The following is a 54,281-nucleotide window of genomic DNA, read 5'->3' on the forward strand; positions in this document are numbered from 1 at the left end:
ATTCTTCGCTTTAAAGACGATATCGATGAATTCAGCCGTGCCTGTGAAGGCATGACCGGCACCTTGGCTCGCGATGATTAGGCGGAGCGCGCCCGCTCGATCTTTAGACTCAACAATGCTTATGCCGTCTTTCGCCGACTTCGCCGAGACAAATTCCATAACATCGGCATTATAATTCAGCTTGATATCCTGCGCAAAAACGTTCTGTGTCACATTTCTCAGCCCGAACCGAACAGTGAACTCGCTACCTGCGGGAACAGAGTTCGTACCGCTAAGCGTTGTTCCAGAAGCACTCGGCTGTGAACCAAGCCATTCCAAAACAGATAGAACAGGTCTGTGATCGGAAGCGACATCATCATGAATAGCTTGAGCGTTAACAACACGCCATTGGTTTTTCTGTCCATACATAATATAGTCAATCTTACCGTCCTCTTCATTGGTCCAATCCGTAATACCCGCCGTAGCGTCTGTCCACTTGCTCGTTAAAGATTTGATCGTATCTGACTCCGGAGTTGCGTTCAAATCACCGGCCAAAATGTAAGGAGAAGTCGAACCGTAAAGTTCAACAATCTTATTTACTTGATCTGCTTGAATGCTCTTCGGGTTCCACTCCAGATGTGTTCCGGAGAACGTAAACTCAGGCAAACCGTTTGTTGGCGCAATTTTCGCCGTTAACACAGCACGCTGCTCGCCACCGCTGGTATTTGGCAGCAATGTTTTCTCCGAAGAAGTAATCGGGTAACGGGAAAGGAGCGCCAATCCGTATTCGCCACCGGACAGGTCGATTGCCTTACCAAAAGTTACATGCATTCCCGTCAACTCAGCTAATTTCGCAGCTTGATCTACGTTGCCGCTTCTTGGGACATTTTTATCCACCTCTTGCAAAGCAACAAGATCCGGATTCAAACTCTTAATTACATCAGCAATGCGAGGTAAATTTACAATATTATCATTTCCTGCACCATGATGAATGTTATAAGTCAGGACACGCACTCCAGGACCCGACAATGCCTCAACGGTCACCGTACTTTCCGCTGTAAAGGCACCATCTGTCGTTGTCGCCTTGATTTTCGCGATGCCCGCCTTCAGCGCAGTAACAACGATTTTCCCGCCAATCGTCGCAACGATCGCAACGGTTTCGTTGCTGCTTGACCAAGTCACATTCTTATTGGTCGCATTATTCGGCTGCACAGTAGCGATAAGTTCAGCCGTCTCGCCCTCTTTCAAGGCAACTGCCGTCTTATCGAGTTGAACGCCGGTTACAGGAACTGCCGAATCCGGTACATTATTGCGATATTTAAAGTTGTCATATTCCGCTACTGTAGGACCGAACACTCTGGCGCCCATCTTGCCTTCGACGTTCGGAATCGATGCCAAGCTGCCTTCATAATACTGCGTACCGTTCACGAACAAGGTCACAAGAGGTCCTTCGAACTTGATTTTGACCGTTGAGGTGACCCCTTTGCTTAACTTAGCTGCCGTATTGTTCGTCAGCAGCCCGTAGCTATCCTGTGCGTTCACCCAGTACCAGCTGCCGTTATCGTAGCCGACCGATGCCCACGAATCTTTATTCGTATAGCGGAATACGACGCCTGAGCGTATATTTCCGGTGTTTGTCGGCGTTACTTTATATTCAATTTCGCCGTCTTTGATGTCCGGTGAATTCTGATCAATAAAGACATTGCTCGTATTGTTTGCTGTCAGCTGCAGCGCATACCGGCTAGCTTGCGACGAATCGCTAACGACTGACATGCTGCCTGTTCCTGCTCCGATCACGTGCTGCCATCCGCCAAGTTGATTGTTCTCGAAAGTTTGTTCATAGCGAATTGGAACCGGTACAGTTACCGGATCATCATTCGGATTCGGCTGATACACTTCAAACTCGTACAGGGAATAACCGTATGTACCCGCTCGTTTAGTCCCGAGCATGCGCACATATCGGGCATTCTCTGTTGGGAACTTAATAACTTCCGTGCCGCCGACGCCTGCGTTCGTGGTGTAGGCGTCCTTCCAGGTTTGCGCGTCGCTGGAAACTTGGATTTTATACCCTTTGGCATAAGCGGCTTCCCATTTCAAAATTACCTTGTTGATGTCGTAGTTTTTGCCGAGATCCACATAAATCCATTCGTTATCCGTATATTTGGACGCCCAACGGGAGTTCTTCGACTCATCTTCATCAAAAGCCAGATTCGCCGTTAAATAATTCACTTCTTCTGAAGAAGCCACGGCCGGCTGGCGAGCGGCTATGTTTATGGTCCACGGCGGCGAGCCTGCGGCAACCGCGATTTCTTTCCCCGTCAATGCGCGGTCTACGATTTTCAAATCATCCAATGCGCCTTGGAATGCCTGCGCTGTACTGCCAATGACTGCCGCAGGAAGCAGCGTCGTCTCCGTCAGCTTATCTTTCAGCTCGCCATCGACAAACAGCGATGTCCCGCTTAAATCACCTTTTAAAGCGACATGCACCCAGCGTCCCGTCGGAATCGCCGTATTGAAGCTGAAATCAAAGCCCTCGCGGGAGAAACCGGCCTTGCCTGTTTCCTTCTGCTTTAATTTGATCGCACCGTCTGCGGATTCGAGCAGAATCGCTTCCGGCTGCGTGCCGGCGGTCATATTCACCCAGGCTGAAACCGTCCACGGGAAACCTTTCGTCGTCAACCCGGTCGTGATCCAATCACTGGGATGGCTGAACAGAGCCGCCTTGCCTGTCTTGCCGTTCGTCCATTGAACGCCATTTAACGTACCGTTATAGCCATTGCCGGACAGATCTCCGGCCGTTTGTCCGCCCCCTTCGTCAAACGGATAACTGAGCACGGTTTCTGTCTGCGTTTTGACAGTATGCAGCAAGTTCGTATTAGGCGCATCCCCGATCGCACCGCTAGCCTGACGGAATTGGTCGTACGTCGCGTCGTTGGACTGGCCTCTCCACATTTTCTCGGCCATAGTCGGCAGTGCGTCTTTTACGCGATCATGCACATCCATAGCGCTCACTTTTTTGCCCAGCATATCGTTCCATACAGCAAACATGCCTCCGAGCAGACTCGGATTGTCAGCACTTACTTTCTGCGTACCGCTGAAATAGGTGGGCTCCCAGTTTTCATATAGCCACTTCGTATTCAAATAGTCGTAGTAGTAGCCCGCTTTAGGTACGATATACAGCAAGCCGTCCGTCGTGTTAATAATTTTCCGGCCTTCGTTTATCGCATCGATCGGATTTTGCCAGCCATTGTTCCAGCCGTTCAGCGTAATATCGCTGTCCACCGGAGTCGTGCCCGGGAAGAACGTCAAACTGCCCCACATTCTTGCGGTCTTGCCTTTGCTTTTGAAAAGGTCATTCATCGTGTTTAAATACTGGCGGTAAGCCTCCACGGTGGTTTTATCATTCCGGTCAAATTCATCACCGCCAAAATGAATTTCTTTGGCATCGAACCAATTGCCATCCAAATATTCGCTCCATACATCTTTGACAAACTCAACCGCCTCCGGACGCGTAATATCCAGATGGTCAACAGGAAGGCTGTCTTTTACCAAGTCAGGTCTAACTTTCGTGAAGGACAGCGCATGGCTCGGCGTATCCAGCTCGGGGGTAATCGTCATCCCTCTATCTTTGGCGATATCCTGCAGCTCACGAAATTCCTGCTTCGTATAATGACCGTCTTTGGCCGTAAGTTCAGGGTACTTGGTGCTTTCCAATCGGAAAGCCGTATATTTATCCCAATGCGCTCTGCTGTTATCTTTAAAAATTTCGTTATCATTCAAATGAATTTGAAAATCGTTCATTTTGTACCAGGACATGAACTTCACATAATCTTTCAGAAAATCCATCGTAAAAAACTTCCGGCCGACATCAAGCATGAAACCGCGCTCTTTGTACTTCGGATAATCCTTCGCTACCCCTTTGACAATGCTGGCTTTAGCGGTATCCTGCTGCAGAATTTGAAGCGCTGATCTTGTCCCGTAGAATACGCCGGTCGTCGTATTGGCGCGGATTTTAACCATATCGCCGACTTCAAAATTGTACCCTTCCGTTCCTATGGCATCGTCGCTTTGCTCGTTCAAGCTTAGGAAGAAATCCCCCGAGGCCGGTGAATTCGATTGCACGATGGAAACATCACGGCCGGTAATTTCCTTCAAGTCTTCTTGAAATACAGCAGCCGTTCTTTGTAAGGAGCTGGTAGGAGGAATGACGATCCGTGAGTGATCGCCCATGGTAAATGAACCCGTGTCACCCTTCCATTCTTGCAGGCTCGGAATGACCACTGGCTTCGGGTTTGGCCCCGGACCAGCAGCTTGAGCCGGTTGGAATGGCAGCGAGAATGCAAGTAAGGCTAGCAGACATACCTTCGTTACTGTCTTTCTCATTTTTTCACCTCATCGAATGTTCTTTTTTGGAGCCAAATAATAGAGGAGACCCTTGAACGAATCGTCTAAGGGTCTCTTTTCTCTGTCTATTCCATTATTTTCGAGGCAATGAAGGCCAGATCTGCGATATCGATTTGTCCGTCATTATTGATGTCTAAGTGCTTAATGCTCGCCCAATCAGGACTTGTGGAGTTTTTGCCGTAGTTGGCAGCCATGATGCCCAAATCGCCGATTGACACTTTTCCGTCATGGTTCACATCGCCAGGAATGCCGGCCGGAACCGGTGTGATTTGAACGCTAAAGGAGGAATTCAATGCTTTGAATTCGTTACCTTGCGCATTCCCAAGCGTCGTATCCGTTACTTCGATTGTAGCCGTACTGGCCACAGTCAGCGCTTTCGCGTTAAATGTAAGCTTGAACAATTGCGCATTGCCTGTCACTGCATGACCTGCGCCTTGGCTGGCGGCGATTAGGCGAAGTTTACCCGGTACATCCTTCACCGTCGTCACAATTGCGAGGTTCGGAAGCAGTGAATCCGCCGACACAAACTCCATCAAGTTCGCATCGTAGGTAAGCGTAATGTCTTCCGCGTACACCTCCTGCGTCACATTGTTCAGACCATAAGTAACGGTTACCGGCTGCCCGCTTTCCACGCTGGAGCTTCCCGTTAACGTTGTAGACGGACTTTGTGGAGCAACCACTTTCACCACTACCGCTGCCGTCGCTTGCTTCCCACCGTACGTTGCCGTAACAACGGTTTCGCCTTGGGAAACACCTGTGATCGTACCATTCGCCACCGTGGCAAACAGCGGATTTGCGATCTCGAACGCGGATGCAGCTGTTACATCTTGATTCGTTCCATCCGAGTACCGTGCCGTCACTTTTACTGCTGCAGATTGCCCTTTATTGACTTCATAGCTTGTTGCATCAAACGCGATGGTTTGCAGCGTAGCCGCCTCAACCAGCTTAAAGACATTCAGCTCGGCTGCCGAAGCAAAGTTGCCTGCGCCTGCCGTTGCTTCAAGCTTCAAGTAAGCAGCATTCACCGGCGCAAAATTCACATCTTTCAGCGCATTATTTTGCAGCCACGCTCCGCTTGCCACTTTCGTATACTGCACGCCGTCCTGACTGACATATACGTTGTAAGCCGTGATAGTCCCGTTGCCGGCATCCGGACGAGGCGTGTATTCCAACTTGCTGATTTTGTAAGTTCCACCTAAATTCAAAACAATCGATTGCGGCAGCGGATCAACATTGAACCATTTGATATGCCACCAAGTGCTTGGATCTCCGTCAAGGGCCAAGCCCGGTTCGTTACCGGCCTGGAAGCTCGCAGCCGTTGCCGTCATTTGCATCTGTGGAATTTTCACCAAACCGGTTTGCCCGGTTACCGTGACATCCACCTTCGCTTTAAAGCCTCCATCCGCCGTCGTTGCCGTAATCGTCGCTGTTCCTGCGCCTTTCGGAGATACGACGCCGCTCTCATCTACCATCGCAATCGCCGGATTGCTTGTGCTCCAAGTAACCGTCGTGTTTGCTGCGTTCAGAGGCATGACTGTGGCTTCTAAAGCAACCGGCGCATCGAGCACGTTCATCGTGATCGTCGAACGATCCAATGTTACGCCCGTCACTGGAGCCGTTCCGATAATCGGCAAGCCGATCAGCTTCACATCCGCGATGCTGGCTCTTGTGCTCGCATCTGGCAGTCCGGTAATCGTGATTCGCACATATCGCCCTTGGCTGCCGAACGTATCTTTGAGCACTTCGCCGGCTTCGGTATTGTTCATGCGGTTTAATACTTGAATCCAGTTGCTGCTGCCCGCTTCCCGGACTTCCAGCTTGTATTTGTACACTTTATCGCTCTGTCCAAAAGAAATCTCAAGTCCTTGAATCGCGTACATTTTGCCCAAATCGGCGGACCATACATGACCTGGATTGGCGTCACTTGCCGACCATAGGGTATCCATTTTGCCATCGTTGGCATTGCTTGCCGGATAGAGCGGATCTGAGCTGTCTGCCGTTGCCGGCTTGCCTTTCAAAATATCACCTAAGACAGGAGGCGCCTGAGGCGTTTCATACACGTCGATTTCAGAGGCTGAGGCGAATCCGCCTACGGCCACTACAGCCTCCAGCTTCACATAGCGGGCGTCAACCGGCGTGAATTGGATATACTTTTTCAAATTGTTGCGGGTCCAAGTGCCTGTGCTGATTTGCGTATAGTTCGTTCCGTTCGTACTCACGTACAGATTATAAGTTGTAATCGTGCCATTGCCGGCGTCTGTACGAGGTGCGTAACGGAATTGGCTAATATTGCGCAATTTACCGAGATCAATAATGATGGATTGCGGCAGTTTGTCAGAGCCGTCCCATTTTGTATGCCAGACGGAATTGATGTCGCCGTCAATCGCTTTGGACGCTTCGCTGCCCGGCTGGAAGCTGAGTGCCGAAGCCGTCATTTGATTTTTCGGAATCGCCATCGGCGTTGGCACCGAACCGTCACGGTACACGTTTAGTTCAGCCGCAGCCGCCGAGCCATTTACTCCGGCAGTTGCTTCCAATTTCACGTACTGCGCTTCTACTGTCGTGAAGGTTACTGTTTTTTCCAACTTATCCGCATTCCACGTGCCGCTGGTAACTTTGGTGAAATTCGTGCCATCCGTGCTCACGTAGATGTTATAAGCTGTAATAATGCCGTCTGTGCCCAAATATTGTCTTGGCAAATATTTCAGTTTGTTCACGGAAAACTTCGTTCCTAAGTTCAGCGTGATCGACTGCGGCAGCGGAGTGCTGCCATCCAGCTTGGTGCTCCAGACGGTCTCATTGCTGCCATCCAGTGCATTAGCAATAGGAGAAGTTGCATCCGTGCTTGTTGCCGTTGCCACAATATCCCCTTGTGGGATTTTCGTCGGATCGTTGTCCGGTTCCGGCAGTGAAATGACAGTTGCGTCAGTCAACGGAGTCGTATCCGCTGCAAATCCGGCTACCTTCACTTCGAAGCCTTGGTCAGCTCTCATATCCGGCGTTTTCACATAAACGATTCCGCCTTTATCCGCGCTATCGAAGTACCAGCCGCTTGCCGCAGCTGCCAATTCCGTTTTGCTTGCATACTCCGTATAAGCGGAGCCGCCTACCGAAATGCTTGCCGGTTTGGCATGCATATGAATTTGGAATTGGTTTGTACGCGCTGCCAGCTTGCCGTTGTAATCGCCAACGCTTGGTCCTACTTGAATTTTCAAGTCGCCTGTTCCGGTCTCTGGAGCGATCGAAGTAATTAACGTTTTGGCGAATTTGCCGCTGCGGTGCTCTCTTGATACCCCATCATCCTCATACATCGTGAAAGATGAAGTTTTGTAAGGATAGATATCATACGTAATCGGATTCGGCGGCACTTGACCGTCGTAAAGCGCTTCCGGATACATCGGAATAATGGCGCCGGCTTTGACGAGAAGCGGCACACGGCTAAGAGGAGCGCTGTATTCGTCCAGCATTTTGGAACCGTAATGCTCTGTCCCTGTCCAGTAGTCGATCCATTTCCCTTTTGGTAAATAAATACCGTTTCTCACTGTCGTATCTTTATAGACCGGCGCAACCAACAGCGACTGCCCGGACATGAATTGGTACTGTGTCAGCGTGTTCTTCGTATTCGGATCATTCGGGAATTCGTAGACCATCCCTCTGGTAAACGGCGCTCCCGATTCATAAGCTTCATTCAAATAAGTATAAAAGTAAGGCGTCAAGCGCTGTCTAAGCTTCAAAATATCTCGGTTATAGCTTGTGTAAGGCTCTCCATAGCGCCATGGCTGCTTATCGACGGAAGCCCAACCGGACATGCTCATCAGGATCGGTGTAAACGCTTTCCATTGTAAATCGCGGACATACGTCTGGGCGCTTCCGCCGAAGATTCCATCCACATCACCGGTAGCGTATGTCATACCTGACAGCCCGGCGCCGATCATCGAAGGAATGTGGAAACGGATATATTCCCAGTTCCCCGATTGGTCCCCCGACCAAACCGTGGAGTAACGCTGCGTCCCTGCCCATCCGCCGACAGACCAGACGAAACCGCGGTCGTTCGAGTTGTTTTCAACCCCATCATGAGCCTGTCTCGTTGCGTCGAGCGCGAAATCATAGCCAGGTCCGACCCAAGCGACATCCAGCTTGTTCAATCGCGTGCCGGCTACGCCAACTTCCGTTGCAATATTCGCAAGTCCGTTTTGCGTCCACAGGCCTGTGTAAAAGCCTAAGTCATGAAGCTGCTGCACAGTGCTTGGCAGCTGCACATACCCGCAGCCGTATCCATCGTTTGGCAGCAGCCAACCGCCCGGCATATCATTGGTGCGGAAACCTTGCGCCACTTTCAAAACATCCGGCGTCGTCAGCTTATTCGGCTTGTTAGCGCCAGTATTGCTTGTATTGTAACAATCCGCATCTCCCATACTCATTCCCCATCTGGGAATCAGGGACGGCTTGCCGGTCAAATCCGTATAGCCGTTTAAAATGTCTTTCATCGTCTCGCCGTAAAAATAATACGCGTCAAAACGGTTCTCATTGTGTGTCAGCTGTGCGGGACTGCCGAAATTGTATGTACCGTCTTGGAATGTGTTCCGCAGTACGCCATAGCCCGCCGTACTCAAATAAAACGGAGACGGATTGGAGACGGTGCCGCTGCCCCAATCGCCAAAGTCTTTGGCGATTTTAATCGTTTTGTCACGGTGCGAGAAAAATCCGTTTTGCATTCCTCCGCCGTAGTAATATTCATCTGCTCCTCTTGCGAGCATCTGAGTTGTCGAGGAAGAGCTATAGTTTAACGGAGATTCCTCTTGCCATACGACAGTTGCGTTGTCGCTCTTGTACATCGCGAATTTGAGCGGACTTTTGTACGCGCGCAGAATGAACTTGCCCGTCGCGATTTTGTAGTAGCTGCCCTCATCGGACCAATTCACAGCGACAGGGCCGAAATCTTCCTTCACAACGATCGGCTCTTTGGGCGTGGTTGAGCTTTTACCGGCCAGCGTTTGGAATTTCCCTCCTACGCCAAGCCAGATCCGCACCATATCGTCGCGATTAAAAATAACTTTGACTTGATCGGTACCGGATGTAATCGTGAACGTCTTGTCATCTGTTTTCTCGAACTTCGTGATGTCGCCAACCGCTGCTGCATGTGTCGTTGTCCCGCCTAAGAATATGATCGCTAGTACGAACACCAGGCTAAAAGCAAAACCAAAAGCATGTTTAAGCGTCTTCACTTCCTGCACTCTCCTCTTCAATTTCTACCTCATCATCCTTTTAATGCTCCGGCTGTTATCCCTCCTGTAATTTGTTTTTGGAAAATACTATAGAACACAATCGTCGGACCCATAGATATAATTAGGGCTGCGAAGAGTGGTCCCCACTCTGTTCTGTACTGCATTTCACCCTGCATGACCGCAATGGCTACCGGTATCGTATATTTGGTTGGATCATTGATCAGCACAAGTGCAAAGACATATTCATTCCAAATATTCAGCACGGTTATGATCGCTACAGACATCAATCCCGGCTTGGCAAGTGGAAGCATTATCCGAAAAAAGATGCCATAGTGGGAAGCACCGTCTATCGATGCGGCTTCTTCCAGTTCGCTTGGCAGCGATTTGAAAAAGCTGACCAAGACGAATACGGCAAACGGCACAGCTGTGACCATGTAAACTAAAATGAGGCCAAATAAATTGTTCGTCAGATGAAGATCATTCAGCAAAAAAAACAGGGGAATGATGCCAAGAAATGTTGGGATCATCATGTAGGAAAGATACGAATAGTACAGCAAGCCGTTTCCTCTGAACGTAAACCGGGCAATCACGTAAGCCGTTGTCGCCGATAAGAGCACTCCGAATATCGTGCTTACAAGTGTTACTACCAGCGAATTCATAAAATTATGGCCAAAATTATACTTCCCCCACACGTACGAAAAATTGGACCAAAGCAGAGGCAGCTTCGGTATATCCCACGGTTTCCCCAAGAAAAACTGCTGGTTGTCTTTCAAGGCGCTGAGGATCGTCCAGATGAGCGGATAAAGAACACATACCGCCCAGGCGATTAGAATGAATTTGAAAAACATCCGAAATACAGGATTGACGGTACCTTGACTCATATGAAAAACCCCTCTACGTTAATTCAATTGTTTCTCTCTTCATCAGCCTCTGAAGAGTTGCTGTGGTGATTAAAGAGAGCACCAAAATGAGGACGCCAATCGCAGACGCGTAACTGAATTTGCCAAATTTGAAAGCATTCAAATACAAATAGGAGCCCATAACCTGGGTGGCATTATCTACTCCGCCTTCGAAGGTCATTATAGTTACGATGACGAACGACCCATTGAGTGTCGTCATTACAATCCATACTACGGAAGTCTTGATTTGTTCCCACGAAAGGGGAAGCGTAATCAACCAGAATTGATTCCACTGCGACGCTCCGTCAATCTCGGCGGATTCAAATAACGACGATGGAATGCTGAGAATACCGGCGACCAGTAAAAGAATCGTAAAACCTACACCTGCCCAGATCGAAGGCGGCAGCAGGGCGAATATCGACCATTTATCGCCTAACCAGGCGAAATCAAACTTTTTATTTGTAAATAGGGAGATAAAAGAATTTAAAAATCCAAGGTTCGGATTATACACATAGCGCCAGAGAACCCCGACGACAACGACGGAAAGCACATTAGGCAGAAAGAAAACGATACGGTAAAACCCTGAACCGCGAATGCCCAAACGCGTTAGTGCTACCGCGAAGAACATGGACAAAACCATAAAACCAATGACTTTACCGAAGACCAGAATATAGTCGTTGCGAATCGTCTTTGGGATCACACTGTCATCCAACATATCCTTGAAATTTCCAAGGCCGATGAAGTTATACGTTTCGGAACCGCCCGACCAATCAAATAGACTAAGGTAAATGCCCTTGAACATCGGATAAACGGTAAACACGAGATATAGAAGCAAAGTTGGAAGGATAAAGGAAAGAATGAACATATTCCGCTTCATCTTCGCCGTACTGATTCTCTCGCTTGCCTTTCGCTCTATCCCGGCAGGTGTGGTTGTGTTGCTTCCTTTCATACTTGCCTCCAATCTAAGCTTCTGAATGATAATAAGGGAATCGGAAGTGTTCCCTTATTATCACTCCAAACTTGTTACTCTTTATTTTTTTTCTTTGGAACGAATTTTATCGGTAGCCTCTTCCATACGATCTGACCACTGCTGCGGTGTAATTTCACCTTTCGTAAGAGCGAGCGTTGCGTTGTTTCTTGCTGTTACAAGCTCCTCAGGAATAACAACCTCAGGCGCAACGACCGTGTTTGGTGAATTATAGAATTTGGATGCTTCTTTCGTTAGCGCCGGTGCATTCGTACCTTCAAGATCTGCCTTGATGTTAGCAGGGGCTTTGGAAAGCTCAGCCCATAATTTACTCTCTTTTTCTGTGAAAATGAATTGCATGAATGCTTTAGCCGCCTCAGGATTTTTCGCTTTCTTCGCGATGGCAACGGTGGAAGTGTAAGGATTCGCTACGAACTTGCCGCCTTTGTCTTGGCCGATGGAAGGCAAGAATCCGAATTCGAATCCGGCTGGAATATCCTTCGCCATCTCGCTTTCAACCCAAATGCCTGTCGGAATGAAAGCTGCTTTATGCTGCAGCCATTGCGTTTGGGAATCCGTGTGATTCAGAGCCGGTGATCCTTTGTCGATGAGCCCTTTGTCTCTCATTTGCACAATTCTATCCAGAGATTTCATCACAGGCTCGCTCTTCCAAACACCCTTTTCGAGAGAATTAATTTTCTTGAAAATGGATGTGTCATAGTTGTTCATCGCAATAATCGTAGGGTCTAGCAATCCGCCGTTGATGTAGTACGGATAAACTCCTGTATGGATATAATCGCTCATTTTGCCATCTGCTTTAATTTTCTCGCCTAAATCCATGAAGCTTTGGAAGTCTACAGGCGCTTCCCAGCCTTTACTTTTGAATAACGCTTTGTCGTAGAACGTGCCCCATGAACCGAAAACGAGCGGAACAGCGAAGGCTTTACCCGGTTTGTACTCCTCAGGTTGAGCGATCAAGAGATCAAGAATCTTCTTTCCGTCTACGTTCTTGGCATCCTTCAGCCAGTCCGTAATATCCATCAGTTGGTCATCCGTTACCATCTGTCTAGTGTTAGAGCCCGCTCCGTCGATGTAAACAAAATCAGGCGGATTCCCTTGCAGCCAGCGCGGTTTCATTTGATCGTTGATTTTGGCGCCTGCGGATTCCTTGATCTTCAAATCGGGATTCTGCTTTTGGAACTCAGCGATAGCTTGTTTCCACCACGCATCGCCGTATCCGCCGACAAAATATTGAATTTCAAAGTCACCGGCAAGCTTTGTTCCTTCAGGTTTAGCACTGGCAGCAGGTTTAACGCTCTCCACCGGTTTGGTACTGTCGGCCGGCTTTACTGACGCACTTGTCGTAGTCGCATTGTTACTTCCGCAGCCTGTCATAGCAAGTAAAACTGTCGATAGCACCATACCCCATGCCATTGTTTTTTTTGGCTTCATCATCGTAAAGACCTCCCTAGAATTTTGCGGTGCCAACATGATTGGATAGCATCCGCTTCTACTCATTTCCAATTCCTTCGTACACCTTAATCATAGTAATTTTCACGGTATTCAACCATTGATTAAATGACTGTAAATAGTTAAAAAAGTATTGTCTTTGGGTACGTTGTTGTAAAATGTAGTTCCCACAACTTTGCGATCCAGTAAATCTGGAGGAAGCTGCTCCTCAAAATCACGGGGCCATGGTTGCAGCAAACTCAAGAAAACGGTCATCAGTGCCAAAAGCAAAGAAGCTAAGCTCATACAAGCCACTTAGCTCCGTTCACATTCGACTATTCAGTTTTTTCTACCGTTTAGAATCAGTCCCGCATATCCATCTTGACTTCATTTGAGACAACCACTTTGCATTTACTTGCCTCAGCGGCTTTTGTCGAGAGCGATCTGCTGCAGCCGGTCAAGCGCTTGTTTGGGCGTCATCTGGCCGAGCAAAACCGTTTGCCCCATATTTCTGGTTGCATTCAGAACGGCAGACCATGCGGGATTATTGATGGGGTAAAACTTTGCGCTTTTAATGGAGTCTAAATTTTGTTTCATGGATGGATCATTAGCGGCCAATTTGCTGCCTACCGTACGAATGGTAGGAAGAAATCCTTCCCGGAGAACGAATTCTTCGTAACGCCCGTCCTCATAAATAAAATCCAGAAATTTAGACAACGCTTCCTTGTTCGTGTGATCGGTTTTGAAAGACATCCATACGTCCTGCACACCCAGTACTAGAGGCGTCTGTCCCTCTTTCACCGGGATCGGTCCTTTCGCCCATTTCAGCCCTGGATACTCATGCGGAACGACGGCTTCAAAATAGTTGCCGGAAATCAGCATCCCAAGCTTGCCGTTTCCCAGAATCCGCTGTTTTTCATCGCGTGTTGTCACCGCGGGTTCCGGGTCCGTTAAACCGTCTTCGTAAAGATTTTTTAGAAACGTGATGCCTTCCACATTCTCAGGCGAATTGATCGCCCACTCGCCATCCTTCATCCAACCTCCGCCGGCACCATAGAAAAAGTAAGAAAGATACGCCCAAATTTCATTATCCGTCAAGTCGACGCCGAAGCCATCCACTTGCTTCGTATTCTTGATTTTGCGCGCATCCTCCTCCAGATCTCTCCAAGTTTTCGGCGGCTCTGTAAGGCCAACCTCATTGAAAATATCTTTGTTATAATACAGTTCCCTGATTGTCGTTACATAGGGCACTGTGTATTGCTTGCCAAGCATTCTGCCGCTGTCCATCAAATAGGGATAAAACTTATCCTTCAGTTCAGTCGAAAGAATATCGTCCATGCTGTTCAGCAGTCCATCCTTTGCGAAATGGGCGTAAATGTTCGTGAGCAGCAAATCCGGAGGCTGGTTGCGGCTGATCATCGTATTATAAGCGCTATCCAAAATATCCCAATTAATGACCTGCAGCTCCACCTTGATGTTCGGATATTTCGTTTCGAATTCTTTCACCACATTTTCAAAATAAGGCTTAGTCGACGTGCTGTACTCAGCAGCCACAAACGTAATCATCGCCTTCGCGTCGGGGTCGGACGTAACCGGATGGAGAACGTCCTCGCTGATGCATCCGGTGAATACAATAGCCGTCAGTTGCAGAAGTAAAAGCGACCAAGCCGTTTTTGTTTTACCTGTTTGACTCATGATTGGATCCCCCTTCCATCATTTCCCTACTTTTCCACCAAAGGAAAGAGAAGCTCCTGATTTTCTTGGGTGTACATGTTTTCTTTGGTTATGACATGGGCGTCTATACTCACTTTGGGGTCCACTTTTATACCGGACAAAGCCTGCACCGCCGTTTCAACGGACAAATACCCCATATTGAACGGCTTTTGCACGATTGTGGCCTTGATAACCCCTTCTTCCAACAGCTTGATTTCATAAATAGAGCTGTCAAAACCGACGATTTTAATGTGATCCTCCCATTTTTTTTCTTTGATTGCCCTGGCTGCCCCTAAAGTGGCCTTTTCATTCAAACCTGCAATACCTTTGATATTCGGATACATGGCCAGCAGATGTTTGACCTGTTCATAGGCCGCATCCTCTGTACCGTCAAACTCGTAATTGCCTGCATATTCCACACCGGGAAAATCAGCGATGGCTTCCTTAAACCCGCTCACTCGCTCTTTCTCGGCTATCGATTGCTGATTGCCGCCGAGGGTCATCACGCCAAATAGTTGACTGTTTTGTCCTCCTGCCAAGAAGACCCCGGCTTTTCTCCCCGCTTCGAAATTGTCGGTTGCAATTAGGCTTGCTTCTGTATGGGTATAGACCGGCGAATCGATCAAGATGAGTTTCGTTCCGGACTCTTTTATTTTTGTGGCGGCAGGTGCAAGCCTCTCATAGTCTGTTGCAGCGAGAATGATAGCGTCAGGCTTCTTCAGCAGCGCTTCATCCACATTCCGGATTTGTCCTGCGGTATCCGTTTCCGATACCGGCCCCGTTATATCGATATTGACAGCAAGCTCCTTCGCTGCCGCCTTTACGCCTGCACTAACCATCTGCCAATAATCCGAGCGAACGTTGTTCGTTTTTAGGACGACAGCGATCTCGAGCTTTCTTGGATTCGTAATACGCAGCATCTCCATGCTGGCTACCACGACAAAACCAATCACGATCACAGACAGCACTGCCAAGAAAACCGGCCTTTTAACGGTCATCGGCGACTCCTTTCTGGGCACATTTGGGGAGCACAATCCGAACCTCCGTACCTTCCCACTTTTCACTTTTAAACGTAAGGCCAAACTCATTTCCGAATAGTTTGATCCGTTCGTTCACATTACTGACTCCGATCCCTTTGACGACGCCATCTCTCACTTTCAGAATGTGATCCAGCTTGTCCGGCTCCATGCCGACTCCGTTATCGGCGACGACAAACACAATGGTATCTCCGTCTTCTTTTCCTGTTATTTTAACTAAACCGGGCTCCAAACTGTTCTTGATCCCATGATAAATCGCATTCTCAACGATCGGCTGTAAAATAATTTTCGGAATATGGACCTCCAGAATCCCAGGATCAACCTCAATCTGAAAATCAAGCTTATCCTTATATCTCATTGATTGAATCAACAAATAATTGGTGATGTGCTCAATCTCAACCCGAACGGAAACGGTTTCATTATTTTTATTAATAATCGCGCGAAACAGCTTGGCAAGCGAAGAAGTCATCTGGACAACCTCGTCATGCTTTTTACGCTCCGCCATCCAGATGATGGAATCCAGCGTATTATACAAGAAATGAGGATTAATTTGCGCCTCAAGCAGCTTCATCTCGCTCTTTCGTTTGCTTTCCTCATTCTGAATGATTTGATTCATTAAATCTTTGATTCGGCCGACCATGATATTGAAAGTTTGACCCAATTGTCCGATTTCATTCTCGCTGCGGAATTCCGAACGAATGCTGAAGTCTCCTTTTTCCACTTGCTTCATATTACTCTGCAGCAGCTTGATTGGCCGTGAGAGGTGGCGGGAAATAAAGAAAGAGAGATAGAGCGCGATAACTAAAGCCAGAATTGTCCATAAAAAATACGAAATATTAATCTGATACTGGTTGGCAATGAGTTCATTGGCATAGGCGACCCCGACAATTTTCCAACCGAAGTGCGTCTCTTGGATCGTATAGATCCGTTTTTTGTTGCCATCCCCCGTAACGAAGCTGCCGCTGCCGGACTGTTTGACCTCATCAATCATTTCCGCTTTTAAATTACTGTTAATCAACTTCTGCTGCGGGTGATACACGATGCTGCCATCCTTATCGAGGATGAAAACATACCCTCTTTTGCCCAGATTAATATGATTGCAAATTTCGCCTAAGACATTTAAGTTGAGATCAACCAGGAAAATACCTTCTCCCGTAATGCCGTCCGCACTTTTTAGTTCCCTGCTCAAGGAAACCACCCAACGGTACTCGTTCTGGATAATGTTTTGGACATGCGGAGCGGAAATGACGGATTTCCCGCCTTCGGCTTTTGCATTTTTGTACCATGGCTGTTCCTCAAAGTTGGCATTCGTATTCAGGCTTGTAATCCGGCGGTCGGAGACGAATCGGTTATTGTAGCCAAAAACCATAATCGAAGCAATATCTTTACGGGTAATCAAAATGGACTGAAATAAATCGGATATTCGTTTCTCATACGGTCTGCGTTCTTCGTCACTAATAAAGCCCGTCCCTGTAATGTAATATTTCACGTCCTTATTCGTCGATGCGAGCATCGAGATATCTTCCATATTGGTTATATAGGATTGAATATTGATATTCACCTGTTGGACGATTTCAGAAATATAGTGCTTCGAATTCATTTCCACCGCGTCAGCCGACAGATGGTAAGAAATGTAACTTGTGATCACGATGAGAAATAAAATCAAGCAAGAAAAAACGACCGAAATACTTGATTGAATGCTTCTAAATTTGAAAAGAAATGATCCGGCATCCCCTTCTTTTCTCATCCTTATTTCTCCCTCGATAACTTTTCTCGGTATTCCGTAGGGGTTGTCCCTGTATGTTTTTTAAATAACACACTAAAATATTGAGGGTCGCTATAGCCAACTTTGGCCGCTACTTCATATGATTTTAGAGGAGTTTGCTGCAGGAAATCTTTGGCCTTATCAATCCGGACGCGTGTGACATATTCCATGATGGTTTGTTCCTTATTTTGCTTAAACACGGTGCTGAAATAGCTTTTACTCAAATGGACATGCCGGCAAATCTCATCGACCGTAAGGTTCTCGTTCGAGTGGTGCTTTTCAATATAGTCAATTACACTCAGAACCTGCATTTTCGTCTGGTCGCTTCGTTGTTCTGAAATATACAAGATCGCTTCTTTGCAAATCGTTAGGAGCCACGTTTCAATTTCATCCAACGTTTCGAACCGGTTGATATCTTGCAGGACGATTTCATGCCCTTTAAAATGCATAACGTCGTTGCCTGCGAATTCATGAATCGTATTCATAATGGCGATAATGATCGACTGAATTTGTAGATAACAAGCCCACATTGGCATTAGCGAGGCTTTTAAATGGCTTATCAGTTGATCGATGAGAATTTGCGCTTCGCTCCGTGTTCCCGTTTTGATCAGTGTTGAAAACTTGCGATTCCATTCAATATCCAGCTGGTGAACGGGTGTATTGGCGCCTTCCATATCATCGATGGAGATGACCCTATTGTTACCAAGCAAAAATCTGTAGTCCAGTGCGGAAATAGCCCCTTTGTACGATAGAGGGAGCTCGTTTAACGTTTTGCACAGCACGCCAACGCCAACCGTAACGGTGAATTTCAAATATTTCTCCATGCAAAAGCGGATGACCTCAGCTAAGTTAAGCGCCGCTTCATAGGTCCCTTCTTCCCATTCCCCGTAAAAAATGACAGCCATGCGTTCTTCCCTCGTTCGAAAGACGATAGCCTCTTTTCCCTCCATCACTTCTTGAACGATATTAAAGGCGGCGGATCGGAAAAGCTCTGGATCGTTCTGCCATTTTTCCTTTTTTATTTCATCGAAATTGTCAATGTCAATCGCGACAACCAGGTATGGCGGAGCGATCAGCGGAAGGCCGAAATAGTGAAATCTTTCTTGAAGCCTGCTATCTCTCAGAGTGCCGCTTACAACTTGTTCAAGAAACCGTTCTCTTAATAATGGCAAACTTTGATGAAGCTGCATCTTCAGAAGAGAGAGATTTTCGCGGTTTTCAGCTTCCTGATCCATTTCGATTTTCACTTTATCAAGCAGATTGCGAAGTTCGTTTGCCGTAATCGGTTTTACGATGAAATCGTGTACCTTAAGGCGCAGTGCTTTCTGCGCATAATCAAAATCGTCATGACCGGTTAAGATGATCACCTTAATGTACGGATAGTTCAAATGAATTTGTCTGGTCAGTTCAATTCCGTCCATGAACGGCATGCAAATATCTGATAAAACAAGATCTGGCCTGAGTTCTGCAATAGCTTCCAGAGCTTCGCTGCCATTCCTGTAGTCTCCGATACACTCAAATCCGTGACTCTCCCACTCGATGCTCTCTTTGATGCCTTCCCTCACTTCGATTTCATCATCAACGATTACGATTCTATACATGGTGTACACCCCTGTCTCTACATAAAAAAACGGATTTCCGATATTTTCAGGAATCCGGTCACAGCTTTGGATGTATTGCAACGTATCATCAAAGACCGTTCCGCAGGTGGAATGTGCTTCCATCTCTCATTTCCTAATATTATACAAGTCTTTACTACCGTCGGGAAGGAGTCTAATTTGTATGGTTTTGTCGATTTCCCTCGTTTAATCGATTAATTTCCAAGTGGAAGCAAGAGAATACACGAAATGCATCCGTTTTTGTATATAGATGTCCTTTAACTTATTTGTGTATGATTTTTACTTCGTAATTATACGGCTTTGGAGGGTAACCTTTTGGGGAATATTGTCTTCTTTCTTCAAAATTTTCATTGCAAATTGAATCGCATCTTTCCCGCCTGCCGGATACGTGAAGGTACCTGCCAAGACTCCGGTATTCACCAAATGAACACCTCCCTCAGAGCCTGGAAGCCCGTCAATCCCTATAAATTGAATATCTTTAATTCTCAGTTTAGAAGCCGCAACATAAGCGCCGAGTGCCATAGCATCATTATGAGCAAAAATGACATCAATTTGCGGATAAGTCACGAACCGCTGCTTGAGTTGATCTTCTGCTTTATCCCGCAGCCAATCTGCGACAATTGTATCTACGACATGAATATTCGGATGTTGTGAAATAATTTGCAGAAAGCCTTTGCTGCGGCCAATGACAGGCGGAGATTCAGAAAGCCCTTCTACCTGCACGACGTTGCCTTCCTTGCCAGCTAGCAAATCGACAACGAACTGGCCGGCATGCCTGCCAATCAACTCATTATCTGGTCCAATATAGAGCGTATGGTTAAAATCGGGATCATCCCGGTCGAGTACAATGACGGGAATGATTTTGTACACTTTGTTTACAATGGGCGCAAGCAAGGCAACCTCATTGGGAGAAATGATTAACAAATCGATGCCAAGCCTCACCAATCGCTCCACATCGCTTACTTGCTTCTCACTGCTTTGGGCCGCATCCGCAAAAATAACTTTCACATCTTTATAATTCTGAATTTCCGTTTTAATTTCTTTATTCATTTCGATCCGCCACGGCTCAACTAAATTGGCTTGTGACATCCCGATCAAGAATTGGGTTGACTTCGGAGTTTGCGCAGTTGACATTCGGCAACCTGTCACACTGCACGTGCAAACTAGTATAAAAACAAAGGTTACGATCCAGCTTCTCCATCTAAATAAGAACATCGACGTTATTCGACCCGCCTTTCCGATATTCCGTTGGTGAGATCCCGACGATTTTCTTAAATGCCGTGCTGAAATAGTGTTGCGACGAATACCCCACCTTCTCAGCAACTTCATACATTTTGCAGGAAGGGTCATTCATCAATTGAATCGCTCGCTTGATCCTTGTTTTCGTCAAGTAATCAATAAAAGTCGCACCCAGCTCCTGACGTAGCAGACGGCTTATATAGGCTGGACTAATCTGGAACTGCTTCGCAAGATCCTGCAAAGAGAAGGTCTCCAGCTGATAGTGGGTATCGATATATTTCTTGCTTAGTAGCACAATGGGAGACCAATGCTCCTCGACCATCATTTCCTGAAGAAGCTGCCTATAAAGGTCCGGAATACCGCACCATTGATCTCTTTGCTGAGCAATGCTATGAACATTGCACTTCAAGTACTTTTCCATACTCACCGTCACCAGCTCCGCCAGAGTTTCAAGATTCGTTTGATCATTTAGATGAAGAAGGACGACGACATGATCCTTCGCATCGCGAAATATGAGAGACTGTCCTCTGCCTGACACAATCTCTTCCGTTACATTCTGAACAGCGAACAAGAGCAACTGACGATCCCATTCTTTAAACCCTTGACCAATCATTAGGCGATCCGTTACTTTAATAAGCATCATGCCGAATTGGGAAGGAACTTTTATCTTAAAAAAATCAAGCTGTTCTTCGACTTCAATGTCGGAAAGCTGCCCATTCACCCACTCATTCAGAAATCGATCTCGAATCGAAGTGAAATTTTTGGTTAAATGGGTATTCGCCCAATTCATGTATTTATTTTGAAAACTGAACTGCTCCAACTGCTTTTTAGCTCGTAAAATGACCCCCTGCAGCTCATCTTGTCGGACTGGCTTTAATAAATAATCAAAGACGTTCAATTTCACTGCTTGATGGGCAAAAGTAAATTCATCATGACCGGTAATTAATACGACCACGCTGTGAGGCAATATACGGTTCACTTTCTCGACAAGCTCTAAGCCATTCATAATCGGGATGCAGATATCGACCAATAAAAGATCGGGGCGAAGGGATTCAGCTAATTCCAGCGCCAGCTCGCCATCCTCGGCTTCCCCGACAATCTCCATACCAAACGACTCCCAGTCGAGCAATTGACGTATTTTCCGTCGGATTTTAGGCTCATCATCAACAATTAATAGGTTTATCACTTCAGAATCACCAACTTTTCCAAAAGTGGATGCCATACTTCAACCGTCGTCCCTGCGCCATATTCGCTATGGAAGATCAGACCATATTCACTGCCATAATTAAGCTTGATGCGTTCGTTAACGTTATAGATGCCAAAGCCTTGAAGTGCACTCGTATCTTTGCCTGATTTCTCAAGCATTTGACGAATTTCCTTGAGCTTCTCTGGCTGGATGCCAATGCCATTGTCTGAGACACTGCAATATAGCATTCCCTGTACAATTTTGGCTTTCACGCTCACCTTGCCGATGCCTCTTCTTGCTTTAATTCCGTGATAAATTGCGTTTTCTACTAAGGGCTGCAGTGTTAATTTCAGAATGAGTAAATGATCAAGTCCATCTTCACAATCAATTTCATACTCCAGCTTTTCCTCATATCTGATCTTCTGGATAATCAAGTAGCTTCTTACATGCGCAATTTCATCGCTCACCGTTAGCGTTTCTTTCCCTTTGCTGAGTCCAATCCGGAAAAAATGGGTCAACGCGTCAATCATTTCTACCAAATCCGTCGCTCCCCGTTCATGCGCCATCCATTGTATGGCATCTAAAGTATTGTAAAGAAAATGCGGCTTAATCTGCGCTTGCAAAATCTTGATTTCCGATTCTCGTTTTCCTTGCTGCTCTTTATACACTAGATCAATTAAGTTTCGAATCTCTTCCAGCATACTATTGAAACCGTTTCCTACCTGCCCAATTTCGTCATGATATTGATTGTCAAACCTCACATTCAAGTCGCCGTTTTGAACTTTCCGCATCAAATTTTTCAATTTATTTAGCGGATTGGCGATGGATGACGTGTAAAAAAAAGCCAATATAACAGCAAGAATAATGGTGAAAATCGCGATGATGAGTGTATAGAAACGAATTTTTGATGCTTCTTTAAATGTTTCTTTAAAAGAGAACACTCCAATAATTTTCCATTTCGTATATTCCGATTGCGTAAAAATGATTTGGTACTGATTATGATTAATCGTCTGCGTAAATTGCCGGTTTGAACGGTCCCCCAGCCACTGCGCATTAATCCGGTAGACAACAGGATTATCAGGAGAGTAAACTACTTCACCTGCGGCATCCATCATATAAACAAACCCGGTTTTGCCTAACGTGATTTTCTGAATCATTTTCTCGATGGTATCCAGCATAAAGTCGATGGAGATGACGCCTACGAATTCATGCGTCGTTGGATTTTGAATAGCTTTGACTACGGATAAGACTTCCTCCGCGTTTACTTGATTTCCGGACGTCAAGTTTCTTCCAATCGGCCTAGATATAAGCAGCAGCTCACCTTTGGATGCTATGGCCCTTTGATACCAATCTTCCCGGGTTAACGGATCACGCGAAATACGGTATTGTTCATTGCTAATATAAAGGTCCCTTTCATTCACGACAACAATTCCGGCAATTTCCGGATGAACCTCTGTATACGTCCTTAATAGTCTACGCACTTCGGTTTCAATACTCACTCGATTGGGTTCGAGCGTATTGCCTATTTGAAAAAAAGCCAACATACTTGGATCTTGCGAAATATAATGCTCAATGTGGTCCATATCACTAATATAGAACTCTACATTCTTCTGAATTTGCTCGATTATTTCTTGCGCATGCAGATTCGTTTCTCGTTCAATGGAGCTGGTATAAATAATGTCACTGATCAAACCAATCGTAAGAATAGGCAGCAAAATGAGAGAAAGGAAATAAACTAATAATTTGAAGCGTATACCTTTATGCTGAAAAGCTCTACGCCACAATCCCAATCCGACCACCTTCTTCGTCTAAGTAGTTTCCTGTTTGCATGAAAACACAGTATCCTAACAGCACGGAGCTGTTAGGATCTTGTTAAAAACGATACAATTATTTATTGACCGCCATACTTTTTAAGCATTTCAGCCGCGTTGTCTTTATTAATTTCTTGCGTTCCCAGAATAACTTGCTTTTCAAGTTTAGATCCTTCTGTCAGCAGTTTGTGCGCATTATCGATCGCTTCCTGCCCACCTGTCGGATAGACGTAAGTAGCGTTTAAGCGGCCAGCGAGAATACTTTTGATACTGCCATCCGGTGTCGGCAATCCATCTGCGCCAACGAACAGCATTTCTTTCTCGCGTCCTGCATTTTTCGCCGCGGTGTAAGCGCCTTCAGCCATCGGATCGTTATGTCCAAAAACAACATCGATCTTCTTGTTCGCCTGCAAAATGCCCTCCATAACGCTAATCGCTTTATCTCTTAACCAATCCGCATTTTGAGCGGCGATAATTTTAATATTCGGGTTGCTCTTGATACCTTCCATGAATCCGTCATGTCTTTCCTTTTGCCCGGACGTGCCTTCAAGTCCTTTGATTTCAACAACATTACCGCCCTTGTCACCTAGCGTTTTGGCTACCCATTCGCCAATTCCTTTGCCGATAATTACGTTGTCAGCACCGATATGCTGGGTGAAGGAATCGCCCTCTACACGGCGGTCTAGCGTGATCACCGGAATGCCGGCATCGTAGGCTTTTTTCACAACGGCTGTTAGAGGCTTGGCTTCATTCGGTGAGATGATCAAGAGATCAACCTTTTGTTGGATAAAATTTTCAACATCGGCAATTTGTTTGGAGTTGTCTTGCGCCGCATCTGCATAAACAACCTTGAAATCAGGATATTTCTTAGCGGCTTCGGCAATTTGAGCATTCATCGTTACACGCCATGGCTCTCCCAGGTTCGCTTGAGACATCCCAATTAAGTAACTGGATTTCTTAGGCTTCGATGCTTCTGCCGTTGCCGGTGCAGCGGAATCCTTAGCTGCCGGAGTCGAGGTGCTCGTTGTGGTTGTACTGCCACATGCGGTGAATAGTGAAGTCATCATAAGCATAAAGACTGAAGTTAGGAACACTTTTCTCATAATTTTCATTTCTAAAACCTTCCCTCTTTGTTAATTTTATGATTTTTGTTTCTGTAAAACCACGGCAATGATGATAATGAGACCTTTAACAACGAGTTGGAGATTCGTATTCACATTCTTTAATCCAAGCATGTTATCCAGAACGCCAAGAATTAAAGCGCCAATGATGGTTCCTACGATTGTTCCTTTCCCACCCGCTAGACTCGTACCGCCAATAGCTACGGCAGCAATTGCGTTCAGCTCGTAGCCGATCCCGTCATTAGGACTGCCCTGACTGACTTGTGCCGCATGAATGGTTCCTGCAATAGCAGATAATACACCTGCAGTCACGTAAATCATGATCTTGACGCGGTTAATTTTAATGCCGGAAAGATGCGCCGCCGTTTCGTTGCCGCCGATGGCGTAAACATGCCTTCCGAATTTTGTATAATTCAGCATGATGATGAAAATGATGCCCAAGAACAGGAAACAAATCGCAGGAACCGGAATGCCCCCTATACGTTCTCCAAGGATGCTGAACGCTTGGGGAGCGGCCCCCGCACCTTTGCCGTAGGCAACAGGAATTCCGATGCCTCCTGACCAAAACCGGGCAAGGCCTCGTGCGATACTCATTGAAGCCAATGTAACAATAAACGCTTGAATACCAAGTTTCGTTGAAACAATTCCGTTAAAAGCTCCAAATGCTGCGCCTAATGCCAATACAATCACGATGGTTTCAAGCATGCCCATTGAGCGGTTCATCATAAGATCAGCGGCGGCTGTTGCGGTTAAACCAAGAATGGCGCCGACAGAAAGATCAATTCCGCCAATCAAAATGACAAGAGTCATGCCAATCGCCATAATGCCATTCTCCGAAATGGAGCGTACGACATTTGCCAAATTCGTCGGGGCAAGGAATAAATTTTCACCATCTCTTGTACAAATGATTGATGCTGCGCCAATGACTAACAGAAGTCCGAATAAGCTTTGAAATCGGATCAGAAGGCTAAGTAATTGATTCTTTGGCAAGACATCTGACTGCTTAAAGGCATTCGATTTAAATAATGTTTTGGGTGTTGTCATGTAAGGTCGGTTCCTCCCTATCCGTTGCTGCTTTCAACAGCTTCTCTTCCGTTGCCTCCGCCCGCATGAACTCGCCCGTGACTCTCCCTTCGCAGATCGTAAGGATGCGATCCGATAACCCGAGTATTTCGGGCATATCCGAGGAGATGAGCAGGATGCCCATGCCACTGAGCGCTAACTGGTGAATGACTTCGTATATTTCAGCTTTCGCATTTACATCGATTCCTCGGGTAGGCTCATCCAGCAGCAGAATGGTTGGTTTTGAGAGCAGCCATTTTCCGATAATGACTTTTTGTTGGTTCCCTCCACTTAACTGTTTAGCCAGAGTCGCATAGCTGGGCGCTTTGATCCTTAACGTGCGGATTTGCTCGTCCCAGACGACCTTTTCCTGCTTCCTCTTCATAAAAAACATTCGGCTAAACGTATCGAGCAGGGGAAGCGACATATTCTCACCTATCGAACGACTTAGCACGAGTCCTTGTCCTTTGCGGTCTTCCGTCAAGAAAGCCAGTCCCGTATCAATGGCATCCCTTGGATTTCTGATCATTGCTTTTTGATCATGGATATATACATTGCCAGTACTCCGCTTTACATGCAGACCGTAGAGGCATTCAAACAACTCTGTTCTGCCCGATCCGAGCAACCCGGAGATGCCTAGTATCTCACCTTCATGCAAGGAGAGTGACACATTCTTCAGTTTTCTTTTGCCATTCGAAACGGATGGATCAAAGGATAAGTTTTCTACGCGAAGTACTTCTCTCCCCTTGCGAAAATCTCTGTGCGGGAAAAGATCAGCGAACGATCTACCCACCATCATGCGTACTAACTCATCATGATTTGTTTCGGCAGTGACAACCGATCCTACGAGTGCTCCGTCCCGCAGCACAACCACACGCTCGGAAAGAGCAAAAATCTCTTCCATTCTGTGGGTGATGTAAATGATGGATACTCCTTTTGCGGATAACTGTTTCACCACTTGGAATAGTTTTACGGTTTCATGCTTGCTTAAAGCCGTTGTCGGTTCATCCATGATCAGTATTTTAGCATCAAGCGAAAGCGCCTTGGCAATTTCCACAAGCTGCTGCTCACCAATCCGCAGTCGTTTAACCTGCTGATGAGGCGGAACAGTTAGATCCAAGATGTTCATGAATGCTTTCGCGCTTGTATTCATCATTTTGTAGTCAATGAAGCCAAACTGGTTTCGCTGCTCTCTGCCCAAGAAGATGTTCTCGGCTACGGTTAATTCCGGAATCAGCTGCAGTTCCTGATGAATTTTCACTACGCCGTGCTTGCTTGCATCCGTTGGCGAACTGATATGAACTTCCTCACCATGTATCCGGATCTCGCCTTCATATGTGTGGGTTGCTCCGCTCAGAATGTTCATTAACGTAGATTTTCCTGCGCCATTTTCACCTAATAAGGCCATAACCTCACCTTGCTGTAGCTCCAATTCAACGCCTCGAAGCGCCTGCACCAAACCAAACGATTTAGAAATTTGATGCATCTTTAATATGGTTGATCTAACGATGTTACTCCCCCCTCACTTGCTATACTCAAAAAATACCATGTCGGGGGAAGTGAAGTATTTAGAATAAAATGTAATAGTTTACAACTTTACACACAACGTTCATTTCCTTTAAAGGACACGAACTTAAATAAACATCATTTAAGCTCGTGCCCAGTTCACTAAATAAATAACTTAGTTTAAAATTCCCAGGGCAACTATTGCGAGGTCCATAAGATCAATTCTGTCATCGCCATTAACGTCTGCATATTTAATTTGCTCCCAATCCTCACTGCTTTCTTTCGTTTTACCGTAGTTAGCAGCTACCATGGCTAAATCTCCGATACTTATTTTATTGTCACCATTCAGATCACCCTGCATAGGAAGAATAGCGGAAGCGTTGAATGCTTGTAGAGCTGCACGCAATTCAGCCTCTGCTTGATCCACTTGAGATTGTGTTGCCGCTGAGTCATTTGCTATATCTTTAGCTTTATCGATTGAGGACTGCAGCGCAGCTTTGGCCCCTGCTGGATATTGACCGGCATGCGTACCTTCCACCGCCGCATCATGTTTCGCTTGCGCTTCTGCAATCATGGCGTTCAATGCCGTTTTATCGATGACGAAACCCAACTGAATCTGTACTTGGCGAGTATCACCATTCAATTGCGATTCCACACCTTGGCCGTCAGCAATCACTACGTTAGACAACGTCAAAGTCGCTGTTGCCGGCTGTGAAATCGACTTCGCTTTCCAATGAAATCGAATTAAATCGCCGTTCAGATTTGCTGCGGTTGCTCCTACACTTGCTGCAACGAGCCGGATTTGCCCCGGTTTTTCAGCTTTATTTACAATCATAAATCCATCTTTCAACGAGTCGGCAGAAATAAACTCCAACATGTCAGGATCGTAGGTAATCGTCAGATCCTGTGCAAATACTTGCTGAGTCAAGCCCTTCAAGCCATATGTCTGATCAAATGATTGGCCGGCAAACACGGAATTCGCGACTGTTAACGTTGCCGAAGGACCCGTAGGCACTCCCGATTGTCCACTAATCGTAATGATTACTTCTCCATGAACGCTAGCGTCTGCCTTTAAGGTTGCCACGACTTTAACCGTACCGTCTTTTTGCGCAGTCAATAAACCGCTGCTACTAATGACAGCCAAGTCTGTCGAAGCACGATCCGTGCCGTATACCGCCCAAGTCACAGATTTGTCAGCCGCATCTGCTGGTTCAACAGCTGCGTGCATTTGCAATGTGCCGCCTTTTTCCGTAATCGCAACTGTTCCATTTTCCCCTGACACAGTAATCCCCATTCCCCCGTTACCAGACTGTATCGTGATCCGGTCGCCTGAGGACAAGGTCACAGTTTGAGGCAAAGTTGCAGTGGCCGTCGTTCCACTTAGGGTTACAGTGGCGTCTGTAACTTTTTGACCGTTTACGCTAACGGACCAACCTGATGTTGAGGTATCCGCAGGTACAGAAACCGAGAATGTCTTCAACTCCAGTGTCCCGGATGCAAGGTTGATGCTGTCAATCTGTCCGCCATTATCCAGCTTCTGACTAAATGTGCCGTATCCGTTTGCCGCTGTGAAAAATGATTTGTGATCGTTAGGCTGCCACGTCGGAGCGAAGCCGATCGCTTGATGCGGAGCATCATAGGTGAAACCTTGCAGAGCGAGCAGCAAGGACCAGGAAGACAACGTCCGCCCGTACCATTGACCGCATTCGTCATCGCCAAACGGGTTGCCGCTGCCATCGCCGATGCCGCAGCCGCCGAAAGTCATGTACGGTTGATTTCTGAGACGGCCGTCGTAACGATTGGAAGCAGCGTTCACAACGGTAAGGCCTTCGTCAAGCAGTCCGCGCTGAATCATAGCCGCAGCCGCTGAGTACTCAAACCCAGACATTACCTCATCGAAATAATGAATGCTGTTCGACGGCCTGTCATTGCCAGGCCATGTTGACATCACCAGTCCGGCGTCACCCGGTTCAACGTATGTGCGGTACTGGTGGTTAAAATCAATGAAATTGTCATAGTAATTGTTCTTGAAAAGGTTTTTCAAGGCTAGCGTCATATGCTCCGAATCATAAATATCGCCTAAACCCAATTGCGTGGACCACCACTGTCCAAGCAGCATGTCGATTTCCGAGCCATTTCCGATAAAATTGGTGGCTCCTCCTCCGCTTTGCGCTTTTTCAACATAATACTGACCGTTCCACAGCATACTTTCTTGGTTCGTCTTCCCTTTATTATAGATAGCATCGTATTTGTCTCCTGAAGCGGTATCACCTGCAGCTTTCGCCAAATGCGCCGAAGCATTGACAGCAGCCAAGTACATCGAACCCAACCAAGAATTCATTGCAGGTGAGCCTGCATCGAGCGTAGTCAATGCGCCGCCTTGCAGAATACCGTTTGCGTTTGGATCATGATGGGTGATGACATAATCCATAGCTCCCTTAATTTTTGGCCAATATGTGCTTAACCAGCTTGTATCCGGTGATTGCAGATAATCACGGTACGCCGAAAGAATGACGCCAGTTTGGCCATCGAAAGCGAAAATATCGTTATTATAACGATAAGGCAGAAGGCCATCCGGTTTTTCCGCATCTAACCACTGTTGGTCGAACATTTGCCCTATTTGAGGCCAAAGTCTGGAGTGAGCCTGTGCATAGTGCCATACGTGGTTTGGCATATTGTCGCAGCAGCCGTAGCCTTCCCATCCGCCAAAGAAGCCGTTTTTTGCCCAAAATACAGTCGGCGTATGGAGCAAAGCCGTTGCGGAAGTAAGGCGGTCAAGTACATATTGCGGTAAATTCGAACTATACATCGTATCATGGTAGAGCTCGGTCTGTGATTGCAAGCTCGCTAGGTTGGCAGTAACGTACTGATCGACTTCAGCTGCGTTATTCCACCAATTCGTGTACTGCATGCCTTCACCACCGAAACCGCGCGCTGGATTCTGCGGGAAGTACCAGCTCAGAAGTACCTTAACCTGTTTGGTTTCGCCTGGCGCTAGCATTAAGGAGGACGTTAAAGCACCATCAACCGTTGTTCCAGCTTGTGGACTGGAAGCATTGCTAGAACCTGTAACACTGCCGCTTGCAAACGCAGTTTGCAGCGCGTCAAGCGTATTCCAGGAAGCCGTACCTCCGGTTTGCGGCCCCAGGACAGACAATGTCATACTGCCCTTACTGCCATTCATTTGCAGCTGCGACGCCTCACTGCCGGTTTGCAGCGTATTGCTGTTGCTTCCGTAACCACTGAAGTCACGTTTGTTCGCCCCAGTGATGGAACCAATTCCATCAAAACCGACGGCATTTTGCTGTGATGCAAGAAGAGAAACATTCACTTCATTTGATGTCGGATTCTTAAATGTCATCGTATAGATAGCTGTTGGAATAGCGGAATCTTTCATATTGCCCGGAATCATCGGATTAAAGATGTCTTGGGTGATTTCAATCGGCATCTGATCATCTTGAAAGTTATAACGTCCCATCGGATATTCGCCTTGAAAAGTCAGCGATTTCATCGCATTAAACGCTCCGACTGCTGTCGTCTGGAGTGCACGTACGATAGGCTGACCTCCTTCAGGCTGGGCACGGACAGCAAAGAAACTGTTCGGTACGATGCCTGTTGTGCGATTGCGGAACGTATCGTCACTATTGAAAATCCATGCTTCACTGCGCTCCCCTGTACCGAAATGTCGGATACCGCCGGCGCCGATCGGTCCAACCGGAAATTCAATAGCCGTCAGCTGCGCTCCCGAGTAGGTAACCGTATCACCGCGCGCGTAAAGGTCCTGTGCGGGGCGGTAAAAGGAAAGTGTGGAGGCTGGACTGGATTCAGATCCGTCTGTTCCAACGGCCGTAACACGATAGTAATAGGTCGCATCAGCGGGTACTGTCTTATCATGGAAAGAAGCTTCCGACAGTATGCCATCGTTCAGTTTGATGAAATTTTTTTCAGAATCCGTTGATCTGTACACGTTATATCCACTCAATTGAGACTCCGTAACCGGTTGCCAAGTCAACGCATAGTTTGAGCTGCTGTTCCGTGTAACATTCAACTCTTTTGGCGCAGCTGGCACATTTACAAATACGTCGTCTAATGTAATATGTCCCCACGCGCCGGTTGCATTGTCAACCATTTTAAAGAAAATCTTCTGCCCAAGATACGCCGACAGATTAAGCGTGCGCAATTGCATAGTCTCGGCGTTATTGCCGGCCAACTTACCTACTTCACGGCAACTGTCGGACTGGGACGTATCTACCGTGCAAGCTGCCACGTAAGTGTTCGCCCCGTTTCCGCCGCCAACCAGCATCGATACTTCCGGACGCGTAAGGGTCACCTGCGGAGATACGATCACTGCGTTATAAGAATCTCCATAAGTACCATTTCCCTCAAGGGTTGAAAGAAAAAACTTGCCTTCTTTGGTGTAAGGGGTGCTTGGGGCGTTATGAAAGAATACGTTGCTTGCAAGAATGGGTATATTCGACGGGTTGGATGCTGCATTCCATCCTTCCAGAGTTCCGCTTTCGAAGCCCCAGTGACTGCCGTTCTGCCCGACCTGAGCCCCTGCAGTAATGATCGAAGGGTCCACATGGAACACATTGGATTTCACCGTTTGTTCCGTTCCAGCAGTATCCGTAAACCGGACGTAAAGATACCAGTCTCCGGCCACTCCGCTCTGCGTGAGCATACCGCCGTTTGCAAAAGAGGTCCAAGCTGCCTCATCGGGCGTCGTGCTGTTCTTCGACCATTGGTATTTCAAAGTCGATGCCTGAGCACCGGTCGCCGTTGCAACAGTGGAAACACTTCTCGCCTTAGCATCATTGCCATTCAAGCTGAAATTCACAATCACTGCGTGTTGTGTATTCTCATAAGCGGCCACATTATCAAATTGAACCGTGCCTCCATATGTACCCAACCCGAATTGACCGGATGTGAACGAAGTATCGTTCACATCGATAATCGGTGTTGCTGCATTGTTAAAGGTTATTTTGATGTTGCTTCCGGAAGTTACAACTTTTAAATGATAAGTCTGCCCCGTCGTCAAGGGTTGAATGACACTTTGTATAGGCGCATACACAGAGTTTGTGAACTTCAGCAATTTAACTACATTCGTCGTGGCCGAGGAATCGAGCGTTACCGCATATGTATTCGTTCCCGTGCTGTTGCTTTTAAAATACAAATGTCCTGCCGCTTTATCCGTAACCAGCTTAATATCCGCTTCATAAGTAAAGTCCGTTCCTGTTACCCCCTGTCTCAGGGTCAGCCCATCTCCGGTAGAAACACCCTGTGCTGCTGTTCCCGCATTTGTCCATGTTCCCTTAACCGTACTCCAATTCGTCAAAGTACCTGCATTAAAATCATCGGTAAAAATGACACTAGGCGAGCCGGCTGCGGCTACAGCAGCTTGCACCACCCCTTGAGGAAGGACGACTGTACCCATTGTAGAAAATAAAACGGAACAAGATACACATAAGCTAACTAACTTCTTACTGAGCCTCAATGGAATTCCCCCTACATAATTAATGACGACAGAGAAAAAAAGTAAGCGATTGCATTACGATTTGAGCAGTGAAAACAAAAAAACATATCGAGTTGTCCTAACCCCCTCCTTCATAAGGATTATGTTTATATTGTAATAGGGTGCATAGTCCTTGTATTTACAAAAACACGTATTGTCTTTCAATATTCCACACTCATTATCGGAAATTTCAAGATGTGACATGATACGACATGTATCACAATAGGCGTGATTAACACCTTGCAGATCCTCCCTCCCAGAAATGAAATACCGGTGAGCCAGATGTCTGGCATATCCTTTGAGCATCGTCTATCCCCAACTTCGTGCACGTGAACGGAATCAACAAAAAAAAATCAGCTAATTTTCACGAGACATCCAACCAGGTTTTCGTGCACGTGAACGTACTCATCTTAACAAAATATACTCTATTCTGTAAACGCTTCGTTGAAAAAAACTCTTTTCAATATCAACTCCACGTGACATACTTTTCATTCCATGTGAGAAAGAGCTCATTCAACTCATTCCTTGGAAGAGTATCCTACACCACAACACAAATAAGGCTGCTCATTTAGCAGCCCTATTATGCCGTCTAGCGGAATCCATCCTTCCATTCATTGCGATACCGAAGCGCTTGGATCATGCTGTTTCCTGCGGAGCCAAACAACAACTCCGAACACGACGACAGTTGCCATCGACAACCAGGAGCTGTATAGAAACACTTGTCTCATGCCGTACGCCGCACTCATTATTCCGCCGAAGAAACTCCCGATAATGCGGGCGGCTCCAAGGCTGAGCAAACCGTTCAGTGTTTGTCCGCTAGCTTTCCATTCCGCAGGCACTTCACGGTTGATGAAGGTAGCCAGCGTAACGGATAATACGATGAAAATAACGCCATGCAGCAGTTGCACCGGTAATATCCAATGAGGCTGGTCAATGACGGAAAACAAGAACCACCGGACGGAAGACCCCAGCGCGGCAACGATCAAAAGCACCGATACCGACACACGCTTGAAAATCCAGCCGGAAAACAGCAGAAACGGCAGCTCGCTCATCGAAGAAATGACCATGGACCACCCCAGCATCAAGCTGTCGGCGCCCATTTCCTTGAAATAAATCGGGAAAAAGGCATAATAATATCCTAGCGTAACTTGGACAATAAAATTAATCCCCAAATAAAACATTAGCTTTCCATTACGGAAGAGCTCCCTGAATTTTTTCCCTGTGACGTTAGACGACCGGCTAACGGCTTGCGGAAAGCACCAAAGGAGCAGCAAGGCGGCAACCATCGTGCCTGCGTAGACGGGAAACATCGAATTAATGTGCGATTTGGCGACGATGCCAAATATAAGAGACATGGTGGCGAAACCTACCGTGCCGCCAAGACGGATCCAACCAAAGTTCCATTTGGGACGCCTGTCCAGCTCTTCCAATGTTATCGCATCGCTGAGCGCAAAAATAGACGTCTGGAAAAACATGAACACACAGATTAACACAAGCAAATACATGAACTGATGCGAGAGCGGAAAAAACATAATCGAAACAGCGCTGCCAATTAAGAGCAGGCACAACACACTATTTTTGGTCTTGGCACGATCGCCCAATGCTCCCCATATCGGTTGACCCAACATGGCAACGAGCGGCCCAAGGCTTAGAAGCATCCCGATTTGCTCTTGGGAAAACTTGATGTTATGCAGGTATACCGGTAAAAATGTGCCATAGACCGCATTTCCCATATAAATGACGGCATAAAACAACAAAAATGCGTAAAGTCTCGTTGTCAACCCCTTCTTTCCTTCTTGAAATAAAATAAACCAGCCCCAAGATGAAGGGCCGGCTCCGACTTCAGGTTATTAAAAATGTACGACAAGTACCGTTAGCGTTCAAGCTTTATTTTTCGCGTGCTGCTACATGACTAACCGGGCGGAACAGCACGGACAGGCGTCCCTTTCCAAATACACTTCTTTTACCAGTTTCAAATAGTCCATGGACCTGCTTAGATCCATTTCCTCCCTGTTCATCCGGTATTGCTTCCCATTCAACATATTCCACACCTGCAAGGATTCCGGCATTTTACCAAATGCTTTCACACAAAAGATGACCGTCATATGGAAAAATAGTTGCATCGCTGCCTCGTTTTCTTCCATCACATATTTATGGATCACGAAAGAATCCTTCGCCGGCGCCATGACTTGCATAATTTGAGATAAACCCGAATGAAGCTCTTCAACCCACACAGGACTGCTCTCGAAAAGCATAAGCGGACATTCGACGGCATTCTCGCCGGTAAGCGCCTTATACAGATGCGTAAGCACGCTTCGTTTGACATCCATATAAAATGCCAGCGACTCAAACTTGCGAAACTTATTCGTCCATCGTCTCTCGAACTGTTTCGTTAAGGAAAATAACGTTCGTGATTTTAGCGGCAGCGAATACCAATCGTTGATCGCATGGTAAGCCGCATACTGTGTAAGCTGTCTCCAATCCGGTTCGTCAGGACTAAAATGCCTGCATTCTGGAGAAGTGTTCCGAATCCAAAGCTCGAGTTGATAATCGGTCAAGATGTGCATGGTTCCCGTGCCCACTCCGATCTCATTGTCGTTCAACATATGTATGGAACACCCCCGCGATGTATAGGAAACATTAATTGATAATGATTTTCAATATCATTTATTAATTCAAATGATAATGTTTCTCAACTCAACTGTCAAGTCCCTTCCTCATCGCTTCCTCAGCCACCGTCTTGATATACATATTCCTTTGCAGCAAAAAGTTATGCATATAGGCTTCCAGAAACCATTGATCCGCTAATCTTCCCAACACGCCAAGAGGCGACGTATACGTAAAGATATCGATCATTCTTGTACCGTTATGGACAGCAGTAAACTCATGGGTGTGTCTGAAATGCTTGAAAGCTCCGCCAACCTGTTCGTCTACAAAACGATGAGGACGTTCCATTTCCGTTATTTTCGCAGTAAGCTTCTGTTTAATGCCAAAATGAACCGCTTCCCATGTCACGGTCTCCCCCAATTCAATGAGGCCGCTTGTCCTGCCTGCAACCGGTCTTTCCTTCGTTTGTGCGGTTGACTTCGCATGGATGTCGATGCTTCTTGCCAAATCAAAAACAGTCTCAACGGGGGCGTTAATCAGCAGTTCAATCCGTATGGTCGGCATGAAGTCAACACACTTCCTTCTAAATTGTATTCCTCATTCAACATTGAAACTTAAGAAAAAAAACAGCCCCAGCGGTCTGAAACACCCCACTGGGACTGCTCTTTTGCTGCATCTTATTATTCGGTATCGTTAGATTTCTCCTCAGTTCCTTCAAGCAGATGGGCCGGCTCTTCTTTGGCAGGCACGCTAATTACGGGCGGCTTCACATCAGGCAGCACAGGCCGGCTCTGACCATACAAGTTTACGAAGATCTCTTCAATCTCATCTCCGGTCAGATCACCGCGCTTCAGAAGCTCTTCCGCAATGGCATGAACGAAACCGTCGTATTCTCTGACAAGCTTCTTCACTTCGAGCATTTGAGCATTCAACAGAGCGTTAATCTTTGGTCTGAGTGCCTTCAGCCCTTCTGCCCGGGGACCGACTGCCAGCCAACTGAACAGTTCATCCCCCATCCCGACCATGCCCAAGTAAGCGCCCGCCAGTTCCGTTGCATGCTGGAGGTCAGAAGTGACACCGTTTAATTTCTTGTACAGGAACTCCTCCTCCACGGCGCGAGCTGCCAGACAAACTTGAATTTCCGCCAAAATTTCGCTGTCACTCCGGTTGTACCGCTCGTGCGTCGGTTTGGTCGCAGCGAGACCGAGCGCTCCGCCCCGGCGAATGATCGTCACCTTCCAGACGCGTTCGTGCGGCTTCAGGAGGAACTGGGCAACCGCATGGCCCGCCTCATGGTAGGCCACATTCCGCTTCTCATCGTCTCTCATCGAACGAAGAGGCTGCTTTAGACCCCATTCATAGGTCTCCATCGCCGCTCGAAAGTCCTCATAGCTTGCCAGCTGAGCTCCGCGCTGGTGTGCAATCACAACCGCCTCGTTAACGATATGCTTGATTTGCGCTGGGCTGTATCCGATCGTATCGAGACCGGCAGCCTCCGGTGTCAGCGAATCGTCCCGCTTCACTTTTTTCAAATAATACTGGAAGATGTCGACCCGTCCGTCATAGTCAGGAACATCCACCCAAAGCTGCCGGTCGAACCGACCTGGCCGGAGAAGCGCAGAATCCAGTACGTCAGGCAAGTTCGTTGCCGCTACGGTCAGTACTGCCGGCCGCTCCGCCTTTTTACGCCGCAGCCCCAGCGAACGGAGCAACTTAGCAATTTTGGAATTGTCAACGTTCGGCGGGTCCATCTGCAAGAGCAGCTCGTTGAGCAGGCCGGAGCCTCCGCCCATGCCCATCATCCCCATCATGCCGCCGCCTGCCCCTCCTTGACGGCTCATGCCGATGGCATCGATCTCGTCAATGAAAATAATGCAGGCGCCGTACACCTTGGCGAGCTTCCGCGCTTTCTTGAAGATGCCCATCACCTTCAAGTTTCCTACGCCGAAGAACATGTTCTGAAAGCTGGGGGCCGAAGCGTATGCGAAAGGCACTTGGGCTTCGTTGGCAATAACTTGAGCCAAGTAAGATTTCCCGGTGCCAGGCGGGCCGCACAGCAGCAAGCCACGAATCGCCTCGCCGCCCATCTCCTTGAATTCTTTGACCCCTTTGAGCAGGGTCACAATCCGCTTTGCATTCTCAACAATTTCGGGGTTCCCCCGATAATCGTCCCAGGTCGCGCCTGTTTCTCCAGGCAATATCCAGTAGGTGCGCCCCCTGGCCAGAAACCAGAAGAGAGCTACGAACTGGATGATCATGAAGGATACTGCGAATAACAACTGAAATAACAAACTGGCGATAGTCAACGCAGCATTCCAATAGGGCGGCCCTCCTACAAACAACAACATACCGACTAAAACGAGGGCCACAAGCCAGAGGATGAATTTACGCCACTTAATCCATTGATATCTCCTCATGGCTTCACTTCCTTTCCTGGGACCAACTTCAAGAAGGCCCGCTATAATTTATTGGAAAATTTTTTTGATATCCAATAAATATTTGAGAATGACAGCGATCCCGCAGATGAAATAAAAGATCACAAGAATCCAACCTGTAGGATCGATTGAAACTAGGTTTACAAGCACATTTAATGGAAGAACATAATAGAGGACATCTTTTAAATAGCCCAATACAAATGTAACATCAAAAGATCCTTCCCAAAACGATTTGAAAAAGGAAATTAGAAAATGAATAATCATTAATCCAAATATGGCCCATAATGTGTAAATCATCCAGCCCGCAACTGTTAGTATCACTTTTCACCACCACCTTCCTACATACTATGCTAGGAATACTGACAGGTGAGGATGATGTGAGCTTCAGTTCGACACTAGATTAACACCAATATATTCTATTTATTTCATATTAAGACCGAGTGCCGCTGAAAATCAAGTGTTATGCTACGGCCGCCAATCACGATAATTATTAGGTGAAAACTGTTAATTTATGGTTAAAAATCTCCGTAAATAACAGGTAGCCCTCACATTACTTCACCGTTTCCAAGTGAAAGGGAACTATGGTCCGCTATCCGGCAAGTAGCAGCCTATTCTCCTGCTTAAGCGGAACTACAGGGCCTTATTTGCTCTTTTCGTCTGGTTTTCCCATCATAATGGCGAAATAGCGGAACGTAGTTCCCATTTAAAGGTCATAGTGCCGTTTTGCGTGGAAATAGTGGACTGTAGTTCCCACAACATCACTCCCCCGCCTGGTTAACCGTCTCCATTTGAATAAACTCAGTCTTTCACCATGTGGGGCAGCGGGATTTCAGTGGGCGGAGGTTACTGGGGATCATCGGCATGTTGGTGGTGGCGAGGATTTCGGGTGGCGGAGGTAGATGGAGGGTGTTCGGGAGGTAGATAGATGGTGGCAGGGATTTTGAATGGCTGTGATTGCTGGGGATGTTCGGGAGGTAGGTAGATGATGGAGGGATTTCGAGTGGCTGAGGTTACTGGGAATGATCGGACTGTAGATGGTGGTGGGAATATCGGTTGGCGGAGGTAGCTGGGGATGTTCGGCATGTGGGTGGCGGCGGGAATTTCGGGTGGCTAAGTTAGCTGGGGATGTTCGGCATGTTAGTGGTAGCGGGAATTTCGGGAGGCTAAAGTAGCTGGGGATGTTCGGCATGTAGATGGTGGCGGGAATTTCGGTTGGCGAAGGTAGCTGGGATGTTCGGCATGTTAGTGGTAGCGGGAATTTCGGGTGGCTAAGTTAGCTGGGGATGTTCGGCATGTTAGTGGTAGCGGGAATTTCGGGTGGCTAAAGTAGCTGGGGATGTTCGGCATGTGGGTGGTGGCGGGAATTTCGGGTGGCTATGGTAGCTGGGATGTTCGGCATGTGGGTGGTGGCGGGAATTTCGGGTGGCTAAGGTAGCTGGGATGTTCGGCATGTTAATGGTAGCAGGAGTTCGGATGACGGAGATAGCTGGGGATGTTCGGCATGTGGGTGGCGGCGGAAATTTCGGGTGGCTAAGGTAGCTGGGATGTTCGCCATGTTAGTGGTAGTGGGAGTTCGGATGACGGAGATAGCTGGGGATGGTGAAGTTTACGTTACGGTTGTTGATGTTGATGTTGATGTGTAGCTGGTTGAGTAGCTTCAGCAGTCAGTAGATTAGTCGGTTGGACATCTGGCGGCGGGATTACTGGGTTGCTGGGGTATTGGGGTATTGGGGTATTGGGGTATTGGGGTATTGGGGTATTGGGCTGTTGGGGAACTATGTTCCTCTATTTTCCAACGAGCCGTCATATCTGCCACTTAGCAGGAACTACGATCCTCTATTTTCACCATTACCGGTCCAAGTGAAAGCTTTTCGGAGCAATAAGGCCCTCCTGTTCCCTCTATGACTTAAAAACAGCCGATTTAGCTCAAATAGCGGCCCATAGTTCCCCATCCCTCCATCTAGGAGGGGGCTATCTATTCCAATCTTCCTTTAGCATTCCATATACATAATGGTCGATAAAACGGTCGTAGATCCATTCATTTTGCCGAATCAGCCCTTCGTTCAAAAAACCTAACTTTTCAGGGATAGCTCTACTCTTCAAGTTGCCTGATCCGCATCGGATCTCAACCCTGTTGAGTCCTAATTCGTTCAGTGCGTAGTCGACTAATCTGCGGCAGGATCTTGACATGATCCCATTGCCTTGGAACGATTCGCCTAACCAGTAGCCTATACTGGTTTTCTTATTTGCCCAATCAATTGAGTGGTAACCGATACAGCCGACGAGTTCCCCCTTAAACCATATACCCGAATTGAATCCATTGTTGGAAGCCTGTTGTTTTTGGCAAAACGCAATAAAAGACTTCGTATCCTCCGCATCCACGGTTCCATCCACCCAAGGAAGCCATTCCCGGAGATATGACCTTGAAGCATCTGTTAATGCATACAAGCGCTCAGCATCGTCAGGTTCAAACACTTTTAAAAACAAGCTCATCATCGATTTTTAGCAGCATTCCCCAGCTTCCTCTCCTCCTATGATTGAACAGCCATTTCATTATATCAAAAAAAGACCGCGGTGCAGCAGCTGAAATAAGCTGCGACACACCACGGTCCGCACGGTCCTTCTGCTAGAATATCCGCTGCTTCCAGCCCAGCAGCTTGGCGATTGACTCCACATAATAGTAATCGCCGTAGATGAGCGAAACGTTGATGTTTTGCCCGGCCGGCTTGTTTCCGGTGCCTTCGAGCAAAATAGCTTGATGCTCCGGCTGATCCCATGTGCCGTAATTCTGTGTGAGAGACAACAGCATCCGCTCCGCAGCGCGGCGGTACACGTTGCCTTCAATGGCTGGCAGGAACTCCGCCAGCTCAATCAACCCGGATGCGGCACAAGTGGCAGCCGATGTATCTCTCGGCTCGTCCTCCAGCGATTCAGCCGCCCGGAAATCCCAGTGCGCCACGTCATCTTCCGGCAGGCACGCCAGGAAATAGTTCGCAACACGCTGGGCCGCGCGTAAGTAGCGCACTTCTCCCGTGTAGCGGTAGACGTTCGCCAAACCGTGCAGCGCCCAAGCGGCTCCGCGGCTCCAAGCGGACAGCGGTCCCGCACCCTGACCGCCAAGTGATTCAATGAGCTCTCCCGTTTTCGGATTGAAGCTCAGAATATGGTTCACCGATCCGTCTTCCCGGATGAACTTGTCAACGACCGTATCCGCGTGCGCCCTGCCGATCTGTTCAAAACGCGGGTCTCCGGTCATTTCCGCTGCCCAGAACAGAATCGATAAATTCATCGTAGAATCGACGATGGACCAGCCGATTTTGTCCTGATTCCATGCACGAAGGAAGCTGCCTGCTAGATTGAAACGGCCTGCCAAGAAATTAGCTGCCTGCAAACCGCGGCGCAATCCGTCGCTGTCGCCTGTCAATTTATGCTTGATGACCGCTGTCGGCAAATATTGAAAACCAACATCGTGATGAAAATTGTTATCCCGCACGCTCGCCTGCTCAAGCTTTTCATCCCAGCGCCAAGCGGCTTCCTTGTAGTGCTCTTTGCCTGTCATATCATAAAGAATCCATAGAATCCCCGGCCAAAAGCCGGATGTCCACCAATCGAACCGCATGTCGTCGTAAACGCCGTCCTCTTTCGCGACATGCGGGGATTTATCTCCAAGCTGTACGATCATACGATCGACTTTCACCTGCAGCGCTTCCCACACTTGGGGCATAATTTCTTCAAACTTCTGAGCACCGTTCCACGCCGTCAATTGATTAACACTCATCGTTTTGAACCTCCTTTTTGTTTTTCCAAAGTGACTACTTCCGTCACGGTAAGCATCCCGTCACAAGCCGCACTGACGACGGATGTGTAGCTCCGCTGTGCATCCATACAGTCAGCCGTCTTCGAAATTAATGAGGATGCCGGACCACCGGCACTCACAAAATCCGTAACCGTAATGCCGGCCGGCAAGCCGCCAAACGGGTCCAAATAAATGCCCGCACGCCCTGAAGCAAGCTGAGTTAGTCTTGAGCCGCGGATCGTCCCCAAATTATCGAGCAGCTTTCCGTCGCCTGCTAACCCAAACCGGACGAAAGCGGCCGCGTCCGGGCAAAAAACACCTGCAGCATCATACGCAAGCACTTCCGCATAAACCCGGCCGTCCTCCAAAGATTTCGTCGTCAGCTTAAGCTGCGCCGGCTCTCCCCATGACTCGGTTTGATAATGGAAGCGCAGCTCATCGCTCACGGCAACGCCGTTGCGAACGGCTTCCGTGCGCACATGATTCTCTCCAGCGCGCAGCTCTGTCTCCCAGCGCAAACCGGCGCATGGGAAATCTTGCGAATCCCGGCGCTTCACGCCTAGGCTTTCCCCATTCAGGAACAGCTCGACTTCCTCGGCATTCGAATACACCTTGATCATCTTCCGCTCGCCGTCAGTCCCCCAACGCACCGGCATGGTATGACCATAAATGCGCACCATCGGTTGTTCCGACCAATACGATTGGAAAACATAATAAGCTTCTTTCGGTGTCAGATCACGCTCGACGATCCCTTTCATGTTCAAATAAGGAATCGGCGAATCCGGGCGCACCGGCGTTGAGAAATCCTTGAACGACCACTGGGCCGCGCCTGTCAGCCAGCTCATCTTTTCCTGTGATTTTAAATACCAGTCGATCATTTCACAGAAATAAGTCTCTGACCAATCTCCATCGCGGGACACACGCGGCTCGCCTCCGGTCAATAAATAATCGCCATCCCGCTCGTCCGTTGCGCCTTCGGATTTGTTCATAAACGTAAAGCCTGTGTACGTTTCCTCCACATGCCGCGTCGGCAAATTGTCCGCTCCCCATTCCATATGGAAGAACGAATCGACATTTTCAAATGCTGCTTGACAGCTCGACTCATAATCCGTGTATACGCCGCGGTACCAGCCGGCCCAGATCGAAGGCGAATACACATCAATAATATCTTTGCAAAACTCACAGCGGCGTATCGCTGTCAATCGGCTCGGGTCCAACTGATGCGACAGCTCATGGAGCTCTTTCATGAAAGTGCGAATTTCCTGCTGATCGAAATAATCAAAATCGCATTCCCAATCGTTCTCATTACCCAGTCCCCACAAAATAACGGAAGGATGATTGTAATGCTGTTCGATCATGGCAGCGAGCATGTCGATACACTGCTGACGGTATTCCGGGCCACCCAGCCCTCCGCGGCACCAAGGAATTTCTTCCCAAACCAGCAGTCCCAGCTCATCGCATAAATCAAGGACGATACGCGATTGCTGGTAGTGTCCCAGGCGAATAAAGTTAGCTCCCATATCTTTGATCAGCTGCATTTCTTCGCGAATCAAGTCCTCGGTCATGGCCGCCCCTACGCCGGCATGATCCTCATGACGATGTGTGCCGCGCAGCAAAAGGCGTTCCCCGTTTAACTTAAACGGACCTTGCTTAACAAACTCAAAGCTTCTAAAACCAAACCGCTCATCAACCTTCGTTTCGCCGTCTTCACAAACCAGTACCACCGAACAGCTGTATAAATTCGGCTCTGAGATCGACCACAGCTGCGGATGCGTCACCTCGAAAGCGGCGATCTCCTTCTCACCCTGCCATGCCGGCAGCGAGATCACCGACTTCGCGACGACCGTCCCGTCATGCTGCTGCAGCGCAATCGTCAATATCACATTCCCGGCGACATGATCCGGATTGTAAAGCTTAGCTCGCACTTTCACGTTCCCGACCGTCGCTTTTCCTCCGGCAACTTCATCCAAATCCGTCTGAACATGTACACTTGCTAAAGAGATTTGCGGCACATAAACAAGATTGACATAGCGGTACACCCCGCCATACAGATTGAAATCGCTTGCATCAGAAGGGATCGTTTCAAGCTCCCTGCTGTTATCGCACGCAATCGCAACCGGAATCTGCCCTGCGTAGCGCTCGATTTCTTTTGCCCTCTCGGACGCTTCCGTGATGTCAACGGTAAATTCATCGTATCCGCCAAGATGCGAATCCACTTTCTCCGTGTACACATACACATCCGTTCGCTGCCCGGCACCTTCAAAATGCAGCAGTGTTCTGCCCTTCGGAAAAGGGTTATTAATCGCCAGCTTGCTGCGGTACCAGCCTTGCCCTTGATAGTATTTGCTCTCCGGGTCCATCACATCGTATCCATTGTAAGTGTGAGGAAGCGTAACCGTTTCCCACGGCACATTGTAATGATTTTGCAGCTTATCCGAACGCCAAACCTCCCAAGCGCCGCCTAAGGATCCGCGGTAATGCTCCCAATTTTCATTTAATCTAACTTTCATCATGAATGCGTCGTTCCTCCTCTTGCTGCCAAATAACCTAACTTCATCGTACCAAAAAAAAGGCCAATAAAGTTTAGCCCTCTTATGATAAAATGTTGTTAGATTACGATGAGGAGATATCGTTCATGAAGCTGATGAATTACATGAATTTAAACGTTCATCCCGTACAGTTCTCATTTTTCAAAAATAGAACGCATGAGTTCGAAGAAGTGTTTCACGCCCACCAAGGCATGGAATTGCTTGTCGTCCATGAAGGCCGAGGTATTGCCGTAATTGAACAACAAATCGTCGAGATGGCTCCGGGGGCGATTTTTTGCTTTCGTCCTTTCCAGCTGCATCGTCTTCGCCTCTATAATCTTCCGCAAGAACGTTATGTCCGCTCGCTTTTCGTTTTGGAGCCTGCCGTCCTTGAGACAGCTTTGGCCGTGTTTCCGGCACTCCAACAATTTTTGCGGAAGCTGTGGAAAGACCCGTTATCGCCGCAGTCTTTCCATAGTTCAAATCTGATTGAACTTGAAAAATGTTTTCGCCTCTATACGCCTAGAATTGAGAAGGCTGCCCAGCAAGGCGCGGAAAGACTGCTTGAGGAGCAACTGCTTTTTCTGACTGCGTTCATGCACCAATTGCGTGCGGACGCAGAGACGACAAACGCTTTACAGACAGAGCCGTCAGCTAGGCATCCGCGCAAAAGCTCAACAATGGCGGAGCGTATGCTCGCTTGGATCGAACAAAATTATAGCAAGCCGTTCAAACTGGAAGAGCTGGCGCAGGCCGTTCATCTCTCCCCGAATCATGTGTCTGCAACGTTCAGACAGTCGATCGGCAGTACGATCACCGAGTACTTGACTGCCAGACGTATCCGCCAAGCGTGCTGGCTGCTCAAAACAACCGATATGTCCGTTCAAGACATCGGCGAGGCTGTTGGGCTCGGCAATTTCTCTTACTTTTGCCAATTGTTCAAAAAGCATGTCGGGTATACGCCTTATACATTTAAATCGTGCGATGATCTACTGAGCAATTTTTCGAAACAGTAATACGGCTCGCTTCGCATCGGAAACCGAATGGTGCCGATTTGCCGGTACCCGGCTCGCACATACAGCTGCGCGGCTCCCGGGTTCCCGGAAAAGACGTCGAGCCGAATGCTCGCTCCGCCCGCTCCGCGCGCCTGCTCCTCCGCGAATTGCAGCAGCTTTTTGCCTAAGCCCTGCCCTTGGTAAGCGGGATCTACCGCCAGCCGATGAATACAGCGAGCCTGCCCGGCCTCCTGATGAATCCATGGCAAGCCTGCATAACGCGAGCTCTGAATGGCGTCCACAACGACGGCTCCGATCAATTTTTCACCGTCTCGAATGCCGAATGCCGTGCCTCTTTTTACATCGCTTTGAATCACAAACCGATTGGGATAGAACCAATCCCACTGGTGCACGCCCCGCCGGTTCAAATCCGCCGAAACCGTTCTGTACAGCGACAATAGACTTTTCCCATCCTTTTTGATCAGCTGAATGATCTCCATACGTCCATCCCCTCCCGTTTATACGCCGTTTGTTTTGAGCTGGTTCAATTTAGCCGCAGAATGCCGGCGATAAACAACCGTCCATAACACGGCGGCACCGATGAAGCCATACAACACAAAGTTCGAAAGCGCCAAGTAGCTGCTCGTCGAAAGCTGGTAAACCATTACCACGCGTACCGCTGCTTCCATCGTTAACATAAGTCCCCAGACGAAAGTCATCAATCTCATTACAAAACGGAAGTAGGCATAGTCCCAGTTCGCTGCAAAGTTGGGCTGAGCGATGAACCGAAGCGCAAGGTAGTACATGATCGGACGGCGAAAAAACAACGAACCCAAGAAAACCAATCCGACCGAAGCGGTGATTAACGACTCTCTGACGAGCAATATTTTTTCGCTGCCTCCTAGTAATACAAGAACGATCGTCAAGAGGAAGGTAAACAGCATCAGTGTTCCGAAAGCATCCAGCTTTCGGTGTTTGATCAGATGAACCAGATTATCAAGCAGCGGCACCATGGTCGCAATGGATAGCGCGGCGAGGCTGCTCATATAGTCGGAGAGCCAGACATAGAGCCCCCAAGGGACAAGACCGTTAACCAGCAGCGTAAAAATCACATAATTTCGTTTGGACATCTTACATCGCTCCTTCAGTTGGAATTTGAAATTTCTTCTTCTGTTTCCGGACATACATCTCTGTAAAAACAAGATTTAGCGCGATCGACAAGTACACGGACAGCGGGAAAGTGAAACTTCTCTCGGCATCCATTGATAATTGAACGATACCGATGACGATCCTGAACGTCACAAACACGAATGTGATGGCATAGCTGCGGAGCATCCAAGTTCGATGGCGTTTTATATCCCTTTTTAAAATGGACCTAATGCCCATCGCCGTTGTGCCTAACCAGCAAATATCCAGCACCATGAAAGCGATGGTCGTTGGTGTACCGCCTGTAGCATACAGGGCAATGTATGGCACGACAAGCACATTCACCAGAATGGAGAAGCCGTAGATTCGTCCTAACCGCTTGTGCAGCTTCGGATTCCGACGGCTCTTATCCGTCAATTGATAGGCGCCGACCAACAGCGCAATCGTTCCAAGAATAATATGCGGGTAAAAAAATATTTTCCACATGAGATACGGAAACGAAGCATCCCCCAGCTTCGCGGAGACCATTCCGGCTTGGCTTGGACTGAAGATTACGTATTGCAGCACCACATAAAAGGTCAACAGATACGCGAGTACATAAACTGCCGGTAAAATAAATTTTTTATTAAACACGACGTTCCTCCTCTTTCTTCAACGCAATGCGCGAGTCATGAAAGCAATTAATTCTTCCACCGTCATTCCGCTCTGCTCTTGATTAATGGTATTTTGGACGCGCATGCCGTATAAAAAAGTAACCAGAGCCTCGGCGGTCTTCGTTCCATCGACTTGTGCCGGGATGACGCCGTGCAGTTTGCCGACTTCAATCCACTTCACACACGTCTGCAGCGTGAACGCATATACCTCTTGCACAATCTGCGCTACCTTCGCATTATCCATCTGACTGAGCAAATAGATGAAAATTTTGTTCGTTACATTGCTATGGCTTGTAGAGCGCAGCATCCCTTCTGCAATAAGCTGCAGCGGATTGCCCAGTCCTGAGCTTTGCGGGCTGTTCACCACCTCCGTGAAGCGCGCATTGATTTGCTCCACACGAGACTTGAGAAGCAAGCCCAGCAGCTCATCTTTACCTGTTACGTAGTGGTAGATAGCTCCTTTAGACAGCCCGGTGCGCCCGATAATATCTTGCAGCGTCGTTTGTCTGCATCCCTTTTCCTGGATCAGCGCCTCAGTGGCGTCCATGATCATTTGAAAACTTCCAATTCCTGATGACATCTTGCTTTTTCCTCCCGGCATACCGACCAGCGGTTTTTTATGGTATTATCTTACAATACCGACCGACGGTTTGTAAAGGGGGTTTTTACTGATTTTGCAAAAAAAAAACCGCACATGTCGCTCGTGCAGTTTTGGGCTATCCGTCCTTCGACGGTATTTTCACTCTAATGGCAGCGTAACTTCAAACCGCGTCCCGTAGCCTTTCGTCGAGGTCGCCGTCATGGTTCCCTTATGATTTTCAATAATCCGATAGCAAATCGATAAACCAAGTCCGACACCATTCTCTTTTGTTGAAAAAAACGGATTCATAATTTGATCCAATTCTTCTTTTGTCATGCCGACTCCATTATCTTCGATTATGATCTTAAACTTGCCATTGTCTCTGTCTAATTCCGCGCTGAGCTGTATGACCCCGTTTTTCTCTATGGACTCAATAGCATTTTGAAGGAGATTAATGAGGACCTGTTTAATTTGAGAAGGATCAATCTTCGCGATCGTTAATACGTTATCAAGATTAGCTCGAATGGCTGTATTTTTTAAAATAGCTTGACTATCCATAAATCGAATTGTATCCTTCAAAAATTCCTGCAAATTAACGGCTTTTCTCTCGGGCGAGCCCGGCTTGGCCATGACAACAAAATCGGAAACAAGCTGCTTCATGCTCTGAAGCTCTGTATCAATCAAATCCATGTAGTTCCATAACTTATACGGCTCTTTGGCTTGCTTGCTGAGTTGAAAAAAACCGATAATTGCAGTAAGAGGATTCCGTATCTCATGGGCTAGTCCCGCGGCCATTCTCCCAATGGCTGAAAATTTCTCCGAATTGATTATCTGTCTTTCCAAAACGACGCGATCCGTGATGTCCCGAAACTGCGCGAAAGCGCCAAGCAATTCGCCTTGTTCGTTTAAGATGGGCAGCACATCGAAGAGGCACACATTTTCCTGATCCAAGGAGGAACGGAGCGTAAACTCGATATTTTCACTCTGTTTGCGATATTTCAGAGCTTGATAGAAGTAGCTGCCAAAATGTTCAAACGGAAATACCGGTGTGCCGATCACACTCGTCCGATTCCGTCCTGTTATTTTCTCCGCAAACGCATTAAATTCCGTAATAATTCCTCGCTCATCCGTCATAATGATCCCATTGCGCATATTGCTGACGACAAGCTGCTGGACAAGATTCTGATTATGATTGGTTAGACGAAGCGATAATTCGCGTTCGATAGAGTCTACCATATTGACGAGCAGCGCTAAATACGCAGGATGATGATGCTCCACAGAGGTCATGATTGCAATAGCGCCTGACAGGTTGTGAAAGCCAGTGAAATGGAAAGGCACGCTATAGCAAGCGCTTTGCTCCAACATCGTATGATAGTGTTCCTTGCCGATGATCTGAATCGGCTTTTGCTCCTGAAGTGCCAGCGACACCACATTCGTCCCCATCGTGTTTTCTTCGCACTTCATGCCTTCATGAATGCCAAATTTGCTTATTGTCGCCTTCATCGCCTCATCGCCGTAATTGTCCAAAATAAATCCTTCATCATTCGTAACGACGATGAGATGGGGCGCCTCTACTAAGAAAGCTAGTATTTTTTCTGCAAAATAATTGGTAACAACGAGAATATCGCTATATTTGTGCTTCTCATCTTGAAGTTGTTTCGCTGTCAGTTTCAAACCCGGCATAGGCAACCCGTTAGGGTCCAGACCTTGTTGAAAACACCTTTGGCGGGATTTTTCAATCCTAATGTCCATGTGATTCTCCTCAATTTATTGGTTCAGCATTCGGAAAGCCTTAGACTCTTAATCCGATTCCTATTTTAGTAAATTATACCATAGTGCCTTGCCAATACAAATATCAGGAATGTACAAAAAAAAGCCTGACGCGTTAAGACGCACCAGACTTCTTTTATAAACAATTTCCCGGGCAATGCCGGGAGATTTCGTAGTTAATGCGCGCTTTCGACTTCGTCTACATGCTTCAAATGCTTGCTGTTCAACCCGATGACGATGACAGCCAAAACGACGAAGCCCGCTCCAATATAGAACGGAGCATGGAAGTTGAACCATTCCGCGAATTTAACCGCGTAGTACGGGGCAAGTGCGCCGCCGATGAAACGAAGAAAGCTGTACGCGGCGGAAGCTGTAGAACGCTCAATAGGCGCTGCATTCATTACCGCGGTCGTAATGAGCGTATTGTTATTGCCAAGGAATGCGCCGGCTAGGATGACCATTGCAATAACAACCGCTTTGTCCGTTGTCCAATAGCCCATCACTGCGAGCGTCACAGCGAACAGCAGCAATTGTACGCACATGGCTTTGATGGTGCCTTGGGCTTTCTGCAGCTTAGGAGCCATAAAAACGGAAGTGAACGCCAATAAGAGTCCCCATCCGAGGAATACATATCCGAGCTGGTGAACGTCCAAATGGTGCAGGTGGCCGAGCACAAGTGCAGCGTAGACAAGGAGCGTGAAAAATCCGAAGTTATACAGCATTGCGGCGACGCCGAATACGAGCAGCGAACGATGCTTGAGTGCCCGGAACGGGTCGAGAATAGATGCTTTCTTCTTTGGCAAAGGTGCGGCGACTGTTCCCGCTGATGGCTTCGGCATCATGAAGTATATGCAGCAGAATGCGATGACCATTAGTCCCGCAACGCCGTAGAATGGGCCGCGCCAAGAAATCGCGCCCAGTTCCCCGCCTAGGAGAGGCCCGACGGAAATGCCGAGACCGACCGCGACTTCAAACAAAATGATCGACTTGGCAACGCCGACTCTGGACATAGAGACGAGCGCAGTGAGCGCGGTAGCAACGAAGAACGCATTGCCAAGTCCCCATCCGGCACGGAGCCAAACGATTTCCATGACGTTGCTCGCATTGCCTGAAAGCGCAGAGAACAGGGCGATCAATACGATGCCGGCGAGCAGCATTCTTTTAATACCCAGTTTGGAGGAGATGACGCCCGTTACGAGCATGGCGACGGCCATGACCGCGTTGTAACTGGTGAAGAGCAATGTAAGCTGGCTGTCCGACGCACCTAATTGGTCTTTCATCATCGGCAAAATCGGATCCACAAGTCCAAGTCCCATGAAGGCAATAATACTGGCGAAGGCGACTGCCCATACCGCAACCGGCTGATTAAACATGCTGGCATTGTTCGTTTTTTGCCCTGCCTGTGCAGCCTTGTCGGCTTTTTTCGTAGCTGAAGATTGCATTTTTTGGAAGACTCCTTTTCATGTAAAATATCGACTGAATTCATCATAGCTCCATCTAACGTTAACGTCAACGTTAAATTTTCACTATACCTTCCTTCTTGCTGCAGGTTGGGCTTTATCGGATATCGCGGCGGCATTCCGTTCAATTAATTTTTGTTCGTTTGGAGTAATTGAAACACAAATGGAGGATATTAAGGACTGAGGAAATTACATGTAAAAGGCGAGATGAGAGATGAGTACCCCGACAAGGGCAGCAAAAATAGCCTATATCGATCAAGTTTTTGAGCATAATTCTGATTTTGTAAGCAAAGAAGCCAGTCTATATCAGGTTCAGGTTCATGTTTGCTATATAGGGACGCTGGTTCAATATGAAGAATCTTTTGACACACTGATAGCCAGGTTGTCGCATCTGCATGGACAGGATGACCTGATCGATCGGATCGCCAAGTCCCCTTCAACAAGGGTGAATGTCCCCTTAACCGAACTCGTGAGTTCCATTTTGCATGGCATGTTGATTGTTTTCCCTCAAGAAGGTTACGAAAATATCGTGCTTGAGCCCTCTGCGATCGACAGCGGTCGTAGTATTTCAGAAGCCCAAACGGAGAATCCGATTCAGACCGCGCTAGATGCCTTTACAGAAGACATGTATGCAAACATAAGTCTCATCCGCAGAAAAATGAGAATCAAAGAATTGCACGTTGAGACCTATACACTTGGGACTGATCTTACTCGTGAAGTGGCTGTCCTCTATGTGGACGGGCAAGCCGATCCGAAGGTCGTTCAACTTATCCATACCTATTTGAATGAAAACGCTAAAATGGATATTTCTGATGTTCAAGGACTGCTGAAAGCTCTCAAGCAACCTAGCTACAGTCTTGTCCCTACTTATACAACTTCGGAGCTTCCTTCCACAACCAAACATAATTTGATGGACGGCCGGGTGGTCATCTTCTTGGATCATTTTCCGTTCTCGCTTTCTTTTCCTTCGATTATATCCGACTTTTGGGATGTAAAAACGGATAAAGATCAGCCTGCCCTGTATATGTACTTATACAGAATTATTCGGATCACGAGTTTAATCATCGCGATTTCCATGCCAGGATTATATGTCGTTCTCAATTCCGTCAACCCTGAACTATTGCGTATCCAGTTGGCTGTCTCGATCACAAACTCCAGGGAGGGCGTTCCCTATCCTGTTCTTGTTGAATTGTTAATGATGCTGTTGATTATTGAAATGGTCATAGAAGCGAGTATTCGTCTTCCCAAAAGTATTGGCCCCACCATTACGATGGTCGGCGGTATTATTCTGGGACAAGCTGTCGTTCAAGCGAGGTTAGTCAGTTACTTTCTTATTATTGTCGTAGCCGGTTCGACGATCGCTCACTTTACGATGGGGACGTATATGAACACAGTCTCCATTCGGTTGTACAAATACGTCGTAATCATATTAAGTGCTTTATATGGCATTCTCGGCCTTATGTCGTCCATTGTTTTGTTTTGTTTTTACCTTGGTACGATTACAACGTTTGAGGTGCCGTATTTAAGCCTCTCCACTAAAAGAGGGAAATCCAAATGAGCAATAAAGCCTTATTAACGATGTTTATCGCCGTTCATCTCTCGAGGTACTTTTATATCTACCCTGTAAAAATGATTGAAGCAACTTCCTCAGGACATTGGGAACCTATCCTCGTAGGTTTTCTTGTGGAGTTGGGTTGTGTTTGGGCACTTGTAAAAGGGCTCTCTGCATTTCCCAATATGGATATCGTGGATATATGTAAAACCGTATGGGGAAACTGGATGGCGCGCCTTCTGCTTATTCCATTGATCTGCTATTTGTTTCTGAACTCCAACATTACATACAGCTACTCCGTTGAATCAGTCAGTATCTTTTTGCTGCCGAATACCCCCGTTTATTTCATCTTATTTCTCTATGCCATCCCTCTTTATATCGCTTGGAAAGGCTATGAAGCGATTTCAAGAGGAGGGATCGCCGTATTCATCTGTGTGGTTCCTTTAGTTGTGTTCTCACTTCTAAGCGCAATTAGTAACTTTGATTTTGATAACCTCTATCCCCTTGTTGATACTCGATTGAGTTTCTTCAAGAGGCCGATGTTTTATTCTGCCTTTTTTGCACATTCCGGTTTCTTATTCTTGGGTTTGGTTAAATTGAAGCGCCGACTGCCAATGTCTCAAGTCACGCTTATTATCGGGCTGCTTTTTATTTTTGCGCTATCCTCCATTTATGTACCCATGCTCATTTTCGGGCAGGAATCAATTATTTATTTTCGCTTTCCTAATGTCTTGACATCCGACACGATTGACACGGAGTGGGTTGTATTTGATTGGCTCCCAACTTTTTTTGTTATTGCGATGATCGCGATCGCGATGGTGGAAGGAGCCGTGATTTTCTGGATGATGGCAACGTTAATCGAAAAACTGTTCTTAAAGAACAAGAGGGGGATCGCTGTCCTCGTGGTGGGCATTCTATCTTATAGCTTCAGCTGCTATTTGGATAATATTGATATGTTGTCGAAATTTACGCTCTTGAATACCTCCCTCTGCTTCTACAGCATTATTGTTATACCGCTTGCCGTCATTCTCATGAGTTTGAGGAGGAGGAATCCTGCTTGATCCGTCGCTCATCCCTATCGGTTGTACTGCTGCTATGCACCTTAAGCTCGCTCCTTACAGGGTGTTGGGACACGAAAGATATTAATAAGCGACTCATGCCCGTTGTCATGGGGATATGCAAGGAGAAAAATCAGAATTACCGAATTATCCTGCAAATTCCGAGTCCTGAAAAGCAAGGCTCGCAATATATGGAGAGCAGCTCCGCGACCATCACCAATGCGATTGACAACATCCGGACAAAAGCGGAAAAAAGTATCGATCTTCTGCATATCCGACTGTTTCTTATTTGTGAGAAAACGGCAAGAGAAGATATTGGCGATATTATCGATTACGCGGTGCAGGCAAACGATATCTCCATTAAAGGGCTGCTGGCGATTGCCAGAGGGAACTTCGACGATGTGATCCATCATCAAATCAATGCAAATCCAGAGCTTTCTTCCTATGATTTTTTCAGTGAGCAGGCAGGCTGGACACCCGAGACTACGATAACGCGCTTATGGGAAGCCTACCGGGATATCAAGTCTTACACGCAGGACATGTCGATTCCGATTCTCACAAAAGGAACGGACACCCTGTATAAATTTGAAGGCTCATCCATCATGCGCGTTAATAAAATGGTTGGTGAAATTTCTACTAACGAAGTGTTGATTTACAATATATTCCAGGAAAGGTACACCGGCGGCACCATTGAGGTTGCCGACCAAAGCAGTGTGAAGATTAAAAAGGCAAGTATCAAACATACCGTCGATTGGACGGCATCAGGACCTAGGCTAAAGAGCCGTATTATGTTGAGAGTAGAAATTTTAGAAAATAAAAATGAAGAATCTGAAGAGCAGATTACAACAAAGCTCAAAGAAACCATTGAGAAAAGAGCCAATAAATTGCTCACTGAGCTTAAAAATGACAAGGCAGACGCTCTCGCGATCGGGCAACTTTTTCGAAAAAAGATGACCGAGGAGCAGCTTAAAGATTGGAAAGAACATTGGTATTTAGTTTTGGACAATGAAGTTACCGCGGAAATTACAATACTGAACAGCATCTATTTAAAATCTCCGAATAAAATCAAAAAACCTAGCAAATAACGTAGCCCCAGTCATATCTAGTACATATGGGACAGTCTTCCGTGTAGTTATGCTTCTGCGTGGAAAATAAAGGGAGAAGTTCCCTCTAATTTCACCGCAGAAGCTTGTCAGATCCATTTAGC

Annotated in this window: 34 protein-coding genes; 4 read left to right on the plus strand and 30 right to left on the minus strand. The window is 47.3% G+C overall.

Features of this window, described 5'->3' with window-relative positions:
• The 24 genes from GC097_RS14235 to GC097_RS14350 all read right to left on the minus strand — a co-directional run.
• On the minus strand, positions 1-4,362 hold a 4,362-nt coding region (locus tag GC097_RS14235), incomplete at its 3' end, for a family 20 glycosylhydrolase (protein ID WP_171683968.1).
• Between the two features lie 86 nt (positions 4,363-4,448).
• Positions 4,449-9,608 (minus strand): discoidin domain-containing protein, encoded by a 5,160-nt coding sequence (locus tag GC097_RS14240; protein WP_171683969.1) that lies wholly within the window; start codon positions 9,606-9,608, stop codon positions 4,449-4,451.
• A gap of 32 nt (positions 9,609-9,640) precedes the next feature.
• On the minus strand, positions 9,641-10,489 hold the full coding sequence (locus GC097_RS14245; RefSeq protein ID WP_171683970.1) for a carbohydrate ABC transporter permease: 849 nt from the start codon (positions 10,487-10,489) through the stop codon (positions 9,641-9,643).
• A gap of 13 nt (positions 10,490-10,502) precedes the next feature.
• Positions 10,503-11,456, minus strand: a complete 954-nt coding sequence (locus GC097_RS14250; RefSeq protein WP_171683971.1) for a carbohydrate ABC transporter permease — start codon at positions 11,454-11,456, stop codon at positions 10,503-10,505.
• 81 nt (positions 11,457-11,537) lie between these two features.
• Positions 11,538-12,929, minus strand: a complete 1,392-nt coding sequence (locus tag GC097_RS14255; RefSeq protein WP_312875667.1) for an ABC transporter substrate-binding protein — start codon at positions 12,927-12,929, stop codon at positions 11,538-11,540.
• Between the two features lie 414 nt (positions 12,930-13,343).
• Positions 13,344-14,618 (minus strand): extracellular solute-binding protein, encoded by a 1,275-nt coding sequence (locus tag GC097_RS14260; protein WP_171683972.1) that lies wholly within the window; start codon positions 14,616-14,618, stop codon positions 13,344-13,346.
• A gap of 26 nt (positions 14,619-14,644) precedes the next feature.
• Positions 14,645-15,634, minus strand: a complete 990-nt coding sequence (locus GC097_RS14265) for a substrate-binding domain-containing protein (protein ID WP_171683973.1) — start codon at positions 15,632-15,634, stop codon at positions 14,645-14,647.
• A complete protein-coding gene (locus tag GC097_RS14270; protein ID WP_171683974.1) occupies positions 15,624-17,420 on the minus strand; it encodes a cache domain-containing sensor histidine kinase in 1,797 nt (598 codons plus the stop codon). The genes GC097_RS14265 and GC097_RS14270 overlap by 11 nt, the downstream gene beginning before the upstream one ends.
• Positions 17,421-17,422: 2 nt before the next feature.
• Positions 17,423-19,039: a response regulator gene (locus GC097_RS14275; protein WP_171683975.1), complete on the minus strand. Its 1,617-nt coding sequence runs from the start codon at positions 19,037-19,039 to the stop codon at positions 17,423-17,425.
• A 297-nt stretch (positions 19,040-19,336) separates the two neighbouring features.
• A complete protein-coding gene (locus GC097_RS14280) occupies positions 19,337-20,146 on the minus strand; it encodes a substrate-binding domain-containing protein (RefSeq protein ID WP_246294245.1) in 810 nt (269 codons plus the stop codon).
• 112 nt (positions 20,147-20,258) lie between these two features.
• The gene (locus GC097_RS14285; RefSeq protein WP_246294246.1) at positions 20,259-21,518 is read right to left on the minus strand and encodes a response regulator transcription factor; all 1,260 of its coding nucleotides are present in this window, start codon (positions 21,516-21,518) and stop codon (positions 20,259-20,261) included.
• On the minus strand, positions 21,479-23,266 hold the full coding sequence (locus tag GC097_RS14290; protein ID WP_216625771.1) for a sensor histidine kinase: 1,788 nt from the start codon (positions 23,264-23,266) through the stop codon (positions 21,479-21,481). The genes GC097_RS14285 and GC097_RS14290 overlap by 40 nt, the downstream gene beginning before the upstream one ends.
• 107 nt (positions 23,267-23,373) lie before the next feature.
• Entirely contained in the window at positions 23,374-24,405 is a 1,032-nt protein-coding gene (locus GC097_RS14295; protein WP_246294247.1) for a substrate-binding domain-containing protein, read from the minus strand.
• A 27-nt stretch (positions 24,406-24,432) separates the two neighbouring features.
• Complete coding sequence (locus GC097_RS14300) at positions 24,433-25,458, minus strand: ABC transporter permease (RefSeq protein WP_171683978.1); 1,026 nt, start codon at positions 25,456-25,458, stop codon at positions 24,433-24,435.
• Positions 25,433-26,962: a sugar ABC transporter ATP-binding protein gene (locus GC097_RS14305; protein WP_171683979.1), complete on the minus strand. Its 1,530-nt coding sequence runs from the start codon at positions 26,960-26,962 to the stop codon at positions 25,433-25,435. The genes GC097_RS14300 and GC097_RS14305 overlap by 26 nt, the downstream gene beginning before the upstream one ends.
• Before the next feature lie 195 nt (positions 26,963-27,157).
• Positions 27,158-32,416, minus strand: a complete 5,259-nt coding sequence (locus GC097_RS14310; RefSeq protein ID WP_171683980.1) for a GH116 family glycosyl-hydrolase — start codon at positions 32,414-32,416, stop codon at positions 27,158-27,160.
• Between the two features lie 689 nt (positions 32,417-33,105).
• Positions 33,106-34,275, minus strand: a complete 1,170-nt coding sequence (locus GC097_RS14315) for an MFS transporter (RefSeq protein WP_246294248.1) — start codon at positions 34,273-34,275, stop codon at positions 33,106-33,108.
• A 123-nt stretch (positions 34,276-34,398) separates the two neighbouring features.
• Positions 34,399-35,100, minus strand: a complete 702-nt coding sequence (locus GC097_RS14320; protein WP_171683981.1) for a hypothetical protein — start codon at positions 35,098-35,100, stop codon at positions 34,399-34,401.
• 91 nt (positions 35,101-35,191) lie between these two features.
• A complete protein-coding gene (locus GC097_RS14325; protein ID WP_171683982.1) occupies positions 35,192-35,665 on the minus strand; it encodes an SRPBCC family protein in 474 nt (157 codons plus the stop codon).
• A 116-nt stretch (positions 35,666-35,781) separates the two neighbouring features.
• Complete coding sequence (locus GC097_RS14330) at positions 35,782-37,518, minus strand: AAA family ATPase (RefSeq protein ID WP_171683983.1); 1,737 nt, start codon at positions 37,516-37,518, stop codon at positions 35,782-35,784.
• A gap of 48 nt (positions 37,519-37,566) precedes the next feature.
• On the minus strand, positions 37,567-37,857 hold the full coding sequence (locus GC097_RS14335; protein WP_171683984.1) for a hypothetical protein: 291 nt from the start codon (positions 37,855-37,857) through the stop codon (positions 37,567-37,569).
• A 1,650-nt stretch (positions 37,858-39,507) separates the two neighbouring features.
• Positions 39,508-40,032, minus strand: coding sequence for a GNAT family N-acetyltransferase (locus GC097_RS14340; protein WP_171683985.1), 525 nt, complete (start codon positions 40,030-40,032; stop codon positions 39,508-39,510).
• Positions 40,033-40,162: 130 nt separating this feature from the next.
• Positions 40,163-41,314 carry a glycoside hydrolase family 88 protein gene (locus GC097_RS14345; RefSeq protein ID WP_171683986.1) on the minus strand — a complete coding sequence of 384 codons (1,152 nt, stop codon included), beginning with the start codon at positions 41,312-41,314 and terminating at the stop codon, positions 40,163-40,165.
• Positions 41,311-43,845: a glycoside hydrolase family 2 protein gene (locus GC097_RS14350; protein ID WP_171683987.1), complete on the minus strand. Its 2,535-nt coding sequence runs from the start codon at positions 43,843-43,845 to the stop codon at positions 41,311-41,313. Before GC097_RS14350 ends, GC097_RS14345 begins: the two co-directional genes overlap by 4 nt.
• 122 nt (positions 43,846-43,967) lie before the next feature.
• On the opposite strand from GC097_RS14350, the gene GC097_RS14355 reads away from it, so the two are divergent.
• Positions 43,968-44,876: an AraC family transcriptional regulator gene (locus tag GC097_RS14355; RefSeq protein WP_171683988.1), complete on the plus strand. Its 909-nt coding sequence runs from the start codon at positions 43,968-43,970 to the stop codon at positions 44,874-44,876.
• Here GC097_RS14355 and GC097_RS14360 read toward each other — a convergent pair.
• From GC097_RS14360 to GC097_RS14385, 6 genes are all read right to left on the minus strand, one after another.
• The gene (locus GC097_RS14360) at positions 44,825-45,355 is read right to left on the minus strand and encodes a GNAT family N-acetyltransferase (protein ID WP_171683989.1); all 531 of its coding nucleotides are present in this window, start codon (positions 45,353-45,355) and stop codon (positions 44,825-44,827) included. The genes GC097_RS14355 and GC097_RS14360 overlap by 52 nt on opposite strands.
• 18 nt (positions 45,356-45,373) lie before the next feature.
• A complete protein-coding gene (locus GC097_RS14365) occupies positions 45,374-45,985 on the minus strand; it encodes a VC0807 family protein (protein ID WP_171683990.1) in 612 nt (203 codons plus the stop codon).
• Position 45,986: 1 nt separating this feature from the next.
• Positions 45,987-46,634 carry a DUF2306 domain-containing protein gene (locus GC097_RS14370; protein ID WP_171683991.1) on the minus strand — a complete coding sequence of 216 codons (648 nt, stop codon included), beginning with the start codon at positions 46,632-46,634 and terminating at the stop codon, positions 45,987-45,989.
• A gap of 18 nt (positions 46,635-46,652) precedes the next feature.
• Positions 46,653-47,234, minus strand: a complete 582-nt coding sequence (locus tag GC097_RS14375; RefSeq protein WP_171683992.1) for a TetR/AcrR family transcriptional regulator — start codon at positions 47,232-47,234, stop codon at positions 46,653-46,655.
• A 159-nt stretch (positions 47,235-47,393) separates the two neighbouring features.
• Positions 47,394-48,986: an ATP-binding protein gene (locus GC097_RS14380; RefSeq protein WP_171683993.1), complete on the minus strand. Its 1,593-nt coding sequence runs from the start codon at positions 48,984-48,986 to the stop codon at positions 47,394-47,396.
• Positions 48,987-49,180: 194 nt separating this feature from the next.
• Positions 49,181-50,446: an MFS transporter gene (locus GC097_RS14385; protein WP_171683994.1), complete on the minus strand. Its 1,266-nt coding sequence runs from the start codon at positions 50,444-50,446 to the stop codon at positions 49,181-49,183.
• A 232-nt stretch (positions 50,447-50,678) separates the two neighbouring features.
• Between GC097_RS14385 and GC097_RS14390 the strand changes: the two genes are divergently transcribed.
• Genes GC097_RS14390 through GC097_RS14400 form a run of 3 tightly spaced genes read left to right on the plus strand, consistent with a single transcriptional unit; the run spans position 50,679 to position 54,159 of the window.
• Entirely contained in the window at positions 50,679-52,022 is a 1,344-nt protein-coding gene (locus GC097_RS14390) for a spore germination protein (protein WP_171683995.1), read from the plus strand.
• Positions 52,019-53,077, plus strand: coding sequence for a GerAB/ArcD/ProY family transporter (locus GC097_RS14395; RefSeq protein WP_171683996.1), 1,059 nt, complete (start codon positions 52,019-52,021; stop codon positions 53,075-53,077). The genes GC097_RS14390 and GC097_RS14395 overlap by 4 nt, the downstream gene beginning before the upstream one ends.
• Positions 53,074-54,159, plus strand: coding sequence for a Ger(x)C family spore germination protein (locus tag GC097_RS14400; protein WP_171683997.1), 1,086 nt, complete (start codon positions 53,074-53,076; stop codon positions 54,157-54,159). The genes GC097_RS14395 and GC097_RS14400 overlap by 4 nt, the downstream gene beginning before the upstream one ends.
• Positions 54,160-54,281 lie beyond the last annotated feature (122 nt).

The sequence above is a fragment of the Paenibacillus planticolens genome (genome assembly GCF_013141725.1).
GTDB lineage: Bacteria > Bacillota > Bacilli > Paenibacillales > NBRC-103111 > Paenibacillus_E > Paenibacillus_E planticolens.

Coding starts and splice junctions, on each gene's coding strand:
- GC097_RS14310 (WP_171683980.1), bottom strand. CDS start 32,416: ATGGGTACAGTCGTCCTTCCTCAAGGGGTGGTGCAAGCTGCTGTAGCC.
- GC097_RS14355 (WP_171683988.1), top strand. CDS start 43,968: ATGAAGCTGATGAATTACATGAATTTAAACGTTCATCCCGTACAGTTC.
- GC097_RS14300 (WP_171683978.1), bottom strand. CDS start 25,458: ATGACAACACCCAAAACATTATTTAAATCGAATGCCTTTAAGCAGTCA.
- GC097_RS14375 (WP_171683992.1), bottom strand. CDS start 47,234: ATGTCATCAGGAATTGGAAGTTTTCAAATGATCATGGACGCCACTGAG.
- GC097_RS14325 (WP_171683982.1), bottom strand. CDS start 35,665: ATGCCGACCATACGGATTGAACTGCTGATTAACGCCCCCGTTGAGACT.
- GC097_RS14245 (WP_171683970.1), bottom strand. CDS start 10,489: ATGAGTCAAGGTACCGTCAATCCTGTATTTCGGATGTTTTTCAAATTC.
- GC097_RS14390 (WP_171683995.1), top strand. CDS start 50,679: ATGAGTACCCCGACAAGGGCAGCAAAAATAGCCTATATCGATCAAGTT.
- GC097_RS14280 (WP_246294245.1), bottom strand. CDS start 20,146: ATGTCACAAGCCAATTTAGTTGAGCCGTGGCGGATCGAAATGAATAAA.
- GC097_RS14275 (WP_171683975.1), bottom strand. CDS start 19,039: ATGTATAGAATCGTAATCGTTGATGATGAAATCGAAGTGAGGGAAGGC.
- GC097_RS14260 (WP_171683972.1), bottom strand. CDS start 14,618: ATGAGTCAAACAGGTAAAACAAAAACGGCTTGGTCGCTTTTACTTCTG.
- GC097_RS14285 (WP_246294246.1), bottom strand. CDS start 21,518: ATGGCATCCACTTTTGGAAAAGTTGGTGATTCTGAAGTGATAAACCTA.
- GC097_RS14345 (WP_171683986.1), bottom strand. CDS start 41,314: ATGAGTGTTAATCAATTGACGGCGTGGAACGGTGCTCAGAAGTTTGAA.
- GC097_RS14295 (WP_246294247.1), bottom strand. CDS start 24,405: ATGAAAATTATGAGAAAAGTGTTCCTAACTTCAGTCTTTATGCTTATG.
- GC097_RS14265 (WP_171683973.1), bottom strand. CDS start 15,634: ATGACCGTTAAAAGGCCGGTTTTCTTGGCAGTGCTGTCTGTGATCGTG.
- GC097_RS14340 (WP_171683985.1), bottom strand. CDS start 40,032: ATGATGAGCTTGTTTTTAAAAGTGTTTGAACCTGACGATGCTGAGCGC.
- GC097_RS14360 (WP_171683989.1), bottom strand. CDS start 45,355: ATGGAGATCATTCAGCTGATCAAAAAGGATGGGAAAAGTCTATTGTCG.
- GC097_RS14395 (WP_171683996.1), top strand. CDS start 52,019: ATGAGCAATAAAGCCTTATTAACGATGTTTATCGCCGTTCATCTCTCG.
- GC097_RS14380 (WP_171683993.1), bottom strand. CDS start 48,986: ATGGACATTAGGATTGAAAAATCCCGCCAAAGGTGTTTTCAACAAGGT.
- GC097_RS14350 (WP_171683987.1), bottom strand. CDS start 43,845: ATGATGAAAGTTAGATTAAATGAAAATTGGGAGCATTACCGCGGATCC.
- GC097_RS14250 (WP_171683971.1), bottom strand. CDS start 11,456: ATGAAAGGAAGCAACACAACCACACCTGCCGGGATAGAGCGAAAGGCA.
- GC097_RS14305 (WP_171683979.1), bottom strand. CDS start 26,962: ATGCATCAAATTTCTAAATCGTTTGGTTTGGTGCAGGCGCTTCGAGGC.
- GC097_RS14385 (WP_171683994.1), bottom strand. CDS start 50,446: ATGCAATCTTCAGCTACGAAAAAAGCCGACAAGGCTGCACAGGCAGGG.
- GC097_RS14365 (WP_171683990.1), bottom strand. CDS start 45,985: ATGTCCAAACGAAATTATGTGATTTTTACGCTGCTGGTTAACGGTCTT.
- GC097_RS14255 (WP_312875667.1), bottom strand. CDS start 12,929: ATGATGAAGCCAAAAAAAACAATGGCATGGGGTATGGTGCTATCGACA.
- GC097_RS14330 (WP_171683983.1), bottom strand. CDS start 37,518: ATGAGGAGATATCAATGGATTAAGTGGCGTAAATTCATCCTCTGGCTT.
- GC097_RS14320 (WP_171683981.1), bottom strand. CDS start 35,100: ATGTTGAACGACAATGAGATCGGAGTGGGCACGGGAACCATGCACATC.
- GC097_RS14270 (WP_171683974.1), bottom strand. CDS start 17,420: ATGAGAAAAGAAGGGGATGCCGGATCATTTCTTTTCAAATTTAGAAGC.